Source organism: Rehaibacterium terrae (genome assembly GCF_014202935.1).
Classification (GTDB): Bacteria; Pseudomonadota; Gammaproteobacteria; order Xanthomonadales; family Xanthomonadaceae; genus Rehaibacterium; species Rehaibacterium terrae.
In genome coordinates, this window is the sequence record NZ_JACHHX010000008.1 from 1 (window position 1) to 55,261 (window position 55,261).

The 55,261-nt window shown below is 72.3% G+C and carries 52 protein-coding genes (1 of these 52 cut by a window edge); 12 read left to right on the plus strand and 40 right to left on the minus strand.

What is annotated here, in order from left to right; genetic code table 11:
- Positions 1-302: 302 nt before the first annotated feature.
- Positions 303-1,586 (minus strand): acetyl-CoA C-acetyltransferase, encoded by a 1,284-nt coding sequence (locus tag HNQ58_RS06820; RefSeq protein WP_183948162.1) that lies wholly within the window; start codon positions 1,584-1,586, stop codon positions 303-305.
- Positions 1,583-2,503 carry a lysophospholipid acyltransferase family protein gene (locus HNQ58_RS06825; RefSeq protein ID WP_183948163.1) on the minus strand — a complete coding sequence of 307 codons (921 nt, stop codon included), beginning with the start codon at positions 2,501-2,503 and terminating at the stop codon, positions 1,583-1,585. Before HNQ58_RS06825 ends, HNQ58_RS06820 begins: the two co-directional genes overlap by 4 nt.
- A gap of 74 nt (positions 2,504-2,577) precedes the next feature.
- Here HNQ58_RS06825 and HNQ58_RS06830 point away from each other — a divergent pair, with 74 nt between their 5' ends.
- A complete protein-coding gene (locus HNQ58_RS06830) occupies positions 2,578-3,456 on the plus strand; it encodes a hypothetical protein (RefSeq protein ID WP_183948164.1) in 879 nt (292 codons plus the stop codon).
- Between the two features lie 63 nt (positions 3,457-3,519).
- Here HNQ58_RS06830 and HNQ58_RS06835 read toward each other — a convergent pair whose 3' ends face one another.
- The 4 genes from HNQ58_RS06835 to glnA all read right to left on the minus strand — a co-directional run bounded on the left by HNQ58_RS06835 (position 3,520) and on the right by glnA (position 8,175).
- Positions 3,520-4,032: a GNAT family N-acetyltransferase gene (locus HNQ58_RS06835; RefSeq protein ID WP_183948165.1), complete on the minus strand. Its 513-nt coding sequence runs from the start codon at positions 4,030-4,032 to the stop codon at positions 3,520-3,522.
- 101 nt (positions 4,033-4,133) lie between these two features.
- Positions 4,134-5,543, minus strand: a complete 1,410-nt coding sequence (gene ntrC, locus HNQ58_RS06840) for a nitrogen regulation protein NR(I) (RefSeq protein WP_183948166.1) — start codon at positions 5,541-5,543, stop codon at positions 4,134-4,136.
- A gap of 7 nt (positions 5,544-5,550) precedes the next feature.
- On the minus strand, positions 5,551-6,627 hold the full coding sequence (locus tag HNQ58_RS06845) for a two-component system sensor histidine kinase NtrB (RefSeq protein ID WP_183948167.1): 1,077 nt from the start codon (positions 6,625-6,627) through the stop codon (positions 5,551-5,553).
- 138 nt (positions 6,628-6,765) lie between these two features.
- Positions 6,766-8,175, minus strand: a complete 1,410-nt coding sequence (gene glnA, locus HNQ58_RS06850) for a type I glutamate--ammonia ligase (protein ID WP_183948168.1) — start codon at positions 8,173-8,175, stop codon at positions 6,766-6,768.
- A gap of 229 nt (positions 8,176-8,404) precedes the next feature.
- Between glnA and HNQ58_RS06855 the strand changes: the two genes are divergently transcribed.
- Positions 8,405-9,193, plus strand: coding sequence for an undecaprenyl-diphosphate phosphatase (locus HNQ58_RS06855; RefSeq protein WP_183948169.1), 789 nt, complete (start codon positions 8,405-8,407; stop codon positions 9,191-9,193).
- Positions 9,194-9,220: 27 nt separating this feature from the next.
- Here HNQ58_RS06855 and HNQ58_RS06860 read toward each other — a convergent pair whose 3' ends face one another.
- The 10 genes from HNQ58_RS06860 to HNQ58_RS06905 form a co-directional block, all read right to left on the minus strand.
- Entirely contained in the window at positions 9,221-9,850 is a 630-nt protein-coding gene (locus HNQ58_RS06860) for a YbhB/YbcL family Raf kinase inhibitor-like protein (RefSeq protein WP_183948170.1), read from the minus strand.
- Positions 9,851-9,892: 42 nt separating this feature from the next.
- Positions 9,893-11,941 carry a tetratricopeptide repeat protein gene (locus HNQ58_RS06865; RefSeq protein ID WP_183948171.1) on the minus strand — a complete coding sequence of 683 codons (2,049 nt, stop codon included), beginning with the start codon at positions 11,939-11,941 and terminating at the stop codon, positions 9,893-9,895.
- A gap of 11 nt (positions 11,942-11,952) precedes the next feature.
- Entirely contained in the window at positions 11,953-13,002 is a 1,050-nt protein-coding gene (locus HNQ58_RS06870; RefSeq protein WP_183948172.1) for a YheT family hydrolase, read from the minus strand.
- Positions 13,003-13,136: 134 nt separating this feature from the next.
- Positions 13,137-13,925, minus strand: coding sequence for a lysophospholipid acyltransferase family protein (locus tag HNQ58_RS06875; protein WP_183948173.1), 789 nt, complete (start codon positions 13,923-13,925; stop codon positions 13,137-13,139).
- Positions 13,926-13,986: 61 nt separating this feature from the next.
- On the minus strand, positions 13,987-14,367 hold the full coding sequence (locus tag HNQ58_RS06880) for a hotdog fold thioesterase (protein WP_183948264.1): 381 nt from the start codon (positions 14,365-14,367) through the stop codon (positions 13,987-13,989).
- 53 nt (positions 14,368-14,420) lie between these two features.
- The gene (locus HNQ58_RS06885) at positions 14,421-15,062 is read right to left on the minus strand and encodes a YkvA family protein (protein ID WP_183948174.1); all 642 of its coding nucleotides are present in this window, start codon (positions 15,060-15,062) and stop codon (positions 14,421-14,423) included.
- Positions 15,063-15,242: 180 nt separating this feature from the next.
- Positions 15,243-17,114, minus strand: coding sequence for a phospholipase D family protein (locus HNQ58_RS06890; RefSeq protein ID WP_343057224.1), 1,872 nt, complete (start codon positions 17,112-17,114; stop codon positions 15,243-15,245).
- A gap of 14 nt (positions 17,115-17,128) precedes the next feature.
- Complete coding sequence (locus HNQ58_RS06895; RefSeq protein ID WP_183948176.1) at positions 17,129-17,713, minus strand: YceI family protein; 585 nt, start codon at positions 17,711-17,713, stop codon at positions 17,129-17,131.
- 4 nt (positions 17,714-17,717) lie between these two features.
- A complete protein-coding gene (locus tag HNQ58_RS06900) occupies positions 17,718-18,194 on the minus strand; it encodes a SixA phosphatase family protein (RefSeq protein WP_183948177.1) in 477 nt (158 codons plus the stop codon).
- Between the two features lie 60 nt (positions 18,195-18,254).
- Entirely contained in the window at positions 18,255-18,887 is a 633-nt protein-coding gene (locus tag HNQ58_RS06905; protein ID WP_183948178.1) for a ParA family protein, read from the minus strand.
- A 106-nt stretch (positions 18,888-18,993) separates the two neighbouring features.
- Between HNQ58_RS06905 and HNQ58_RS06910 the strand changes: the two genes are divergently transcribed.
- Positions 18,994-20,475: an AAA family ATPase gene (locus tag HNQ58_RS06910; protein ID WP_183948179.1), complete on the plus strand. Its 1,482-nt coding sequence runs from the start codon at positions 18,994-18,996 to the stop codon at positions 20,473-20,475.
- Between the two features lie 9 nt (positions 20,476-20,484).
- Here HNQ58_RS06910 and HNQ58_RS06915 read toward each other — a convergent pair whose 3' ends face one another.
- From HNQ58_RS06915 to HNQ58_RS06950, 8 genes are all read right to left on the minus strand, one after another.
- Positions 20,485-21,618, minus strand: a complete 1,134-nt coding sequence (locus HNQ58_RS06915; RefSeq protein ID WP_183948180.1) for a hypothetical protein — start codon at positions 21,616-21,618, stop codon at positions 20,485-20,487.
- A gap of 112 nt (positions 21,619-21,730) precedes the next feature.
- Positions 21,731-22,726 carry a CPBP family glutamic-type intramembrane protease gene (locus tag HNQ58_RS06920; protein WP_183948181.1) on the minus strand — a complete coding sequence of 332 codons (996 nt, stop codon included), beginning with the start codon at positions 22,724-22,726 and terminating at the stop codon, positions 21,731-21,733.
- A gap of 234 nt (positions 22,727-22,960) precedes the next feature.
- A complete protein-coding gene (locus tag HNQ58_RS06925; protein ID WP_183948182.1) occupies positions 22,961-24,007 on the minus strand; it encodes a CPBP family intramembrane glutamic endopeptidase in 1,047 nt (348 codons plus the stop codon).
- On the minus strand, positions 23,983-24,612 hold the full coding sequence (locus tag HNQ58_RS06930; RefSeq protein WP_183948183.1) for a hypothetical protein: 630 nt from the start codon (positions 24,610-24,612) through the stop codon (positions 23,983-23,985). The genes HNQ58_RS06925 and HNQ58_RS06930 overlap by 25 nt, the downstream gene beginning before the upstream one ends.
- Positions 24,613-24,733: 121 nt before the next feature.
- On the minus strand, positions 24,734-25,228 hold the full coding sequence (locus HNQ58_RS06935; protein ID WP_183948184.1) for a methyltransferase family protein: 495 nt from the start codon (positions 25,226-25,228) through the stop codon (positions 24,734-24,736).
- A complete protein-coding gene (locus HNQ58_RS06940) occupies positions 25,225-26,142 on the minus strand; it encodes an AEC family transporter (protein ID WP_183948185.1) in 918 nt (305 codons plus the stop codon). The genes HNQ58_RS06935 and HNQ58_RS06940 overlap by 4 nt, the downstream gene beginning before the upstream one ends.
- Positions 26,143-26,180: 38 nt before the next feature.
- The gene (gene ggt, locus HNQ58_RS06945) at positions 26,181-27,887 is read right to left on the minus strand and encodes a gamma-glutamyltransferase (protein ID WP_183948186.1); all 1,707 of its coding nucleotides are present in this window, start codon (positions 27,885-27,887) and stop codon (positions 26,181-26,183) included.
- Positions 27,888-27,980: 93 nt separating this feature from the next.
- Positions 27,981-28,610: a tetratricopeptide repeat protein gene (locus tag HNQ58_RS06950; protein WP_183948187.1), complete on the minus strand. Its 630-nt coding sequence runs from the start codon at positions 28,608-28,610 to the stop codon at positions 27,981-27,983.
- A 284-nt stretch (positions 28,611-28,894) separates the two neighbouring features.
- On the opposite strand from HNQ58_RS06950, the gene HNQ58_RS06955 reads away from it, so the two are divergent.
- The gene (locus HNQ58_RS06955; RefSeq protein WP_183948188.1) at positions 28,895-32,416 is read left to right on the plus strand and encodes an indolepyruvate ferredoxin oxidoreductase family protein; all 3,522 of its coding nucleotides are present in this window, start codon (positions 28,895-28,897) and stop codon (positions 32,414-32,416) included.
- Positions 32,417-32,659: 243 nt separating this feature from the next.
- Positions 32,660-33,664 (plus strand): LysR substrate-binding domain-containing protein, encoded by a 1,005-nt coding sequence (locus HNQ58_RS06960; protein WP_183948189.1) that lies wholly within the window; start codon positions 32,660-32,662, stop codon positions 33,662-33,664.
- A 13-nt stretch (positions 33,665-33,677) separates the two neighbouring features.
- Here HNQ58_RS06960 and HNQ58_RS06965 read toward each other — a convergent pair whose 3' ends face one another.
- Positions 33,678-34,274, minus strand: coding sequence for a DUF938 domain-containing protein (locus tag HNQ58_RS06965; RefSeq protein WP_183948190.1), 597 nt, complete (start codon positions 34,272-34,274; stop codon positions 33,678-33,680).
- 106 nt (positions 34,275-34,380) lie between these two features.
- Here HNQ58_RS06965 and HNQ58_RS06970 point away from each other — a divergent pair, with 106 nt between their 5' ends.
- Positions 34,381-36,009, plus strand: coding sequence for a Na/Pi cotransporter family protein (locus HNQ58_RS06970; protein WP_183948191.1), 1,629 nt, complete (start codon positions 34,381-34,383; stop codon positions 36,007-36,009).
- A gap of 24 nt (positions 36,010-36,033) precedes the next feature.
- On the opposite strand, the gene HNQ58_RS06975 is transcribed toward HNQ58_RS06970, so the two are convergent.
- Complete coding sequence (locus HNQ58_RS06975) at positions 36,034-37,125, minus strand: PQQ-dependent sugar dehydrogenase (protein ID WP_183948192.1); 1,092 nt, start codon at positions 37,123-37,125, stop codon at positions 36,034-36,036.
- 100 nt (positions 37,126-37,225) lie between these two features.
- On the opposite strand from HNQ58_RS06975, the gene HNQ58_RS06980 reads away from it, so the two are divergent.
- Both HNQ58_RS06980 and HNQ58_RS06985 read left to right on the plus strand, forming a co-directional pair.
- Positions 37,226-37,684 (plus strand): hypothetical protein, encoded by a 459-nt coding sequence (locus HNQ58_RS06980; protein ID WP_183948193.1) that lies wholly within the window; start codon positions 37,226-37,228, stop codon positions 37,682-37,684.
- 1 nt (position 37,685) lies between these two features.
- Positions 37,686-38,414, plus strand: coding sequence for a UPF0149 family protein (locus HNQ58_RS06985; protein WP_246417136.1), 729 nt, complete (start codon positions 37,686-37,688; stop codon positions 38,412-38,414).
- 24 nt (positions 38,415-38,438) lie between these two features.
- Here HNQ58_RS06985 and HNQ58_RS06990 read toward each other — a convergent pair whose 3' ends face one another.
- From HNQ58_RS06990 to HNQ58_RS07000, 3 genes are read right to left on the minus strand one after another with little or no spacing between them, the layout of a single operon-like run.
- Positions 38,439-39,326 (minus strand): PDZ domain-containing protein, encoded by an 888-nt coding sequence (locus tag HNQ58_RS06990; protein WP_183948194.1) that lies wholly within the window; start codon positions 39,324-39,326, stop codon positions 38,439-38,441.
- A gap of 10 nt (positions 39,327-39,336) precedes the next feature.
- Complete coding sequence (locus tag HNQ58_RS06995; protein ID WP_183948195.1) at positions 39,337-39,801, minus strand: hypothetical protein; 465 nt, start codon at positions 39,799-39,801, stop codon at positions 39,337-39,339.
- Entirely contained in the window at positions 39,798-40,328 is a 531-nt protein-coding gene (locus HNQ58_RS07000; protein ID WP_183948196.1) for a sigma-70 family RNA polymerase sigma factor, read from the minus strand. The genes HNQ58_RS06995 and HNQ58_RS07000 overlap by 4 nt, the downstream gene beginning before the upstream one ends.
- A 131-nt stretch (positions 40,329-40,459) precedes the next feature.
- On the opposite strand from HNQ58_RS07000, the gene HNQ58_RS07005 reads away from it, so the two are divergent.
- Positions 40,460-43,321: a diguanylate cyclase gene (locus HNQ58_RS07005; protein ID WP_183948197.1), complete on the plus strand. Its 2,862-nt coding sequence runs from the start codon at positions 40,460-40,462 to the stop codon at positions 43,319-43,321.
- Positions 43,322-43,536: 215 nt separating this feature from the next.
- Here HNQ58_RS07005 and HNQ58_RS07010 read toward each other — a convergent pair whose 3' ends face one another.
- The 5 genes from HNQ58_RS07010 to cls all read right to left on the minus strand — a co-directional run bounded on the left by HNQ58_RS07010 (position 43,537) and on the right by cls (position 46,601).
- Positions 43,537-44,202, minus strand: coding sequence for a 4'-phosphopantetheinyl transferase family protein (locus HNQ58_RS07010; RefSeq protein ID WP_183948198.1), 666 nt, complete (start codon positions 44,200-44,202; stop codon positions 43,537-43,539).
- A 61-nt stretch (positions 44,203-44,263) separates the two neighbouring features.
- Entirely contained in the window at positions 44,264-44,449 is a 186-nt protein-coding gene (locus HNQ58_RS07015; RefSeq protein ID WP_183948199.1) for a GlsB/YeaQ/YmgE family stress response membrane protein, read from the minus strand.
- Positions 44,450-44,616: 167 nt separating this feature from the next.
- The gene (locus HNQ58_RS07020; RefSeq protein WP_183948200.1) at positions 44,617-44,781 is read right to left on the minus strand and encodes a hypothetical protein; all 165 of its coding nucleotides are present in this window, start codon (positions 44,779-44,781) and stop codon (positions 44,617-44,619) included.
- A gap of 63 nt (positions 44,782-44,844) precedes the next feature.
- Complete coding sequence (locus tag HNQ58_RS07025) at positions 44,845-45,090, minus strand: hypothetical protein (protein ID WP_183948201.1); 246 nt, start codon at positions 45,088-45,090, stop codon at positions 44,845-44,847.
- An 86-nt stretch (positions 45,091-45,176) separates the two neighbouring features.
- Positions 45,177-46,601, minus strand: a complete 1,425-nt coding sequence (gene cls, locus HNQ58_RS07030) for a cardiolipin synthase (RefSeq protein ID WP_183948202.1) — start codon at positions 46,599-46,601, stop codon at positions 45,177-45,179.
- Positions 46,602-46,660: 59 nt separating this feature from the next.
- On the opposite strand from cls, the gene HNQ58_RS07035 reads away from it, so the two are divergent.
- Complete coding sequence (locus tag HNQ58_RS07035; protein WP_183948203.1) at positions 46,661-47,752, plus strand: PA0069 family radical SAM protein; 1,092 nt, start codon at positions 46,661-46,663, stop codon at positions 47,750-47,752.
- 57 nt (positions 47,753-47,809) lie between these two features.
- On the opposite strand, the gene HNQ58_RS07040 is transcribed toward HNQ58_RS07035, so the two are convergent.
- Both HNQ58_RS07040 and HNQ58_RS07045 read right to left on the minus strand, forming a co-directional pair.
- Positions 47,810-48,514 (minus strand): 2OG-Fe(II) oxygenase, encoded by a 705-nt coding sequence (locus tag HNQ58_RS07040; protein WP_183948204.1) that lies wholly within the window; start codon positions 48,512-48,514, stop codon positions 47,810-47,812.
- A 2-nt stretch (positions 48,515-48,516) separates the two neighbouring features.
- Positions 48,517-49,533: a class 1 fructose-bisphosphatase gene (locus HNQ58_RS07045; protein WP_183948205.1), complete on the minus strand. Its 1,017-nt coding sequence runs from the start codon at positions 49,531-49,533 to the stop codon at positions 48,517-48,519.
- Between the two features lie 111 nt (positions 49,534-49,644).
- Here HNQ58_RS07045 and HNQ58_RS07050 point away from each other — a divergent pair, with 111 nt between their 5' ends.
- Positions 49,645-50,871, plus strand: coding sequence for an MgtC/SapB family protein (locus HNQ58_RS07050; RefSeq protein WP_183948206.1), 1,227 nt, complete (start codon positions 49,645-49,647; stop codon positions 50,869-50,871).
- A 76-nt stretch (positions 50,872-50,947) separates the two neighbouring features.
- Here the strand turns inward: HNQ58_RS07050 and phhA are convergent, their stop codons facing one another.
- Positions 50,948-51,835, minus strand: coding sequence for a phenylalanine 4-monooxygenase (phhA, locus tag HNQ58_RS07055; protein ID WP_183948207.1), 888 nt, complete (start codon positions 51,833-51,835; stop codon positions 50,948-50,950).
- A gap of 128 nt (positions 51,836-51,963) precedes the next feature.
- Here phhA and HNQ58_RS07060 point away from each other — a divergent pair, with 128 nt between their 5' ends.
- The gene (locus HNQ58_RS07060) at positions 51,964-52,443 is read left to right on the plus strand and encodes an Lrp/AsnC family transcriptional regulator (protein WP_183948208.1); all 480 of its coding nucleotides are present in this window, start codon (positions 51,964-51,966) and stop codon (positions 52,441-52,443) included.
- A gap of 42 nt (positions 52,444-52,485) precedes the next feature.
- Here HNQ58_RS07060 and HNQ58_RS07065 read toward each other — a convergent pair whose 3' ends face one another.
- From HNQ58_RS07065 to HNQ58_RS07075, 3 genes are all read right to left on the minus strand, one after another.
- Positions 52,486-54,117: a M20/M25/M40 family metallo-hydrolase gene (locus HNQ58_RS07065; RefSeq protein WP_183948209.1), complete on the minus strand. Its 1,632-nt coding sequence runs from the start codon at positions 54,115-54,117 to the stop codon at positions 52,486-52,488.
- A 64-nt stretch (positions 54,118-54,181) separates the two neighbouring features.
- On the minus strand, positions 54,182-54,811 hold the full coding sequence (locus tag HNQ58_RS07070; protein ID WP_183948210.1) for a response regulator transcription factor: 630 nt from the start codon (positions 54,809-54,811) through the stop codon (positions 54,182-54,184).
- Positions 54,808-55,261, minus strand: the 3' end of a protein-coding gene (locus HNQ58_RS07075; RefSeq protein ID WP_183948211.1) for a sensor histidine kinase. It continues 599 nt past the right edge of the window; the window shows 454 of its 1,053 coding nt (coding positions 600-1,053); its start codon lies off the right edge, out of view; its stop codon occupies positions 54,808-54,810. Before HNQ58_RS07075 ends, HNQ58_RS07070 begins: the two co-directional genes overlap by 4 nt.

Consider the following 55,261-nt stretch of genomic DNA (forward strand, 5'->3'; position numbering starts at 1 on the left):
CCGCGTACCCGGAGGACAGGATGTCCGAAAGGCGCCGCTCCGGGGGCGAGCCGGATAAGGCGAAGCACGGCTTCGCCCCGGCGAGCGCCAGCACACGGATGTGCTGGCCGGCGGGCGCCACAGGGATGTGTGCTCGCGGGGCACCGTCCGAAGCCGCGTTGGGCAAGCAAAGAAAAGTAACCCGGCCGCCGGCAGGCGGACGGAACCCCCGGCGCAACGCGCCGGCCAGATCGCGAGAAGCCGCAAGCGCACGAAACCCCCGGCGCGTAGCGCCGGCTCGATCACGACGAACGCGCCGCCGCTCAGCGCTCCAGAATCGCCGCCACGCCCATGCCGCCGGCGGTGCAGATCGAGATCAGCGCACGGCCCGAGCCCTTCTCCTTGAGCAGCTTGGCGGCGGTGGCGACGATGCGCGCACCGGTGGCGGCGAAGGGGTGGCCCAGCGCCAGCGAGGAGCCGGCCACGTTGAGCCTGTCGCGGTCGATCGCGCCCAGCGGCTTGTCCAGGCCGAGCCTGTCCTTGCAGAACGACTCGCTCTCCCACGCCCGCAGCGTGCACAGCACCTGCGCGGCGAAGGCCTCGTGAATCTCGTAGAAGTCGAAGTCCTGCAGCGTCAGGCCGTTGCGCTGCAGCAACTGCGCCACCGCCCAGGCCGGCGCCATCAGCAGGCCTTCGCCATGGACGAAATCGACCGCCGCCACCTGGGCGTCACGGAACCACGCCAGCGGCTCGTGGCCATGCGCGTTGGCCCAGTCCTCGCTGGCCAGCAGCGCGGCCGCGGCGCCGTCGGTGAGCGGAGTGGAATTGCCGGCGGTGAGCGTGCCCTGACCCGAGGTCCGGTCGAAGGCCGGCTTGAGCGCAGCGAGCTTTTCCAGCGTAGTGTCGGGGCGCAGGATGTTGTCGCGCTCGACGCCACGGAAGCTCACCACCAGATCCTTGTAGAAGCCGCGCTCGTAGGCCGCGGCGGCCTTCTTGTGCGAGGCCAGCGCCAGCTCGTCCTGCGACTCGCGGGCAATGCTCCATTCCTTCGCCATCAGCTCGCAATGCTCGCCCATCGACTTGCCGGTGCGTGGTTCGGCCACGCCAGGGAACTCCGGCATCAGCTCGCGCGGACGGAAGCCCCTGAAGGCACGCAGCTTCTCGCCGAAGGTCCGGCCCATGTTGGCGTCGAGCAGGCGCCGGCGCAGCGACTTGCTGACCACGATCGGCACGTCGGAGGTGGTGTCCGAGCCGCCGCCGATACCGGCCTCGATCTGGCCGAGCGCGATCTTGTTGGCGACGTGGATGACGGTATCGAGCGAGGTGCCGCAGGCGCGTTGCAGGGTGATGCCCGGGGTCAGCGGCGACAGGCCCGAGGACAGTGCCGCCTCGCGACCGAGGTTCCAGTCCGAGGAGTGCTTGAGCACCGCGCCCATCGCCACTTCGCCCAGCACCTGGCCGTGCAGCCCGAAGCGCTCGACCAGCGCGCCGAGCGTGCGGATCGACATGCCCAGGTTGCCGACGTCGGCGTAGGCGGTGTTGTTGCGGCAGAAGGGGATGCGGACGCCGCCGAGGACGGCGACGCGGCGGACAGGACGGCTGCTCATGGGTCGGAGAACTTCGCTGGCGGCACTGCCGGGGAGGATAGCGCGTCCGGCCCGAGCGCGTGCTCCAGTGCGTGCAGTTCGTGCCAGAAGTACCAGCAGGCCGGCGCCTCGCGCAGGCGCGCATCGAGGTGGCGCGCGGCGAGCGCGACGACGGCGGCCGCGTCGTCAGCCGGCAGCGCCGGCTCGATGCGCAGCCGGCGGCGGCCGCTGTCGAGATCGGGCGTGACCGAGAACACCACCACCGGCACGCCGGCCTCGCGCGCCAGGCGGATCAGGCCGCCCGGCAGGCCGACGCGACGGCCGTGAAGCTCCGCCGCGAGCGCGCCGCGGCCTGGCGGCAGCGGCGTGTCGATAAGCCCGCACACCGCCGTCCCCGCGGCGAGCCGCTCGCGCAGTACCGCGTAGCTGCCGCCGGTGAACACCACCGGCGCGCCGCAGGCGGCGGCGATGCCGGCCAGCCGCGCCCGCGCGCCCCACCAGCGCAGCGGATGCGCGCCGTAGTCGGCGCGCCGGTGCGGCCGCGACACGAAGGCCACCGGCGTGCCGTGCCGGCGCAGGTGCGCCAGTCCCACCAGCCCAGTGCCGAAGTGGAACGACAGCGCGACGAACGGCGTGCCCGGTGCCGGCCAGTCGCCCTCGACATCCAGCGGCGGCCGCGCAAAGCGGGCGCGGCCGAGCGCGTCGCCCATGTCGAGCAGGCGCGCGGTCCGCTGCCGCCACTCGAAGTCCGCCTGCCCGGCGGCCACGCCAGCGGCCAGCGCGGCAGCAGTCACCGCCTCCACGCCCTCGGCGAACAAGGGCCCGCGCGCGCACCGGCGCAACAGGCGCTGGCTCGCCACATGCGGCAACAGCAGCGGCAGACCGGGCGCGAGGAACTGTTCGACGAAGTCGCGCCAATGGCGTCGCAAGGCGTTCACGGCGGGCGGCGCGGGCCGAGTGGAAAGAGGGCCAATGCTACACTCGCCGCCCTTCATCGCCGCCTCGCACGTGCATGTCCGACACCCGCCTGAGCTGCTTCGGCGCCCTCGCCCTCGAACTCACGCCCGGCGCCCTGGCCGGCCGACTCGCGCTGCCGCAGGACCAGGCGCGCGAACTCGGCGCGCTGGTGGCGAGTGACCTGCTCAAGCTCGTGCCCGAAGTCGCCGCGCTCGACCTGGCTTTCGTCGCCGCGCACTTCGACCCGGCCGAACTGCTGCGGCCGGGCTGGCCGCGTCACGCCGGGCTGGTGGAACTGGCGCAGGGCGCCCCAGGCCGTCGCGACGAGGCGCGGGTGATCGCATTCGGCAGCCACGACGGCCGGTTGCCCGAGGTGCTCGCGCCGGACGAGAACCTCGTCGGCGGGCCGCTGCGCCTGCTGCCCTTCGTCGCCGTCGGCGACGAGGCCATCGCCACGACCGTCGGCCATGCCTTCGAGGAACGCCTGCTCGACACCGGCATGGCCGGCGCCGACACCGCGCTGTACGCGCAGACCGCGTTCGGCGCGCAGGTCGAGCATGCCCGCTACCTCACCGTGCACGACCTGTGCGCGCTCACCGCCGTGCAGTACGAGCACGCCGGCCTGAAGCCGCTGTGGCCGCTGATCGAGGCCGCCCTGCTCGCGCCCGAGGGCGAGGAATGGCTCGACGCGCCGCCCGAGCCGCTGGCGCGCTACGCGGCGCAACAGGTGCGCTTCGCCATGCTCGACATCGACGCCTGGGCCGAGGGCGGCTTCGCGCCGGCCGGCATCGACGCCGAGCGGATGCCGCATGCCTTCGACCAGTTCACCATGCGCCAGCGCCAGTTCGCCGCGGTGCTGGCCGCACACGGCATCGCGGTGGTGTTCGACCACGCCCCCGCCGGCCACGACCCGCGCGCGCTGCTGCGCGGTTGATTCTCGCGTTCTGCTGCAGGAACGACGCGGTCGTCTGCCGAAGGCTGATGGCGCAAGCCGCGGCTACTTCACCACCTTCGCCAGCCAGGGCATCCCGGCCTCGTACATGAGATAGCCGGCGTCGCCCATGCCGAGCGATGCGTAGGTGCGCTGCGCGGCGAGGTTCTGCTTCTCCACGTACAGGCGCAGGCCGCACACCGCCTCGCCGGCGGCCTCGGCCAGCCCGTGCACGTGCCGGTACAGCGCGGCGAACACGCCGTGACGGCGGTGCTCGGGGGTGACGTACACGCTCTGGATCCACCACCAGTCGCCGCAGCGCCAGTCGCTCCACTCGTAGGTGAGCATGAGCGTGCCGGCCGGCACCCGTGCGAGTTCGCGCCCGGCGAATGCCACTTCGCGCTCGGCGACGAAATAGCGGCCGCGCGCCGGCTGTTCGATCACGCTGCGGATGCCGCGCCGCACGGTGTCCGGGTCGAGCCGCTTGTGTTCGGTCTCCAGCGCCATCGCGCAGGCCCAGTCGGCGAGCAGCGCGATGTCGTCGGCGGTGGCGGGGCGGATGTGGATGTCGGTGGTCATGGTGTCGCGTGAGGGGGTCGTTGGCTGTCGTCGATACTGCCTGCTGCCGTCGCTTCACCGAACTCCCGTCCGTTCCCGCGCGAAGACGCGGCACCCTCGATTCAGCGTTTGCGCGTGCGGCTGGCGCCGAGTTTGCGGGTGAGGGTGTTGCGGCCGAGGCCGAGCCGCTCGGCGGCCCGCTGGCGGTGGCCGCCGGTGTGTTCCAGCGCGGTTTCGAGCAGGGTGCGGTCGAGCAGTTCGCGCGCCTGCGCGTGCAGGCCGGTGCGGCCTTCGGCGAGGCCGGCGCGCGCCCAGTCGGCGAGCGCGGCGGTCCAGTCGTGGGCCCGCGCCGTGGCGGCCTCGCGGAGCGCGCCGGCCAGATCGGCGGCGCCGATGGTGTCGCCCGGCGCCAGCGCGGCCAACCGCCAGCACAAGTTCTCCAGCTCGCGCACGTTGCCGGGCCAGTCGTGGGCGTCGAGCCGGCGCAACGCCTCCTTGTCGAAACGCTTGGCCGGCGCGCCGAGTTTCGCGCTGGCCTGGGCGAGGAAGCGCGCCGCCAGCGCCGGGATGTCGGCGCGGCGCTCGCGCAGCGGCGGCAACCGAAGCCGCACCACGTCGAGCCGGTGCAGCAGGTCGGCGCGGAAGCGGCCCTCGGCGACGGCCCGGTCCAGGTCCTGGTGGGTGGCGGCGATGACGCGCACGTCCACCGAGATCAGCTCGCGCCCGCCGACGCGGAAGAACTCGCCCTCGGCCAGCACGCGCAGCAGCCGCGTCTGCAGCGGCGCCGGCATGTCGCCGATCTCGTCGAGGAACAGGGTGCCGCCGTCGGCCTGCTCGAAGCGGCCGATGTGGCGCTTGGTGGCGCCGGTGAAGGCTCCGGCCTCGTGACCGAACAGCTCGCTCTCCAGCAGCTCGGCCGGAATCGCGGCGGTGTTGAGCGCGACGAAGGGCCGCTGCGCGCGCGGCGACTCGCGGTGCAGCGCGCGCGCCACCAGCTCCTTGCCGGTGCCGGTTTCGCCGGTGATCAGCACCGACAGCGGCGCCTGCGCGAGGCGGCCGATGGCGCGGAACAGTTCGCGCATCGCCGGGGTGTCGCCGATCAATGGATCGTCGTCGGCGCGCGCACGCTCGGCCTGCGCGTCGTCGTCCGCCGCCTCACCGGGCGGCAACGCGCGCGCCGCCAAGGCCACCGCCGCGTCGAGATCGAACGGCTTGGACAGGAATTCGTGTGCGCCGCCGCGGAACGCGCCGGCGGTCGAGGCGATGTCGGTCCAGGCCGACATCACGATCACCGGCAGCCCGGGGCGCTTGGCCTTGAGCGCGTCGAGGAAGCGCAGGCCGTCGAGGCCGGGCATGCGCACGTCGGTATAGACCAGGGCGGGCGTCGCGCCGGCCGCCAGCGCGTCGAGCGCGGCCTGCGCGCTGTCGAAACCCTGCACGCGCCAGCCGGCGTCGCGCAGCGCCTCGCTGAGCACGAAGCGCACGCTGCGGTCGTCGTCGACGACCCAGATCATGCCGGCCGAGCGGGACATCACGGAATCATCCTTCCCCGGCCTGTGCCGACGCATCGGCTGTCGCGGCCTCGCTGGCCTCATGCTCGGGCGGCAAACACGGCAACAGCAGCGTGAACACGGTATGCCCCGGCCGCGAGCGGTAGCCGAGCGAGCCGCCGTGCTCGCGCGCCACCTGCTGCGCCAGCGGCAGCCCCAGGCCCGTGCCCTCGGCGCGGCCGCTGACCAGCGGCAGGAAGATGCGCTCGGCGAGTTCTTCCGGCACGCCACGGCCGTCGTCGGCGATCTCGACGCGGATCGCCAGCCGGTGCGCCACGTCGCCGATCAGCACGTGATGCTCGGCGCGGCTGCGCAGCGTGACGCTGCCGGCGCCGGATTCGAGCGCGTTGCGCACCAGGTTCCACAAGGCCTGGGTGAGCCGGTCGGCATCGCCCCGCAGCTCGGGCAGGCTGGGGTCGTAGTCGCGCTCGATCTTCACCGCCCAGCCGGCCTCGGCATCGGCGAGCAGGCGCACGCGCTCGAGCACGGCGTGGATGTTGAGCGGCGCCAGCGCGCGCGGCGGCGCCGGGTTGAGCAGGCGTTCGACCAGCGCTTCGAGCCGCTCGACCTCGGCCCGCAACAGGTCGATCAGCTCGCGCGAATTCGCGTCCTCGCTGCGCCGCGCCAGCAGCTGCGCGGCGCCCTTGAGGCCGGCCAGCGGGTTGCGGATCTCGTGCGCCAGCCCTTTCAGCGCCGCCGACAGCGCGGCCGGCAGCAGCGTGGCCGGATCCTCGCCGGGGAATTCCTCGGTGGCATGCGCCTCCAGCCGCAGGCCGCCGTCGGCCTCGCGGCTCAGCCACAGGTCGGCGAAATGCTCGCTGCCGGCCGGCGAGCGCATCCGGGTCCGTCGCACCAGCACGGCGGCATCCCCCTCATCCAGCCGGGCCGCCAGATCGGCCAGCCGGCCGTCCTCGGCATCGAGCTCGTCCAGGGTTTGCCCGACCAGTCGCCGCGCACTCACCCCCAACCAGCGGGCGAAGGCCGGATTGCAGCCGGTCAGCCGCCCGTCGCCATCGGTCCAGGCGACCGGCGTGGCCAGCGCTTCCAGGGCGGGGCTATCGGGCATTGCACCATTGTAGTGCGGAACTGGGCGCAACCGATGCTGACGAAGCCGCTGCCACGACGCCCGTGTTCCGCAGGCGGCCGGGATGCGAAAACGGCCCGGTCGCCCGGGCCGTTTCGTCGTCATCGTGGCACGCGCAGATCAGAGCGCGTAGTACAGCTGGTACTCGAGCGGGTGGGTCGCGGCGCGGAACCTGGTGACCTCCTGCATCTTCAGCGCGATGTAGCCGTCGATGAAGTCGTCGCTGAAGACGCCGCCGGCGGTGAGGAACTCGCGGTCCTTGTCGAGCGCTTCCAGCGCCTGGTCGAGCGAATGGCAGACGGTCGGAATGCCCTTCTCCTCTTCCGGCGGCAGGTCGTACAGGTCCTTGTCCATCGGCGCGCCGGGGTCGATCTTGTTCCTGATGCCGTCCAGGCCCGCCATCATCAGCGCGGCGAAGGTGAGGTAGCCGGACTGCATCGGGTCGGGGAAGCGGATCTCGATGCGGCGCGCCTTGGGGTTGGTGACGAACGGGATGCGGCAGCTCGCCGAGCGGTTGCGCGCCGAGTAGGCCAGCATCACCGGCGCCTCGAAACCCGGCACCAGGCGCTTGTAGCTGTTGGTGGTGGAATTGGTGAAGGCATTGATGGCGCGGGCGTGCTTGAAGATGCCGCCGATGTACCACAGCGCCAGCTGGCTCAGGCCGCCGTAGCCCTCGCCCATGAACAGGTTCTGGCCGCCCTTGGCGAGCGACTGGTGCACGTGCATGCCGCTGCCGTTGTCGCCGACGATCGGCTTGGGCATGAAGGTGACGGTGCGGCCGTTGCGGTGGGCGACGTTCCTGATGACGTACTTCATCGTCAGCAGCTCGTCGGCCTTCTTCACCAGCGAGTTGAAGCGGGTGCCGATCTCGCACTGGCCGGCGTTGGCGACCTCGTGGTGGTGCACCTCGACCTCGATGCCGAGGCTGGTGAGCACTTTACACATCTCGGCGCGCAGGTCGTGCAGCGAATCGGTCGGCGCGACCGGGAAGTAGCCGCCCTTCACGCCAGGCCGGTAGCCGCTGTTGCCGCCCTCGTACTTCTTCTTCGAGTTCCATGCCGCCTCTTCGGAGTCGATCTCGAAGAAGGTGTGGCCCATGTCGTTGGCCCAGCGCACCGAATCGAAGATGAAGAACTCCGGCTCCGGGCCGAAGAAGGCCTGGTCGGCGATGCCGCTGGCCTTGAGGTAGGCCTCGGCGCGCTTGGCGACGCCGCGCGGGTCGCGCGAGTAGGCCTGCATGGTGGCCGGGTCGAGGATGTCGCAGACCATGACCAGGGTCGGGTCGGCCATGAACGGGTCGACGAAGGCGGTCGACGCATCCGGCAGCAGCACCATGTCGGACTCGTTGATGCCCTTCCAGCCGGCGATCGAGGAGCCGTCGAACATCTTGCCCTCCTCGAACAGGCCGGGCTCGACGATGCTGGCCGGGAAGGTGACGTGGTGCTGCACGCCGCGCATGTCGACGAACCGCAGGTCGACGAATTCGATGGCGTGATCCTTGATGAGTTTTTCGACGTGTTCGAGGGACATGGCGATTCCGGGTGCGGGTGATGGACCGCCCTGTCCGGAGCAAACGGCGTGCCAGTGCCGAGATCATCGCAAGCGTCTGATTTCATTGCCTGCGCGCGGCGCCCGCAGCGGCGGCGCGTCCATCAAGGTGCATTTCTCCACGAGAATTGCACCGATCAGGTGCACAACGCCCGCAGGCGCCGTTCCGCCGATCCCGTATCCTTGCCCGCTCACCCACAAGACGCCGCCCGTGAACGACCTGCTCACCGCCCTGCTGCTGGGCCTCATCGAAGGCATCACCGAGTTCCTGCCGATCTCCAGCACCGGCCACCTGCTGATCGCCCAGCACTGGCTGGGCGCGCGCTCGGACCTGTTCAACATCGTCATCCAGGCCGGCGCCATCCTCGCCATCTGCCTGGTCTACCGGCAGCGGCTGCTGGCGCTGGCGTTCGGACTGGGCGAGCGGGAAAACCGCGAGTTCGTGCTCAAGGTCGCGGCCGCGTTCGCGGTGACCGCGGCGGTCGGCATCCCGGTGCGGCTGCTGGGCTGGAAGCTGCCCGAGACGGTGACGCCGGTGGCCTGGGCGCTGATCCTCGGCGGGGTCTGGATGCTGCTGGCCGAGCGCCTGGCCGAGCGCCGGCCGGAGCGCGGGCTGACCTGGACGGTGGTGGTGCTGGTCGGTCTGGCGCAGGTGGTGGCGGGCGTGTTCCCGGGCACCTCGCGTTCGGCCGCCACCATCTTCGTGGCCATGCTGGCCGGGCTGACCCGGCGCCCGGCGGCGACCGAGTTCTGCTTCCTGGTCGGCATCCCGACCATGTTCGCGGCCAGCGGCTTCGCCTTCGTCGAGTACCTGGCCGAGGGCGGCGAGGGCGAGGACTGGGCGGCGCTGGCGATCGCTTTCGCGGCGGCCACCCTCACCGGCTTCCTCGCCGTGCGCTGGCTGCTCGGCTACATCAAGACGCACCGCTTCACCGGCTTTGCGGTGTACCGCATCGCGCTGGGCGCGGCCCTGCTGCTCGGGTTGCCGGCGGGCGCCTGAGGCGCCCGCGGGGACACGGCGCCGGCTTCAGCCGGCCAGGCGCGCGTTGGTGGTGTAGGTGCCGTGGATGGCCGCCTCGGCCAGCACGTGGCCCTGCATCGCCCGCTCGACCTCGGCACGGCCGAAGCGGCCGGACAGGCCGAGGCTGGGCACGTCCAGCGCGTACAGGCGGAAGAAGTAGCGGTGCACCCGCTGGTCGTTGAACGGCGGGCAGGGGCCGTCATAGCCGAAGTAGTCGCCGCCCATGTCGGCGTCGCCGGCGAACCAGCCGGTGTAGTCGTTCAGGCCCTGGCGACTGCCCACCGGCCCTTCCGGCTGCCGCTTGCCGCGCGGGGTGACGCCGTCCGAACAGGCGCCGGCGGCCAGTTCACGGCAGTCGGCCGGGATGTCGGCCATCACCCAGTGGACGAACTCGCCGCGCGGCTGCTCGGCCGGGATCACCACGTCGTCGCGGTTGACGGTCTCCGGCACGGTCGGCACGTCCGGGTCGATGCACAACAGGACGAAACTGCGCGTGCCGGCCGGCACCTCGTCCCAGGCCAGGTGCGGGCTGCGGTTGGCGGACAGCGCGATGCGGCCGGCGCCGTCGGGCTTGCCGAAGGCGAACTCGGCCGGGATCGGCTGGCCATCGTGGAAGCTGTCGCTGCGGATCTTCATGGCGTTCCTCCTGCGGGGCTTCGGGTCGGTCCGGGAGTGCGCTCAGTAGCCCAGGCGCGCGGCGATCGCCTCCAGGCGCGCGAACGGCTCGGCCAGGGCCTGCGCGTAATGGCGCCAGTGGCCGGCCGGGAAGGCCGTGGCATGACCACCCAGTCCGGTGACGACCGCCGTCATCGCCTGCGGGTCCGGCCGCGCGGCCAAGCCGAGGGCCTCGGCCAGCTCGGCGGCGACCGCCTCCGGCGCGGCATCCAGGCGCTCGCCGCGGACCACCTGCACCTGCGCCGGCGCGCGCTCGATCCACTGCGCCAGCGGCGCCAGGGCATGCGCCAGCCAGTCGGCGGCATGCAGGGCGGTCGGGAAGGCGAAGCGGTGCACGCAGCCGTACACGCACCAGTTGAGCAGCATGTCGCGCGGATCGCGGATGCAGGCGATCAGGCGCGCCTCGGGCATCGCCGCGACGGTGCGCGCGTCCCAGTGCGGCAGCCAGTCGATGGCGCGGTCGGGGTCGACGCCGCCGGTCTCCAGCAGCCGGCGCCAGCCGGCGGCGGTGACCATGGTGTTGTCCTGGCGGAACGGCCACAGCCCGTCCGGACGCTGCGGCGGCCCGAAGCGGTCGCCGAGCAGACGGCAGTCGGGCGAGGAGCCGAGCAGCGCGGCGACCCGTTCCGGCGCGCTGCCGGGCGCGCCCCAGAGCAGACGCGGCGGCGGCAGCGCCGCCTCCGCCGGGGCGGGCGGGTTCTCGATCGTGTCGGCCACGCCGGGCGGTGGCTGCACGCCCTGCTGCGGCAGCGGATCCATGCCGGCCCAGCAGGCGGCGGCTTCGTCGTAGCGGCCGAGCCGGTCCAGGGCCAGGCCGCGCCAGCCCATCAGCATGCGCCGCAGCAGCGGGTCGGCGGCGCGCCCGAGCAGGGTATCGGCACGCGCCAGTGCTGCCGCGGGAGCCTCGTGCAGCTCGGCGCGCAGCTTGATCTGCTGCGCCACATCGCGCTCCGGTGCCTGGGCCAGAAGCGCGTCGGCCAGCTCGACCGCACGGCTCAGCTCGCCGATGGCTTCGTGGAAAAGCGCCTGGTGCTCGCGCGCGGACAGACTGTCCGGGCACGCCTGCAGCCAGCGCTCCAGCTGCGCCTGGTAGGCTTCGCGGCTGCCGCCGGCGAGCTGCAGCCGCGCGGCCCAGACGGCATCCCGGCCCGGGTCGCGGGCGAGCAGTTCCTCGACCGCATCGACCGCCTGCTCCGGCAAGCCGATATCGACCAGCCCGCGCAGGACGGGCTCCAGCAGCCCGGCCGGATCCGGCGCCCGGCGCAGCAGCTCGCGCCAGACCGCGACCGCCTCGTCACGCTGACCCAAGGCCAAGGCGAGGTCGGCGCGGAACATCGCCGCGGCCGGATCGGCCGGATCGGCCTCGTTGAGCACGCGCAGCTCGGCCAGCGCATCCTGCGGGCGACGCTGGCGGCGCAGGCATTCGATCAGCGCCCAGCGCAGCCGCCGCGCCCCGGGCTGCTTCTCCAGCCCCCTGCGCAGGGCCTGCTCGGCGAAGGCGAAGTGGCCCTTGGCGAGATAGGCCAGACCGAGCGCCGACAGCACCATCGGGTCGTCCGGCGCGAACTGGGCGGCGCGCGAGATGCAGCGCAGGGCGTCGTCCTGATTGCCGCGCGCCAGCGCCAGGTTGCCCTGCACCACCAGGGCGTGGGGATGGTCCGGATTCACCCTCAGGGCCAGGCCGAGCTGACGCTCGGCCTCGTCGAGATCGTGCCGGGCCAGTGCCAGATGGGCCAGCGTCACGTAGGCGGCCAGCTGGTTCGGGTCGAGCCTGATCGCCTCGCCCAGGGCGGCCTGGGCCGCGTCGAGGCGGGCCTCGCGCAGCGCCCCCAGGGCGCGGCTGACATGAAAGACGGCATTGTCCGGTGCCAGTGCGACGGCGCGGTCCAGGCAGGCCTGGGCGGCCTCGAGCTCGCCCAGCCCGCGCAGGGCCAGGCCCAGCAGGTGATGCGCCTCGGCGTTGTCGGGCTCGGCCTCGGCCAGACGGCGGGCGGCGTCCGCGGCAGCGGCGTGGTCGCCGCGCCGGAGCGCCTCGATGACGGTGTCCTGCATGGGCTCGCGACTCAGGAAGCTGTGAATGAGCCGTCGATTGTAGCCCGCCCGCCGTGCTCGGACGCCGCCGCCAGCGCGGCGGACAGCCGCGCGACCACCCAGCGCTCGCCGAAACCGCGCAGGTGCAGACCCTCGATGAAACCGCAGTGCCCGCCCCACGGGCTGATCTCCAGCCGCGAATGCGCCGGCAGGCGCAGGCCGTGGAAGCTGTGTACCGGTATCACCGGGTCGTCGGCGGCGGTCAGGATGCTCACCGGCACCTGCAGCTCGGCCAGCCGGTCGCCGGCCACCGAGTAGCCGTCGAAATAGGCCTCCAGGCTGGGAAACTCGCCGCCGCGCCGGACCAGGTGCGCGGTCAGCTCGCGGATGCCGAGCGACAGGATGCGGTCGTCGAGGTCGCGGTGGGCGGCGAACAGCCGCCGCTTCTTTTCCAGCGAACGCCGCCACTTGCGGGCGAAGTACCAGTGGTACAGCGGCAGACCGCGTTCGAGCGCGTCCATGCCCGCCGCCGGGTCGATCACCGGGCACACCGCCGCCGCGTGACGCAGCCGGATGCCGGCCGCCGGCGCGGCGCGCGCCACCCGCAAGGCGAAGTTGCCGCCCAGCGAATAGCCGGCCACCACCAGCGGCAGCGGCGTGAACCGCTCGCCGAGCGCCTTCACGGCATGGACCACTTCCGCCAGCCGGCAGGAGTGGAAGATGTCCTGGTTCAGGTGGTGGGTGTCGCCGTGGTCGCGGAAGTTGAGCCGGAACACGTCGAAGCCGTCGGCCAGCAGGCGCGCCGCGGTGTGCAGCAGGTAGCCGGACTCGACGCTGCCCTCCCAGCCGTGGAACAGCACCGCCAGCGCGCGCGGCGCGCGGCCGGGAACGGTGCTGTGGAAGCCCTGCAGGCGCACGTCGGCGCCGCCGGGCAGGATCAGCTCGCGCGTCACCGCGCCGGTGGCGGCGAACAGCGCCCGCCCGCGGCGGCGGCGCCATGGGCTGGAACTGAGGACGGACTGCACGTGCGCGTCGCGCAGCCAGCGTGGCGGGCGATAGTCTTCGGCGTGCAGGTCGCTCATGCGGCGGGAATCGGGAAGGGAATCGGGAAGAGCATCGAAGCATCATCCTCCCGGCGCAACCCGGGCACGCGACGCTCCACGCCCCGGGATTCCGGCAGGGACGCGACGGCCCCGTCCGGCCGCGGCCCGGCCGCCTATCGCGCCATCGCCGCGACGATGCGTTCGCGGCAGGCCTCGGCCATGCGCCGGCGACCGTCCTCGGACGCCGCCACCGGCGGCAGGAAATGCACCTCGGCCACCCGTCCCGGCTCGCCGAGCAGGCGCAGGAAGTTGCCCAGGAAACTCTCGCCGGCGGCGAAGGCGACCCGCGTCTGCGCCTCGCCGCCCTCGCCGTAGCGCAACGCCACCGGCTGCGCAGGCACGCCGGCCACCACCGCCGGCTGGAAGATGCGGGCGTGGAAGGTGCCGACCGCATCGCCGCGGGTGGTGCGTCCCTCCGGGAACACCCCCACCGCCTCGCCCGCCTGCAGCCGCGCCACCATCTGGTGCATCACGCCATGCAGCGACGCGTTGTCGCCACGGTGGTGATAGATGGTGCCGGCGCGGCCGGCCAGCCAGCCGACCAGCGGCCAGCGGCTGATCTCGGCCTTGGCGACGAAGCCCATCATGCGCTGGCTGTGCATCAGGGTGATGTCGAGCCAGCTGACATGGTTGGCGACGAACATCACCGCCCCCGGCAGCGGCTCGCCGAAGCGGCGCACGCGGAGGCCGAACACCCGCAGCAGCATCCGGCTCCACCAACGGATCGCGCGATGGTCCAGCCGCTCGCCGCGCAGGCGGATGCGCGCGGTGAGCGGGTTGATCATCAGCAGCGTCAGCGGCAGCGACACCAGCAGGTGCAGCAGCAGCAGCGGCACGCGGACCAGGTAGCGCAACGGCCGCAGCCAGTCGCTGCGGCGGGCGGGATCGGAGGGCTTGGACATCATCGGCATTGTCGCCCAAGCATCACGGCGCGGTGAATCCCGACGCCGGCGCATGTCGCGGTCAGCGCCTGGGCACCACGGCGATGGTCAGGCGCGAGACGCAGACCAGCCGGCCGGCCGCGTCCTCGATGCGGATGTCCCAGACCTGGGTGCTGCGGCCCAGGTGCAGCGGCCGCGCGGTGCCGGTCACCGTGCCGTCGGTGACGGCGCGCACGTGGTTGGCGTTGATCTCCAACCCGACCGCCATCTCCCGCGCGGGGTCGATGCACAGGCCGGCGGCGATGCTGCCGAGCGTCTCGGCCAACGCCACCGAGGCGCCGCCGTGCAGCAGGCCGAATGGCTGCCGGGTGCGCTGGTCGACCGGCAGGGTGCCGCGGATGAAGTCGCGGCCGAGCTCGACGATCTCGATGCCGAGCGCTTCGAGCAGGGTGCCGTGCGCCATCGCGCGCACGGCATCGAGGCTCGCGTCCGGCCGGAACGGCCCGGCGGCCCGGGTCACTTGGTGAACAGCGGCGGGAAGTTGCGCGGGCGCCAGCTCGAACCGATGTACGGCCGGCGCGAGCCGTAGCCGCCGCTCGGGCCGTAGCCGCTGCTGCGGCCGTAACCGGTACCGAAGTCGCGCTCGCGACGGCTGTGCATGCGGTCGATCAGCTCCTCGCGGCGATCGGCCAGCCACTCGGCGCGGCCCACGCTCGCCGGGTCCTGGCCGCGGCGCCTGGCCTCGCGCTCGCGGTAGTCGCAGAAGTCCTCGTAGGCGTCGATCTCGTGCTGCAGTTCGCGCACGCACAGCTCGATCATGATCGCGTCGTCGAGGTAGCCCAGCACCGGCACCGAGTCGGGGATGATGTCCTTGGGGTCGGCGAAGTAGACCAGCGCCGACAGCACCCGCTGACGGTCCTCCTCGGGCAGGGCCCAGGCTTCGTCGCTGACCATGGCGATCAGGTTGTCGAGCTGCGCCAGCCGCTCGGCGATGAAATCCGGCACCTGGACCTTGCCGGCCCCGCTCAGCAGCGCCTTGGCCGCGGCGATGATCTCGTCCGCGCCCTTGCTGCCGGCCGCCTGCCGCGCCGCCTGCTGCGCCGCGTGGAAATGTTCGAGGTCGCGCTCGGAGAGCTCGATGGAGAGGGAGAGGGTCATGGGGGGCGTTCCGCGGAGCCGGTGGAAAGACCGCCAGCCTAGGCCGGGCGGGGCGGCATCGTCAATCTCGATGCCGGAATCGGGAGTGGGGAACCGGAAATCGAGAGAGCCATGCCGCTCGGCCGCTCACCGGCCTTTCGCTTTTGACGGCTCCCGATACCCCATTCCCGATGCCCGGCCTCACAGGATCGGCGCCAAGCCGGCCCCGAAGGCGGTCACCAGGCGGGTGTAGAAACCCTTCAGACGCAGGTCGACCTCGGGGAAGTCGCCGGCCGGGGTCCAGCATTCGGCGAAACGCGGGTGCTCCGGGCGTACCGGCGGGCAGCCCTCGACCAGCTCGTAGCTGGTGGCATACCGCAGCGGCCACAGATCGAACAGCGGCAGCTTCTCGAACGCCTTGCCGATGGAGTAGTCCAGCCCGGACAGCACCGGCGGCTTGGGCCGGCGGGCGATCAGCCAGGCATTCTCCGGGCGGGCGTCGTGGCGGATGACCCGCTCCAGCGCGGCGGCAAAGGCGGCGTCGTGGACGATCACCGCATTCTCGGTGTTGTAGTGATCCGAGCGCGGGTCGAAGTTGTGGGTGCCGACGATGCCGACCCGGCCGTCGATCACGATCGACTTGGCGTGCAGGCCCACCCGCACCCCGGCGCGGCGCAGCGGCAACGGCCCGTCGCGCATCGAGCCCGAACCGGAGCCGGTCGCGCCCGAACCGCCACGCGCGCCGGAACCGAAGGCGGTCGGCGCATCGGTCAGCGGCACGCCGGACGGGGCGACCTCGGCATCGAGCGCGCCGGTGGCGGCCAGATCGATCGGCGCGTCGGCGGGAAACGGCTTGTACTCGCGGATGTCGAATCCCAGGTCGCGCAGGTAGCTGCGCTTGTACTTGTGCGAGAGCGCGTACACCGGCCAGGCATCGGTCGCGGCCAGGCTGTTGGTGGACACCAGCACCTCCGGCGCATTCTCGCGCCGGCGCAGCGCACGGAAGGTCTGCCGCGCCTCGCGCGAGAGCACCAGATAGGGCGTCTGCAGCACCACCGAATGCTCGGCGCCGGCCACCAGCGACTGCAGCCGGTGCGAGATCTCCTCGTACAGCGGATCGCGGCCGCGCTCGTGCTTCTGCGGCGGGTCCACGTAGTAATCGACCCGACCGACCGCCAGCGACGGCGCGATCAGACGCGCCTGCACGACCTCCGGATCCGACGCCGCCTGCGAGATCCGCAGGATGCGCCCGGCGCGGGTGAGCCGCGGCGCCGGCAGCAGCGGCGGCGGGCCGCCGTGGGCAAGCAGGTGCGCGGCGACGTCGTTGAGCCGGGCGACCGGCACGCTGCGCTCGTGCGTCCAGAACAGCTCGAAGCCGGCGCGCATCTTCGCGCCCACCGGCCCGGCCACCAGGATGTCGCGGTCGCGGTAGTTGTAGCCGCTGTCCCAGTCGAAGTAGCGGTTTTGGTAGTTGCGCCCGCCGGTGATGCCGATCAGCCCGTCGACCAGCAGCAGCTTGGTGTGCATGCGCTGGTTGAAGCGGCGAAAACAGCACAGGATGCCGGCGCCGAACTCCAGCGGGCCGGTGCTGGCCTTGCCGAAGGTGGGGTTGTACATGCGCAGCTCGAAGTTGGCGTGTGCGGTCGCCAGTGCGGCCAGCAGCCGGGTGTCGTCGACGCTGAAAAGCTGGTCCAGCAGCACCCGCACCCGCACCCCGCGCCGGGCGGCGTCGAGCAGCTCGCCGAGCACGAAGAAGCCGGCGTCGTCCTCGGCGAAGATGAAGCTCTGCAGCTCGATGCTGCGCCGGGCGCTGCGGATCAGGTGGATGCGCGCCAGCAGCGCGTCCTCGCCGCCCTCCAGCAGCAGTACCCGGTGCACCGGCGCTTCCGCGGTCGCCTCGGCCAGCGCCTGCTCGCCGAGCGCGTACAGTGCGGAATCGATCGCGCAGGCATCGTCGCGTGCGCATTCCACCATCTCCGGGCGCGCCTGTCCGGCCAGACGCTCGGCCTCGTCGAGCTGCTTGACCGGCAGCCGACCGCAGCCGACCAGCGCCAGCAGCATCAGGGCCAGCACCGTGCACCGCGGACTCACTGCACCGCCCCGGCCAGCCGCACCTGCAATTCCAGCTTGACCCGGTCCTGCACCGCGAAGCGGTTGGCGTCCATGCCGAAGTCGCTGCGCCTGACCACGCCGCGCACGTGCACGGCGCAGGCATGGCCGGGCGACGCGCAGGCCGCGGGCAGCAGCTCGAAGCCGACCCGGCGGGTCACGCCGCGCAGGCTCAGCTCGCCGCGCAGCGCGCCGCCGTCGCGTGCCAGCGCGGCGTCGAAAGGCTCGGAGACGAAGACGATCACCGGGTAATTGGCGACATCGAAGAAGTCCTCGGACAGCGCCCACGCGGTCAGATTGGCGCGCCCCTCCACGTCGAGGCTGGCCACGTCCACCTCCACCTCGACCCGGCGCCGGTCGCCGGGCAGCCGCGAAATGCGGCCGACGAACCGGGCGAAGCGGCCGTCGATCTTCTGCAGCCAGCGCAGCCGCACACTGAAGCCGACCTCCGAGCGCGCCGCGTCGATCCGCCCGTAGGTCTGTCCGCCATCGGCTTCCGGGTCCGCCGCCGCCGCGGGCAGCGCCGCGAGCGCGAGCAGCAGGGCGGTCAGTCCCGCGGACATGGCCTCACGGCGACCAGTAGGCGGCCAGTTGCGCGATGCCCGGCTCCAGCGGCGCCCCGGCCGGCAGCCGCAGCACGGCGATGGCGGCGGTCGGCATGCCGCGACAGTCGCCGGACTGGCCGGTGCTCAGCAGCGCGCACAGTTGCTCGAAGCCGGGATTGTGGCCGACCAGCAGCACCCGCGCGATGTCGCGATGGGCCTCGGCCACCGCCATCAGGGTGCCGGGCGTGGCCTCGTAGATGCGCTCGTCCAGCCGCGTATCGACGAAGCCCAGCGTTTGCAGCACGCGTTCGACCGTCTCGCGGGTGCGTCGCGCCGGCGAGCACACCACCTGGTCGGGCAGGAAGCCGTGTGCCTGCAGCCAGCGGCCGGCAGCCTCCGCTTCGGCGTGCCCGCGCAATGACAGCGGACGGTCGATGTCGGCCTGTCCCGGCGCGGCCGGCTCGGCATGGGCGTGACGCAACAGGATCAATTCGCGCATGGGGTGTCCGGCGTGGCGGGGTCGGCCGGATTATGGCGCAGGACCCGGGAGCCCGGCGCTTCAGCCGTGCCGCTTGAGCCAGCGGAACAACGGTGCCCAATCCGCCTGATGGTTGCGCACCTGTTCGGAGTGATAGTCGAACAGGCTCTTGCCCAGGCCGACCAGCAGCACATAGGCCTGGCTGTCGCGCAGCTCGGCCGCCAGCGGATACGGCCAGGTCCTGAGTTGCGCCAGCGCCTGCTGCGAGGCATGGGTCCAGGGCTTGAGCCGGTTGCCGACCAGCGCGACCGGCAGCCTGCCCTTGCGCACCCGCGGGTGTTCGGCGAGCGAATCGAGAAAAGGCACCGTGGCCTCGATGTCCAGCGCCGAGGGCAATACCGGCACCAGCACCGCGTCGGCAACGTCGAGGAAGTGCTCCAGGTCCTTCGCCATGGCCCCGGCCGGGCCATCGATCACCGCCACCTCGGCATCGCCGGGCAGCGCACGGTCCCAGTGCCGGCGCGTGCCGTCCACCGGCAGCACGGCGCTGTCCAGGCCGGCACGCCGCTCGCACCAGTGCATCGCCGAGCCCTGACGGTCGGCATCGACCAGCACGGTGCGTTTTCCCTCCACCGCGAAATGCGCGGCGAGATGCGTGGCGATCGTGGTCTTGCCGCAACCGCCCTTGGAACTGGCAACGAGGATCCTGCGCATGGCATGCCTTGTCGTTCCGGAACCTGCGCGGACTCTACACCGGCTGCCCATGACCGGCCAGCGCGCCGCCTCTGCTATCGTTGCGCGGCCTTCGGACGGAGCCGCCATGAGCGAACTGCAGGACCTCGCCTCCCTCGTACGCGCCAACACCCCGCTGATCGTCATCGAGACGCCCGACGAAGCGCGCGTGGTCGATCTGTTCCGGCACGTGCTGATGCATGTGTGGCGGGCCTTGTACCGCTGGTCGATCACCGAAGGCATGCGCCGGGTCGACCTCGACCGCGAGGAGGCCGAGCCGGTGCCGCCGGACGCCTCGACCACGCTGCGCGCGATCAAGTCCGCCGAGCAGCGCGGCATCTACCTGCTGTTCGACTTCCACCCCTACCTCGGCTACGCCACCACCCAGCGGATGCTGCGCGAGATCGTGCAGCGGCGCGAGTGCGGCGAGCACGTGCTGGTGCTGGTCGGCGCCCGGGTCGAGCTGCCGCCCGAACTCGAAACGCTGGCGGTGCGCTTCTCGCCGCGCCTGCCGGACGAGAACGCGCTGCTGAAGATGGTGCGCGACGAGGCCATGGTCTACGCCCGCGAGCACGGCGGGCGGCGGGTGGAGATGGACGGCGAGGCGGTCAAGGCGATGGTGCGCAACCTGCGCGGCCTGAACCTCACCGACGCCCGCCGCATCGCCCGCCACCTGATCTACGACGACGGCGCGATCGGCGCCGCCGACCTGCCCAAGCTGGCCAGGCTCAAGTTCGAGCTGCTCAACCGCAGCGGCCACCTGCATTTCGAATACGACACCGCGCGCTTCGCCGATGTCGCCGGCCTGACGCGGCTCAAGCGCTGGGTCGAACAGCGCCGGGTGGTGTTCGCCGGCGACGCGCCGCCGGGGCTGGATCCGCCGCGCGGCATCCTGCTGCTCGGCGTGCAGGGCTGCGGCAAGTCGCTGGCGGCCAAGGCGGTGGCCGGCGGCCTCAAGGTGCCGCTGCTGCGGCTCGACTTCGGCACGCTCTACAACAAGTACCACGGCGAAACCGAAAAGAACCTGCGCGAGGCGCTGGCCTCCGCCGAACAGCTCGCCCCCTGCGTGCTGTGGATGGACGAGATCGAGAAGGGCCTGGCCAGCAGCGGCGACAGCGACGGCGGCGTGTCGCGGCGCGTGCTCGGCTACCTGCTGACCTGGATGGCGGAGAGAAAGTCGAAAGTCTTCCTCGTCGCCACCGCCAACCAGGTCCACGAGCTGCCGCCCGAGCTGCTGCGCAAGGGCCGCTTCGACGAGATCTTCTTCGTCGACCTGCCCGACGCCGCCACCCGCGCCGAGATCTTCCGCATCCATCTGGAGAAACGGCAGGTGGACTGGGGCGCGTTCTCGCTGATCAGCCTGGCCGATGCCTCGGCGGGCTTTTCCGGCGCCGAGATCGAGCAGTGCGTGGTCGGCGCGCTGTATGCCGCCCACGCCGCCGCCTCGCCGGTCAGCGAGGCGCTGCTGCTCGAGGAGATCGGCGGCACCCGCCCGCTGTCGGTGCTGATGGCGGAGAAGGTGGAGGCACTGCGCGCCTGGGCGCGCGAGCGCACCGTGCCGGCGGACTGAGCGCCGCCTTCAGTCGGGCAGGCGGCCGTCCGCGAGCAGGGCCCGCATCTGCGGATGGACCGGCAGCCAGTCCGGCGGCGGCGTGGCCGGGACGCCGGCACGCCGCATCAGCTCGCGGGCCGCGGCCAGCTCGCCACGGCTCGCGAAGGTGGCGAGATAGGCGCGCAGCGCATCCGCCGACCCGAGCAGCGCCGAGTGCTGGGTCGCCCCCTGCTCGTAGACCCAGGCATGCGCGCGCAGCCGCTCGCGCCAGTGCGCCTGCGCGACCGGATCCCCGGCGCTGAGCCGGACCAGCAGCGGCAATGCCAGATGTGGTCCGATCACGCTGCTTTCGTCGGCGGCGATCGTCTCGAGCAGGCCGAGACAGGCCTGGCGCAGGCCGTCCTCCCGGTCCGCGACCGCCTCGGGCGCGCAGTGCCGCATCGCCGGCTGCAGCGCGAGGAAGGCATGGGAGGTGATCTGGATCAGTGCCAGCGTGCCGCGAACGACCTCGTCGTCGGCCGGCAGCCCGTTCGCCAGCGCCCGGTCCAGCGCCCGCTGCGTCGCCGCATCCCGAGGCGGCAGCGGCAGCTGGCGCCAGGCCTCGTACTGCAGCCGCACCAGCGCCTGGAAGCCGGTCGCATAGTGCGTCGCCTCCAGCATCCGCGCCAGGTGCTGCTGGCGCTCGCCGTCCTCGCGGCTGCGGCTGGCCGCCAGCAGCCAGACCGCGGCATTGTCGGCCTCCAGCCGCTGCAACTGCGCCAGCGCCTGCGCGCGGCCGCAGACTGCCTCCTCCCCGTGACAGGCCAGCAGCCGCGCCCAGGCCGGGCGCGGGTCCTCGGGCGCCAGCGCCTCGGCGGCATCGAGCCAGGCCAGCGCCTGCGGGGCCGACACCAGCCGCGGCGCCGCGTCCGTGCCTTCGCGCTCGGGCGGATACAGCAGGAAGGCGGCGAGCCGCGCCTGCGGCTGCGGCCGCGCGGCGAGCTGGCGGGCGTGCTCGCGCTGGGCCCGGTCCAGGGCCTCGCTCCAGAGCATGAACCGGGGATCCGGGTCCGGTGCCGCGTCCTGCGCCGATACTCGCGTGGCCGCAGCCACGGCGAGCAGGGGCAACAGCAGCCAGCCGTGGCGGCGACCTGCGTGGCGACGACCTGAATGCATCGGCATGGCGACTTTCTCCCTGTCCAGACGAGCCGGCCACAGGATAGCAGCCGGTCGAGACCCGCCCGCCGGCGCGTTCCCCCGCCTTGCGCCCGGCACCGGCCGCGGCACGCCGTGCCTAGGCGGGAAAAAAGTGCCGCAGCGACGTGGCGGACAGATTGTGGAGCGCATGCCCGGCGACGCAGAGCGTGAGGCTGCGCGTGTAATGCCAGAGGTAGCCGTACGTCACGCCGAAGATCCAGTGCGACAGGTAGTGGTTCCCGTGCGCGTAGGAGAACAGCGCGGCGGACAGCACGATCGCCAGATGCGGAGACATGCCTCGCGCGAGGAACGGAATCATCCAGGCCCGATAGACCAGCTCCTCGACGACCGGTGCGGCCACGACAGCGCTGAGCAACTCCATTCCAAACGAAAAATCGGGCGGCAACCACCTGTCCGGCGACGGCGGCATACCGCCCTGCCGCAACAGGATGTTCGCGAGGAAGGCGGCGAACACGACGCCCAGCGACACGCTCAGCACCAGCCGCGGCCGACACCAGGCCGGACAGTCGGGATCGTGGCGGATGAGCAGATCCCGCGTCCGCTGCCAGTCGGCGCGGACGCGGAAGCCGGTGGCACGGGCGCAGAGCGGGGGGACCAGCAGCAAGGTGATGATCCAGGGCAAGTGCCGCCACAGCGATCGCTGGCCGAACACCACCTCCTCGGTGCGCCAGGCCGCCAGGCCCACCGGCCGGTCGGGCAAGGGCACAGGGGCGGCCGCGCCCAGCGCGGCCGGCAGCAGCGTGAACAGGTCCAACCCGGTGGCGAACAGCTGCGCCTGGGACAGCGCGAAACCGAAGCGGCAGGTGTGGATACCGGCCTGCGGCGCGCGCTGCGCCCAGCCCTGATAGACCTCCGGCGGCATCTGGCGGCGGAGGCTGACCTGGCAATCGACCGTGCGCAGCCCGGGAACGTCGGCGGGCAGACGCGGCTGCGGCGTCGCCTCGGTCGCGAGCTCGAAGACGACATCCACCGTGGCCAGCCGATCGGTCAGCCAATACCCGGGCCACTGGTAGTACCTGGACACCAGCGCGGCGACCAGGAGCAGGAGCAGCCGTGGCCCCAGCGGCGCCACGGGCTGCATTCACTCCCCGGGCAGCCGGCCCTCAGGGGCATACGTGCCCCATGCACGGCCCCTGCGGCCTGGCGGGCGCATGAATCCGGCGGCGGGCCGAGCGCGCCGCACGCGTGATCGACAGGGCGGCACAGGGCGGGTCGGCCGCTGCAGTGCTTCCGTACAGACCGGCTGCGGGTCCGTCTCGCCAACCGCACCGCCGTCCGGCGGGCATGGGCTGCCAGACTCGATCCGTCATGGCGAAAAGACCTCGTGGACACCAGGCAGCCAGGTGAAGCGGTCGCGCATGAAAAGCACCGGCCCCAGGTTGCCTGCCGCATGGATCGCCATGCAGAGCAGTCCGTTGCGGAATACCAGCCACAGATAGCCGAACGCGATGCCGCCTGCGAAGTACGCCAGGTATGCCTGCCCGTGCGGCCAGGAAAAGGCCGCCGCTGAAAGGATCACCGCCGCGTGCGGATTCATGATCCGCGCAAGCAGGGGGATCAGCCAGACCCGATACACCAGCTCCTCGACCACGGGCGCCGCCACGCAGCCACGAAACAGGTCCGACGCCAGCCAGCCCGCCTTCTGCGTGATCGCCGAGGTACTCCAGAGCAGCGGGGTCAACGACTCGGGCCCCCATCGTCGCAATGACGAGAAGAGCCACTGGACCATCAGGGGCGAACACCACAGTGCGGCGGTCGGCCAATGCCGTCTGGTTCCCAGCACGCGCAGCTGCGCGAGGTCGGCTGCCGGTCGCCAGCCCAGCAGCAGTGCCAGACCAACCCACACGAGCAGGTTCACCGCATCAGGCAGGATTTCCGCCGCCTGCTCGCTGCCCAGAAACACTTCCCGCGTCGTCCACGTGGCCCGTGACGCCGCCGCCGCTCCGAGCGTCCGCTCGATCAGCTCCAGCAGTGAAACGTCCCGCCGCTGCAGGAGCGTCGACGCATCCATTCCAAAGCGGTAGTGGCAGGTATGCGTGGATTCATCGCCTGGCATCGCCAGTCGCCCCCGCCCCCCGGGCACGACGGGAGGGCCGGGGCGGCAGTCGATGGCGCGCAGGCCAGGCACATCGGCGGGCAGGGCGGGCGCGGGGACGGCCTCAGCCACCACCCCGACGACGAACTCCGATTGCACCAGCCACCCACGCACGATCCAGCCGGGCATCTGGTAGCACGCAAGCACCAGTACCGCGAGCGCGAGCAATGACAACCGGACAAGGGCGCGCTGTGGCAGCGCGCCCTTGTCGTTCCTTCGGCCCAAGGCCCCGATCAGTCGCTGCAGTGGACGCTGCATGCGACATGACCGCCGAAGCAATCGTCGGGATTCGCCTCCTGCCGGCTATAGGCCAACGAGCATGTCTGACCGCGCGCCATTCCGTTGACGAGTTGAATCTGACAATGCTCCCACTCGTTGGCTGCGATTCTGGCCTGATGCGCCATTGTCATTCGACAGGAAGTCCAGAATGAGAGCACGGTCAGGCCGATCGCGATGACCGTGCCCACGATGCCCGCGCATACAGGGTGTGCCAGGCACTGGATCCGCTGGTCGGGCGACGAGGCCAGGCCTGCCGCCGCACGGAATGCCTCCACCTGTTCCACGGGCAGTTCGCCGGAGCGCACGGTGCCGTCGTCCGCGACATAGGTGGCCCTCGCTCGCGTGAGGTTGACGTCGATGTTCCACAACCGACCGGCGAGATCGGTCGCCGTGAAATAGGCCATCTCCTCCTGACCGGAGGAAGGAGGGATGTATCCGGTCGATCGGATGATGGGCCGAAAATCCCCGGGATCCGTCTCGAGCTCGGCCACATCGCCGCCCGGGCCATACGCCCGGACCGGAGCCGGCATGGTCGTCAGGAATACGCAGAGAGACAGTGCGAGGCACAGACTCTTCCTGAGCATGGAATCCTCCCTGGACGTGTCGTCTCGCCTGGGCTCGGCCGGGCCGGGTGAGTTTACTTGCCCCGTTTTGCCGGCTGTCAAGCCGGCGCCACGCCCAGCGCGCGGCCGCCGACCCGCGCGGCTACATCCAGCGTCGCACCCGGCGGCAGTAGTCGCGGTAGGCTTCGCCGAAACGCCGTTCCAGATACGCCTCCTCGCGGGCGATCACGTAGTGGCGGATCGCGAACAGCACCGGCCCGAGAGTGAGCAGCGGCCACAGCGTGTTGAGCCAGGTCGCGATGGCGACGTAGGCCAGCGCCATGCCGACATACATCGGATTGCGGGTATGGCGGTAGATGCCCTCGACCACCAGCGCGCTGTCCTCGCGCCACGGACGCGGGTCGTTGCCCTGGCGGCGGAAGCCGCCGAGTGCGGCGACCAGCAGCCAGGCCGCCGCCGCGGCGAAGCCGAGCGCCAGCAGGCGCAGCCAGAACAGCCGTTCGGGCCGCACCAGCGTCCAGTCGAAAAGCATGTATTCCAGCCCGATGCCGGCCAGCAGGCCGAGCAGGAAGATCAGCGGCGGCGGGAAGCGCACGCCGGGGGTGGCATCGTCGCTGTCGTTGTCGTGCTCGCTCATGCGAATGTCCGGGTGAGAAGCCAGGTCCACGCCGGCAGCGTGAACAGCGAAAGCAGGATGCCGTAGCCGACCAGCGCCGCGGCCAGCCCCGGCGCGAGGCGGTGCGAGATCGCCAAGGCGGCGGCGGTGATCATCGGCGGCATCGCCGCCTCCAGCACGGCCGCCTGCGCCAGCGTGCCGCGCAGGCCGAGCGGCAGGGCCAGCGCGAGGGCGAGCAGCGGCATCAGCACGAGCTTGCCGGCGAGGCCGGCGATGAGCGGCTTGAGTTCGTCGCGCGGCAGCTTGAGGCGGATGCTGATGCCGATCGCCAGCACCACCAGCGGCAGCAGCGCGTCGGCCAGACGCTGCAGGCCGCCGGCAATCCAGGCCGGCGGCTCGGCCGGCATCAGCGTGAGCCCGAACACCAGGGCGAGAAACGGCGGGAAGCGGACGATGCGCCGGCCGATGTCGGCCACGCCCGGTTCGCGGTCACCGCCGTAGCGGGCCAGCACGTACAGGCCGAAGCTGGACAGGATCAGGAAGCTGCCGAACTGGTCGTAGGCCACCGCATACGGCAGGGCCGCCTCGCCGAGCAGCGCGTGGACCAGCGGAAAGCCGAGGAAGCTGGTGTTGCCGAGCGCGGTGGTGAGCAGCAGCACGGCGCGCTCGTCGCGGCGCAGGCCGAGCCTGCGCGTGAGCCACGCCACCCACGGCACGGTCAGCGCCAGCAGCAGCCACGGCACCGCGACCAGGCCGAGCAGCGACAGGTCGAAGCCGAGCTGCGGCGCGTAGCGCAGCACCGCGGCCGGCAGGCAGACGTAGAGCACGACCTGGTTGAGCGTCTCGGCGGCGGCATCGCCGAACACGCCGAGACGGCGCAAGGCCATGCCGAGCAGCAGCATGGCGAGGATCAGGGCGAAGGCGTCGAAGGCCATGCGGAAAGCCCGGCTCCTGCGTCACCGCATGGCCGCAGTCAGTAACCCGCCGCCTGGCCGTCCTTGCGGCTCTCGCTGGCGCCGACGTACACGCCGTTGGCGTGGTCGCGCATGATCGCCTGGTAGCCGCCGAAGGGACCGTCGGCGAACTGGATGCGGTGGCCCTTGCGCATCAGTGCACGGATCGTCTCCCAGCCGAAGCCGGTTTCCAGGTTGAGGATGCCGCCGTCGGCCATCTCCGTGACCTGCCCGGCCGGCTCGGTGGAGCCGTCGTGGTGGATGCGCGGGGCGTCGCCGGCTTCCTGCAGGTTCATGCCGAAGTCGATCAGGTTCATCACGATCTGCACGTGGCCCTGCGGCTGCATGGCGCCGCCCATCACGCCGAAGCTGACCCAGGGCTGGCCGTCCTTGGTGATGAAGGCCGGGATGATGGTGTGGAACGGGCGCTTGCCGGGTTCGAAACTGTTCGGGTGGCCGTTCTTGAGCACGAATTGCTCGCCGCGGTTCTGCAGGATGAAGCCCAGCCCCGGCGGGGTCATGCCGCTGCCCATGCCGCGGTAGTTGGACTGGATCAGCGACACCATCATCCCGTCCTTGTCGGCGACGGTGAGGTAGATGGTGTCGCCCTGGTTGAGGTTGCGGCCGGCATCGACGGCGCGCGCGGCGCGCTCGGGGTCGATCAGGGCGCGGCGCTGGGCGGCGTACTCCTTGGAAATCAGCTTCGCCACCGGGGCCGGGTGGAAGGCCGGGTCGGCATACCAGCGCGCGCGGTCGGCAAAGGCCAGCTTCTTGGCCTCGACGAACAGGTGGATGTGCTCGGCGCTGCCGAAGGGGATCTGCGAGAAGTCGTAGCCTTCCAGGATGTTCAGCATCTGCAAGGCGGCGATGCCCTGGCCGTTCGGCGGCAGTTCCCACACGTCGTAACCGCGGTAGTCCACGCTGACCGGCTCGACCCACTCGCCGGCATGCGCGGCCATGTCCTCGTAGCCGAGGAAGCCGCCGTTGGCCCGCATGTACGCGTCGATGACGCGGGCGATGTCGCCCTTGTAGAAGGCGTCGCGGCCGCCGCGGGCGATCTTCTCCAGGGTGTCGGCGAGGTACGGGTTCTTCCACATTTCGCCCTTGCGCGGGGCGCGGCCGTCGATGGTGAACTGCTCGCGGAAGCCGGGCCACTTGGCGAGCAGCGGCACGCTGCGGTTCCAGTAGTACGCGATCGTCTCGTGCACCGGGTGGCCATCGCGGGCGTAGCGGATGGTCGGCGCCAGGATCTGCCGCATCGGCAGCTTGCCGAAGCGGCCGTGCAGGGCGAACCAGCCGTCCACCGTGCCCGGCACGGTGACCGGCAGCGGGCCGTGCGAGGGCACTTCGGTATGGCCGTTCTCGCGGAACCAGTCGAGCGTGAGCGACTTCGGCGAACGGCCGGAGCCGTTGTAGCCGTGCAGCTTTTTCGTCTTCGGATCCCAGACGATGGCGAACAGGTCGCCGCCGATGCCGTTGCCGGTCGGCTCCATCAGGCCGAGCGCGGCGTTGGCGGCGATGGCGGCGTCGACCGCGGTGCCGCCCTGCTTCATCACGTCGAGCGCGATCTGGGTGGCGAGCGGGTGCGAGGTGGCGGCCATCGCCTGCGGCGCGATTACTTCCGAGCGGGTGGCGAATTCGCGCCCGGTGATGCGGTCGGCGGACATGGCGTGGCCTCCGGGGACGAGCAGCGACAGGGCGAGCGGGGCGAGGCGCAGGTAGCGCATGGGCGATCGGTCCGGTGACGTCGAACGCCTGAAGATAGCGCAGTCGCCCGCCTCGCGCCGGTGGCGGCGGTCACGCGCCGATCGCGCAACGGCTCAGGGGGCGTGGCCGTCGTGGCGGGCCGCCAGCGACTCGGCGGCGAAGCGCTCGTTCGGACGCCAGCGCGCGACGGTGGCGGCGGTCGCCTCGGCGCTGCCCCAGCGCTGCGGCTGCTCGCGCGCCGCGACGGCGAAGAACTGCAGCGCCAGATCACGCTCGCCCATCGCCCACAGGGCGATGGCGTAGGTCGCCGGCACCCAGTACGGGCGGCCGCCGTGCGCCTGCTCGGCGGCCTGCCACTGGGTCAGCGCACCGCGGAAATCGCCGCCGGCGAACAGTGCCCAGCCCCAGGACCAGCGCACGTAGCGCGCCTCCGGACTGCCCGCCGGCGCCAGCGCCGCGGCACGCTCGTAATCGCGCTCCCAGCGTCCGCGCGGGCCGCGCCAGGCCTGCAGCAGCGCGAGCTGGGCCATGGCGGTGACATTGCGGCGGTCGCGGCGCAGGGCATCCTGCAGGGCGCGCTCGACCGCCGGATCGGCAGGGTCGAGACCGGGATAGACCGCCGCGGCCGGATCCTCGTCGGGATAGCTCGTGGCCGGCACCGGCAGTTCGAAGGCCTGGCCCGGGACGGAAGGCGGCCAGGCCAGGGCCAGACAGAGCAGGCCGAGCGGAATCAGGGCACGCACGTACGACATCTTCTGCTTGCTGGTTGGACGGTGAGCGTCGGTACGCCCGCCGGATCGCCCCCCGAACCGGGGCCGGCGGGCGGAACTGCTACAATTTCGAGCCTTTGCTCCAGCGGGCGGCGTGTCGCCCCGCCACCCCGGAGTTAAAAACATGACGGCCGCGAAAAGTTGTGGCGCCGATCACACTTTCGCGGCCGACCGCCGCGCCGCATGGACGCGCCTGCGCCCTGTGCGGCGCGCTCCCGCGTCCAGCCCAACCCTCCGCCCAGCCGCCAGGTCGCCCGATGTCCGCCACCGCCCCCTGCCTCGACGCCCCGTCGATCGACACCCGCTACACGCTCGAAGACAAGTACACGCGCACCGAGGGACGCATCTACCTGTCCGGCGTGCAGGCGCTGGTGCGGCTGCCGCTGATGCAGCGGATGCGCGACCGCGCGGCCGGGCTCAACACCGCCGGCTTCATTTCCGGCTACCGCGGCAGCCCGCTGGGCGGCTTCGACCTGGAGCTGTGGAAGGCCAAGAAGCACCTCAAGGCGGCCGGCATCGAGTTCACCCCGGGCCTGAACGAGGACCTGGGCGCGACCATGGTCTGGGGCAGCCAGCAGACCAACCTGTTCCCGGGCGCCAAGGTCGATGGCGTGTTCGCCATGTGGTACGGCAAGGGCCCGGGCGTGGACCGCTGCGGCGACGTGTTCAAGCATGGCAACGCCGCCGGCACCTCGCCCCACGGTGGCGTGCTGGCGCTGGCCGCCGACGACCACGCCTGCCGCAGCTCGACCCTGCCGCACGGCTCCGAGCACGAGTTCGTCTCGGCGCTGATGCCGGTGCTCAACCCGGCCGGGGTGCAGGACATCCTCGACATGGGCCTGCTCGGCTGGGCGATGAGCCGTTACACCGGCCGCTGGGTCGGCTTCAAGACCATCGCCGAGACGGTGGAGTCCTCGGCCTCGGTCAACGTCAACCCGCACCAGCTCGACATCGTCCTGCCCACCGACTTCGAACTGCCGCCGGGCGGCCTCAACATCCGCTGGCCGGACCCGCCGCTCGACCAGGAGCTGCGCCTGCACCAGTACGCGATGCAGGCGGCGCAGGCCTTCGCCCGCGCCAACCATATCGACAAGGTCGTGATCGACTCGCCGAAGGCGCGGCTGGGCATCGTCACCACCGGCAAGAGCTACCTCGACGTGCTGCAGGCGCTGGAATACCTCGGCCTCGACCGCCGCGCCTGCGAGGACATCGGCATCCGCGTCTACAAGGTCGGCATGACCTGGCCGCTGGAGCCGGTCGGCATCCGCGCGTTCGCGCGCGGGCTGGAGGACATCCTGGTGGTGGAGGAAAAGCGCGCCTTCATCGAGAGCCAGATCAAGGAGTACATGTTCAACTGGGAGCACCGCCCCAGCGTGGTCGGCAAGTACGACGAGGCCGGCGAGTGGATCCTGCCGAGCACCTCCGAGCTGACCCCGGCGCGCATCGCCCGCGTGATCGCCAAGCGGCTGGCGCGCTTCCACACCTCCGAACGGATCACCTCCCAGCTCGACTTCCTGCGCGCCAAGGAGCAGGAGCTGGCGCTGCCGCGCGCCAACTTCCCGCGCGTGCCGCACTACTGCTCGGGCTGCCCGCACAACACCTCGACCAAGGTGCCCGAGGGCAGCCGCGCACTCGGCGGCATCGGCTGCCACTACATGGTCACCTGGATGGACCGTCGCACCGACACCTTCACCCAGATGGGCGGCGAAGGCGTGACCTGGTGCGGGCAGGCGCCGTTCACCGAGGAAAAGCACGTCTTCCAGAACCTCGGCGACGGCACCTATTTCCACTCCGGCTCGCTGGCGATCCGCCAGGCGATCGCCGCCGGCGTCAACATCACCTACAAGATCCTCTACAACGACGCGGTGGCGATGACCGGCGGCCAGCCGGTGGACGGCACGCTCGGCGTGCCCGACATCGCCCACCAGGTGCGCAGCGAGGGCGTGCGCACCATCGTGGTGATGTCCGATGACATCGCCAAGTGGTCGCGGCCGGAGATCTTTCCCGAGGGCGTGGAGTTCGTGCACCGCGACGAGCTCGACGCCGTGCAGAAGCGCCTGCGCGAGGTGCCGGGCGTGAGCGTGCTGATCTACGACCAGACCTGCGCCACCGAAAAGCGCCGCCGCCGCAAGCGCGGCAAGATGGAAGATCCCGATAAGCGCGTGGTCATCAACTCGCTGGTCTGCGAGGGATGCGGCGACTGCGGCGTGCAGAGCTTCTGCGTGTCGGTGCTGCCCAAGGAGACCGAGTACGGGCGCAAGCGCGAGATCGACCAGTCCAACTGCAACAAGGACTTCTCCTGCGTGAAGGGCTTCTGCCCGAGCTTCGTCACCGTCAAGGGCGGGCAGCTGCGCAAGAAGAAGGGTGTCGCCGCCGAGGACCGGCTCAAGGACCTGCCGATGCCGACCTTCCGCAGCGACCTGTCGCAACCCTGGAACATCCTGATCACCGGCGTCGGCGGCACCGGCGTGGTCACCATCGGCGCCCTGCTCGGCATGGCCGGCCACCTGGAGGGCAAGGGCGCCACCGTGCTCGACCAGACCGGCCTGGCGCAAAAGGGCGGCGCGGTCACCACCCACGTGCGCATCGCCCGGCACCCCGCCGACATCCACGCCGTGCGCATCGCCGCCGGTGAAGCCGACCTCGTGCTCGGCTGCGACATGGTCGTGGTCAACGACTACTGGGCGCTGTCGAAGATCCGCGCCGAGCGCAGCCAGGTCGTCCTCAACACCTACCAGGCCATGCCCGGCAGCTTCACCATGAAGCCGGACCTGCAGTTCCCGAAGGATGAGATCATCAACGCGGTCAAGCTCGCGCTGGCCGGCAGGGACCCGCTGCTGGTCGACGCCACCACGCTCGCCACCGCGCTGCTGGGCGATGCCATCGCCACCAACCTGTTCATGCTCGGCTACGCCTGGCAGCAGGGGCTGGTGCCGCTGAGCCTGGAGGCGATCCTGCGCGCGATCGAGCTCAACGGCGCCGCGGTGGAGATGAACCGGCAGGCCTTCGCCTGGGGCCGCCTCGCGGCGGTCGACATCGACGCCGTGCGCGCAGCCGCCGGCCTCAAGCCCGCCGCAGCGGCCGAGCGGTTCGCCGCGCCGCTGGACGACGAGGCACTGTCGAAGCACCTCGACGAGGCCATCGCCCGCCGCGTCGCCTTCCTCACCGACTACCAGAACGCCGCCTACGCCGAGCGCTACCGCGCGCTGGTCGAGAAGACGCGCGCGGCCGAGAACGCCAAGGCGCCGGGTTCGACCAAACTCACCGAGGCGGTTGCCCGCTACGCCTTCAAGCTGATGGCCTACAAGGACGAGTACGAAGTCGCCCGCCTGCACGCCTCGGACGAGTTCCGCCGTCGCATCGCGGCCCAGTTCGAGGGCGACTACACGCTGCACTTCAACCTCGCCCCGCCGCTGTTCAGCAAGCGCGACGCCGACGGCCACCTGATCAAGCGCGAGTACGGCCCGTGGGTGCAGACCGCCTTCGGCCTGCTGGCCAAGCTGCGCTTCCTGCGCGGCACCGCGCTGGACGTGTTCGGCTACACCGCCGAGCGCCGCATGGAGCGCCGGCTGATCGCCGACTATGCCCGCACCCTCGACGAGCTGCTCGCCGGGCTCGACGCCGGCAACCTCGCCCTGGCCGTCGAGATCGCCTCGATCCCCGAGCAGATCCGCGGCTACGGCCACGTCAAGGAAGCGCATTTGAAGAAAGCGCTGGCGCGGCAGGACGAACTGCTGGCGAAGTGGCGCCATCCGGCCGCCGAACGGGCGGCGGCCTGAGCCTGCCCGCCCGCCGTGTCGCGGGCGGGCATCGGACGGCTTGACTTCCCGGATCCGAGGGTCAAGGAACCTCTGCACAAGTCCAGAGGTTCCGCGCACCCAGGCCATGGCCGGCCGACAGTGCTGATCAGCCGGCTGCGCCCGGATGCAATGTCCCGGGCATTGGACAATAGAGGGCGCAAACTGCACTTTGTTGCGATTCCGCCACGATCCGTCCCGGGCACGGGACAATGGGAGCGGTCCATGACCCGCGATCTGAATACCAGCCTGATCTTCGTGAAAGTGGTCGAGCACGGCAGCTTCACCCATGCCGCGCGCCAGCTCGGCCTGCCCAAGACCACCGTCAGCCGCAAGGTGCAGGAACTGGAGGAACGCCTGGGCGCGCGCCTGCTCCACCGCACCACCCGCAAGCTCGGCCTGACCGAGGCCGGGACGGTGTATTTCGAGCACTGCCAGCGCATCGCCCGCGAACTGGAGAACGCTGAGAACGCGGTCAACCAGCTGCAGGGCGGTCCGCGCGGCTGGTTGCGGGTCACCGCCCCGTATTCGCTCGGCCTGATGGCGATCACGCCGCTGCTGACCGAGTTCCGCGCCCAGCATCCGGAAGTGCGGGTGGAGATGGTGCTCAGCAACGAGCGCCTGGACCTGATTTCCGGCGAGATCGACATCGCGCTGCGGATCGGTGCACTGCCCGACTCCAGCCTGGTCGCGCGCCGGCTGGCGACCTTCCGCACCCTGGTCTGCGCCACGCCCGACTATCTCGCCCGCCATGGCGAACCGCTCACGCCCGAGGACCTGCAGCATCACCGTGCGCTGGCGCTGCCGGCTTACCGCCGCGGCGGCCGCTACGTGTGGCCGTTGAGCGACGGCGCGCGCAAGGACGAGTTCGCGATCAGCCCGGTGCTGGTCGCCAACGACCCGTACGCGCTCAAGGCGCCGCTGTTCGCCGGCGAGGGCCTGATGCTGGCCAGCCACGTGATGGTGCAGCAGGCGATCGAGGACGGCTGCCTGCGCCGCGTGCTGCCCGGCTGGTCGGGACCGGAGTACGACCTCAATGCGGTGTTCCCGCATGGCCGCGTGCTGTCGCCGAAGGTGCGCGCCTTCATCGACTTCCTGATCGCGCGGCTGCGGCTGGAGGAGATCGACCGCGGCGGCTGCGCCCGCCAGCTGCCCGCCGCCACGCCGGCGGTGGCGGTGCGGGTGCGCAACGCGCGCGCACCGGCGACGGCCGTGGACGCGGTCGGCTGAATCGCGGCGCGCTTCAGCCGCGCCGCCAGACCAGGCACAGGTTGTTGGCCGGCATCGCCACCTCGGCCACGCGGCGCAGGCCGATGCCGGCGGCGAGCGCGTCGACCGCTTCGAGGTCGCGGACGCCCATGTGCGCCGCCTGCGCCCTGAGCGCGGCGTCGAAGGCGGCGTTGCTGTCGCTGGTGTGCAGGCCGCCACGCTTGAACGGCCCGTAGATCGCCAGCACCGCGTCCGCGTCGAGCGCCGCATCGAGACCGCGGAACATCGCCTCGACCTCGGCCCAGCCCAGGATGTGCAGCGTGTTGGCGCTGAACGCGGCATCGAAGCCGCGCGCCGGCCACGGCGCCATCCTCACGTCCAGCGCCAGCGGCGGCAAGGCGTTCGGCAACGCCGCCGCTTCCAGCCAGGCGCGGATGCCGGCGTGGTTCGCCGGCAGGTCCGAGGTCTGCCATTGCAGGTGCGGCAAGGCCGCGGCGAAGTGCACCGCATGCTGGCCGGTGCCGCTGCCGATCTCCAGCACCCGCCGGCGGGCGGCGAAATGCTCGCGCAGCACCGCGAGGATCGGTTCGCGGTTGCGCTCGGCGGCGGGCGAAAAGGGTTTGTCGGTCATGCCTGCGTCACGGGCTTGGAATCGATTGTAGGCGGGCATCGCACGGCTTGCCGTCGCGACCGTCCTCGTCGACCATCTCCGCGATGTCACCCACCGCGTCCCGCGCATGTCCTGGTCCGGCCTGATCGTCTTCGCCGGCGGCATCGGCCTGTTCCTGCTCGGGATGCGGCTGATGAGCGACGGGCTGAAGATCGCCGCCGGCCCGGCATTGCGCAGCCTGCTGGCCTCGGCCACGCGCAGCCCGGTGCGTGGCGTCGCCTCCGGGGTGCTGATCACCGCGCTGGTGCAGTCCTCCAGCGCGGTGATCTTCGCCACCATCGGCTTCGTCAACGCCGGCCTGCTCAACCTCGGCCAGGCCATCGGCGTGATCTTCGGCGCCAACGTCGGCACCACCCTGACCTCGTGGATCGTCGCCCTGGTCGGCTTCAACCTCGACCTGCAGCGGCTGGCGATGCCGGCAGTCGCGCTCGGCATGGGGCTGTGGATCAGCGGTGGCGGCCGCCGCGCCGCGCTCGGCCAGGCGCTGACCGGCTTCGGCATCTTCTTTCTCGGCCTGGATGTGCTCAAGGACAGCTTCGCCGGCGTCGGCGACGCGCTCGACCTGCACGCGCTCGGCGCGCGCGACGGGGTCGGCCTGCTGCTGCTCTACACCGCGCTCGGCATCGTGCTGACCGTGCTGATGCAGTCCTCGAGCGCGGCGCTGGCGGTCACGCTCACCGCCGCCGCCGGCGGACTGATTCCGCTCGCCGCGGCGGCGGCGATGGTGATCGGTGCCAAGGTCGGCACCACCTCGACGGCAGCGTTCGCGGTGTTCGGCGCCACCCCGGCGGCCAAGCGCAGCGCGGCGGCGCACGTGATCTTCAGCCTGGTCACGGCGGCGATCTCGCTGCCCTTGCTGCCCTGGCTGCTGGCGCTGTCGCGGCTGGCCGCCGAGGCCTTCGGCCTGGCCGCGCACCCGGCCACGCTGCTGGCGATCTTCCACACCCTGACCGCCCTGCTCGGCCTGCTGGCGATCTGGCCGTTCACCGCGGCGCTGGTGCGCTGGCTCGGCCGGCGTTTCGGTGCGCAGGACGCCGACGAGGGCCTGCCGCACCATCTCGACCGCCACATCGTCGCCACGCCGCGGCTGGCGATCGACGCGCTGGCGATGGAGCTGCGCCGGATGGGCGCGATCGCGCACCGGATGGCACGAGCCGCGCTCAGCAGCGAAAGCGGACAGGACGCCCGGCTGCTCGCCGAACAGGCCACCCTGGAGCGCCTCGGCGAGGCGGTGATCGACTATGCCGGCAGCGTGCACGGCGGCGGCGACGCGGTGGTGGACGGCGCCCTGCCGCAGGCGGTGCGGGTGGCGCAGTACTTCCGCGGCATGGCCGAGCGCGCGCTGGAACTGGCGCGCACGCCGAGCCCGGGCGAGCTGCCGGCGGCGCAGGCCGCGGCCATCGCCGAGCTGCGCGCCGCCGCCGACCAGGTCCTCGCCGCCGCCGACCCGCAGGACAGACCGGACCTGGCTGCACTCGACGCTGCCCAGGCACGCTTCGAGGCGCTCTATCGACAGGTCAAAGGCGAACTGCTGCGCGCCGGCAGCCGCGGCGAGATCGGCGCTGCCGCGCTGGTGCGCACGCTGGACCGCGCCAGCGCGCTGCGCCGGCTGCTCGACCAGGCCGGCAAGGCGGCGCGCTATCTGGCGCGGCTGGGCGTGGGCACCGACGCGACGGACACGGCGCGCGCCACGTAGCCAAACCGCAAGCGCGCGCGCCAGTCAGTCCGCCGGCCGCACCCGCAGCAGACGCCCGCGCGGGCTGTCGGTGAGCAGGTAGAGCGCGCCGTCCGGCCCGGCGCGGACATCGCGCAAGCGTTCGCCGAGTTCGGCGAACAGCGTCTCCTCCTCGATCACCGCATCGCCGTGCAGGCGCAGCCGGCGCACCTGCCGGGCCGCCAGCGCCGCCACGAACAGGTCGCCGCGCCAGTGCGGGAACAGGTCGCCGTCGTAACGCGCCAGCCCGGCCGGCGCGATCGACGGCGTCCACTGCCACAGCGGCGCCTGCGTGCCCGGGTACTCGGTGAACGGCGTGATGCGCGCGCCGGTGTAGTCGACGCCATGGGTCGCCAGCGGCCAGCCGTAGTTGCCGCCGGGCACGATGCGGTTGAGCTCGTCGCCGCCGCGCGGGCCGTGCTCGTGCGAGAACAGCGCGCCGCGCTCGGCGTCGTAGACCAGCCCCTGCACGTTGCGGTGGCCGAGGCTCCAGATCTCCGGCAGGGCGTCGGCGCGACCGACGAAGGGATTGTCGTCGGGCACGCTGCCGTCGGGGCGGATGCGCACGATCTTGCCCAGGTGGCTGTCCAGCCGCTGCGCCTGCTCGCGGTAGTCGAAGCCGTCCCCCAGCCCGATGACCAGCGTGCCGTCGGGCAGGAAGGCCATGCGGCCGCCGTAGTGCACCGGCGTGCGCTTGCCCGGCCGGGCGGTGAAGATCGGTTCGACCGCATGCAGGGTCATGCCGTCGAGCCGCGCGCGCACCACGCGGGTGGCATTGGCGCGCGGCGTGCCGTGGGCGAAGGACAGGTAGAGCAGGCCGTTGTCGGCGAAGCCGGGATCGGGCAGCACCTCCAGCAGGCCGCCCTGGCTGGCGGCGTAGACCGCCGGAACGCCGGCCACCGGCGCCGGCAGCAGCTCACCGTCCATGATCACGCGCAGGCGGCCGGGGCGCTCGCTCACCAGCATCCGCCCGTCCGGCAGGAAGGCCAGCGACCACGGGTGCTCCAGGCCCTCGGCCAGCGTCTGAATGCGATACCCGGCGGCCTGGGCTGCCAGCGTGCCGCACAGCAATACCGCGCAAGCGATGGTCCGCAACACCCCGCGTCTCCCGATCCTGACCGGACCCACACGATAGCAGGCGGACGACGCACGACTTGCGGCATAGTCGGAGGCGATGCCGTTTCTCCGGGAGATGTCGATGCGCCTGCATCCCGTATTGCGCCTGTGCGCCGCCTGGCTGGCCGCGGTGCTGCTCGCCGCCACGCTCGGCACGCTGGTGCAGACCCAGGTGAACCTCGCCGCGCTGCAGGCGCTGGGGGCGGAGATCCCGTTGGCGCTGCGGCTGCGCACCAGTGCGCAGGACCTGCTCGGCTTCGGGCCGGGCTGGGCGGGGGTGATCGCCGCCGGCTTCCTGGTCGCGCTGCCGACCGCCGCCTGGCTGGCGCGCCGGCGGCCGGCCTGGCGCGGCGCGCTGTGCGCGCTGGCCGGCGGCGTCGCCGTGCTGGTGGCGCTGCTGGTCATGCGCCAGGTCTTTGCGCTGATGCCGCTGTCGGCGGCGCGTGGTGTCGGCGGGATGCTGGCGCTGGCGCTGACCGGCGCGCTCGGCGGCGCGCTGTTCGCGGCGCTCACCGCGCCCGGCCGGCGTCGCGGCGGGTAACATGCGCGCGATGCGAACCTCCCCTGCCCCCGCGACGCTCGACGATGCCGAGGTCGCCCGTCTCGACGACCTGCTCGAACGGCGCGCCGTGCCCTTCAGGGGCTTCAGCCTGGAAGCGCTCGACGGCTTCCTGTCCGCGCTGGCGGTCGGCCCCGAGCCGGTGCCGGCCGAGGAATGGCAGCCGCTGGTCTGGGGCCCGAAGCCGCCGCGCTGGGACAGCGCCGAGCTGGCGGCGGAGGTCGAGCGCCTGCTCGGCGGCCTGTGGAACACCGTGCTGCGCCGCGTCCGCCACGACGGCGACGACCTGCCCGAGGCGCTGGCGCCGCTGGTGGCGCTGCCGGACGACCCGCTCGCCGATCACCCCGATGACCTGGACATCGGCCACGACTGGGCGCTGGGCTTCTTCGCCGGCATCGAGCTGCGCGGCGAGGCCTGGGACCGCTGGCTCGACGCCGAGCCGTGGATCGACGAGGCCGTCGAACTGCTCGAGCGCCTCGCCACCGGCGAGGTGCTGGCCGCCGACCCGCAGGACCCGCCGACGCCGCTGAGCTATCGCGAGCGGCTGGAGATCGTCTTCGCGATTCCCGACCTGCTCGCCGACCTGCACCAGCACCGGATCGACCAGGCCACCCCGCGCGCACCGGTGCGGCGCGCGCCGCAGCCCGGCCGCAACGACCCCTGCCCCTGCGGCAGCGGGCGCAAGTTCAAGGTCTGTTGCGCCGCGGCCTGAGCGCCCGCGCATTTTTCAAGGCGCTCAGCGGCAGCTTTCGGCGACCTCCGCCCAGATCACCGGCTCCCAGTAGGCGTTGTCGCGGATCTCGGCGCGGCGCTCGCTGATCAGGCGCGCGCCCAGTCGATAGGTGGTGTCTGGCCGCACTTCGATCTCCAGCGTCTTGTAGCGCTCGCGCCGGGCGCGGTCGCGCTGGTACTGCTGCACCGCGGTGAACTGGCGGGCGTCGATCGCCTCGGCCACGGTCAGCACGTGGCGGCCGGCGTCGAGGCGGAAGCTGTCGGCGCCGCTCGGACCGGGCTGGCGGCCGTCGATGGCGATCAGCACCGCCGGGTGGATGTGCTGCGCGCGCGGGGCGGCGTCGAAGGTGCTGATCCGCCCGCAGCCGGCGGCGGGCGGGGCGGCCGGGGCGGCGCTCGCGCCGATGGTGAGCGTGTAGGCGGGCACGACCGCCCGGTCGGCCTGGCCGGTCAGGTGCAATTCGCGCTCGCCGCGCCGGACACGCAGCGCCAGCGCGCCATCGCGGGCGGCCAGGGCGGCACGGAAGGTCTCGGCGGCCGGCGCCTCGCCGCTGAACGTGTGGTCGTTGATCGCCAGCAGGCGGTCGCCGACGCGCAGGCCGAGCCGTTCGGCGGCGCTGCCCGGTGTCACCGCCAGCACCGCCAGGCCCGGCCCCTGGCCGCCGCGCACGTCGACCACCGCGCCCAGCTCGTGGCGCACCCGCTCGGGCCGTTCGATCCGCAGCGGCGCGCCGCCCGGCGCCGGCAGCCGGCCGGCCTCGCCCAGCCGCAGCAGCAGGGCCTGCATCTCGGCGTCGATCTGGGCCTCACTGGCGTCGGCCGGCCGCGGCAGGGCCAGCAGCAGCGCCAATGCGATCCGGGTCGCGCATCTGGTGGCGGGGCGGAAGTCCATGGCGGAAACCTCAGATGCGCAGGGGCTGGGGAAGTGGTGGGGTGGCCGGCTGCAGGCGGGCGGCGGCGCGTTCGCGCGCCCGCCACAGCGCCGCCACCTCCTGCTCGCTGGCGCCCTGCTCGTAGGCCGACTGCAGGGCGCGGTCGAGCGCACGCAGCTCGGCGATCGCGTCGGCATCGTCCAGCGAGGGCATGGCGAAGGTGGCGACGGCCTCCGGCGGCAGGGCCGACGGCGCCAGCGGCGGGGGCGCGACACGCCATGGCGCCAGCACGGCCAGCGCCAGCGCGGCGACGGCGGCCAGGCCGAAGCGGGCGGCGCGCCGGCGCGTGTGGCGGCGCTGGCGGGCGGCGGCCAGCCGCAGCCACAGCGTGGCCGGCGGCTCGGGCTCGGGCAGGCCGGCGAGGTAGGCGAGAACGCGCGCGTCGTCGCCGGTCTCGGACGGACGCGGGGTGTCGGTTCCGGGCATCGGGTTCATGGCGACTCCTCCAGCCAGCCGCGCAACCGGGCGAGCGCGCGCGACAGGATCGATTTCGACCAGCTCTCGGTGTGTCCGAACAGGGCGGCGATCTCCGGGTGCGAATAGCCTTCCATCTGGTGCAGCCAGACCACCGTGCGCGCCTGCGGGCTCAGGCGCGCCAGCAGGCCGAGCGCGTCCAGGCGCCGCTCGGTGGAGGGCTCGGCGGCGTCGATCTGCACGTCGTCGAGGTTCAGCGTCGGACGCGCGGCGCGCAGCCGGTCGATGGCGAGGTTGCTGGCCATCCGCTTGAGCCAGGCGCGCAACGGTGCGTCGCCGCGGAAGCCGCCCAGGCTCTGCAGGGCCTTGAGGAAGGTGTCCTGCACGATGTCCTCCGCCGTCGCCGGATCGCCGCTGATGCGCAGGGCCAGCGCGTAGATCGCCCGGCCATGCAGACGGTACAGCGCGGCGAAGGCGTCGCCATCCCCCTGGCGTGCCCGCGCCACCAGCGCGGCCTCCTCGATCGCGCTGGCCGGTTCCGCATTCACTCGCGCAAGGAGACGGGGCAGCAGGACGGACCGTCGCGACCGGCGGCTCGGGCGAGACTGGGAGCGGGTCGGCAAACACTGGACGGCATCGCCGCTATGATGCCCGCTTCCTGCGGCTTCCTCGCCCCCGCATGCGGATCATCGTCCTGCTCGTCGCCGTCGTCCTCGGCATGGCCCCCCCGGCCGCGCCCGCGGCGGAGCCGTCGCTGCGCGGCGTGCCGCTGGCGCAGCGCCACGCGCCGGAGAACTACGGCGCCAAGCCGCGCAGTTTCGGCGTCGACACCGATGCGGCAGGGCGGCTCTACGTCGCCAACATCGACGGCGTGCTGCGCTTCGACGGCCACGAGTGGCGGCTGCTGACCCTGCCCGGCGGCATGCCGGCGCGCGGCGTGGCGCGCGGCCCGGACGGGCGGATGTACGTGGCCAGCTTCGACCACTTCGGTGTGTTGCCGGCGACCGAGGACGACAGCCTGGCCTACGAGGACCTGCGCCCGGCCTTCGGGCTGGAAGGCGATGCCGCCCGCGTCGGCCTGGTCTGGCAGGTGCGGGCGGCCTCGGACGGGGTGTGGTTCCGTGCCGATCGCGAGCTGTTCTTCTACGCCATGGATCCGGCCCGGCACCGGCGCATTCCGCTGCCGCCGGAGGCCCGTTCGATCTACCTGGCCGAGGACGTGCTCTACCTGCGGGTGGAGGGCATCGGCGTGATGCGGGTGCGCGACGGCGCGCTCGAGCCGCTGCCGGGCGCGGCGGCGTTCAGCCGGCAGCCGCTGTCGGCGGTGATCGCCCGGCCGCAGGGCCTACTGCTGGTCGGCTACGAGGGTTTCTTCCAGGCCGGGGCCGACGGCATCCGCCACCTGCCCGGCGAGGCCGACCGGCTGTTCGCCGAGTCGCCGCCGTTCTCGGCGCAGCTGCTGACCGACGGCAGCCTGGCGGTGGGCACCCTCCGCGGCGAGATCCAGCGCTACGACGCCGCACTGCGGCTGATCAAGCGCTTTCCCACCGGCAGCTTCGCCATCGAGGCGATGACGCTGGACCGCGAGGGCGGCCTGTGGGCCGCCACCGAGGGCGACCTGCTGCGGCTGCGACTGCCGGCGCCGTGGTCGCAGTTCGGCGCCCAGCACGGCCTGCGCGGCGTGATCAACGACAGCGAGTGGCACGAGGGCGCGCTGTGGCTGGCCAGCACCCGCGGCATCGGCCGGCTGCGGCCGGTGCCGGACGGCCAGCCGCTGGCCGAGTGGTTCGACTGGACCGACTTCGAGGGCTACGCGCTGCAATCGACCCCCGCCGGGCTGCTCATCGCGCACCGCTCCGGCATCTACGCGCTCGAGGGCGCGGACCGTCCGCGCGAGCTGCTGGACGGGCAGGAGGATGCCGTCTTCCGGCTTGTGCCGTCGCGTCATGATCCGGGTCTGGTGTACGCGGTGGGCAGCGAACGGATCTGGCTGCTGCGCCTGGCCGGCGGGCGCTGGTCCCTCGCCGCGCAATGGGACAACCCCGGCGCCAACGCCTCGCGGCTGATCGAGACCGCACCCGGCGAATTCTGGACCGACAATGCCCGCGGCGGTCCGCACCGCTTCCGCGTCGATCCCGCCAGCGGCGAGTTGCGCGAACGGCGCGAGTTCGGCGCGGCCGACGGGCTGGTGCCGGATCCGGATGCCGGCGTGCAGCTGTACGTCCTGGACGAACGGCTGCACGCGGTGAGCGGTGAGCGCGGGCATGTGCTGGCGGGCGAGCGCTTCGTCCCCGACGGGGGCGACCTGCTGTCGCGGGTGGAGCGGCCCGGCGAGCTGGAAGTGGTGCCGACGCCGCACGGTGATTTCGCCTGGACCTCGCGCAAGCTGCTGCTGCGCCCGCCGGGCCGCAGCGACTGGGAAAGCGTGCGCTTCGACGACGGTGCACGGCGCGGCTTCGTCGGCGTCCGTCTCGGCAGCGACGGCGTGCTGCGCGTTTCGACCTGGACCGCGCTGCTGCAGTACCAGCCCGGCGAGCCGGTCCTGCCGGCCGCGCCGCTGCAGGTGAGTTTCGCCGCGGTCGAACTGCACACCGACGACGGTGCGGTCCGGCCGCTGCCGGTGCGCACCGCATCGCCGGTGACCGTGCCCGCCGGCGCGCTCCTGCACCTGCGTTTCGCGGTGGTGACGATGGCGCCGGACATCGAGTTCCGTTACCGCGTCCCGGGCATGACCCGCGACTGGTCACCGTGGTCCGGCGAACGCCAGCTCGGCATCCGCGTGCGTCCTGGCGACTGGCGGCTGGAGGTGGAGGCGCGCGCCCGCGACGGCCGTCCGATCGCCGCGGCGCAGTACGCCTTCCACGGCGAGCCACGCTGGCACGAAACCCTGTGGGTCCGCGGCTTCGGGGCGCTGGCGACGCTGGGCCTGCTGCTGCTGCTCACCCAAGGGCTGGCCTTCCTGCGCACGCGCCGCTTCCGCAGGGCCAACCTGCGGCTCGAGCAGCGCATCGCCGAGCGCACCCGCGAGCTGGAGGAGGCCAACCGCAAGCTGGCCGAGCTAGCGGTCGAGGACCCGCTCACCGGCGTCGCCAACCGGCGCGCGCTGGAGCAGGGCCTGCTGCGCGAGTGGCACCGCTGCCTCAGCCTGCAGCGGCCGCTGGCAGTGCTGATGATCGATGTCGACCATTTCAAGCGCTACAACGACGAGCACGGCCATCTCGAGGGCGATGCCATGCTGCGCCGCGTCGCCGAGCGCCTGCGGGCCGCGCACGACCCGGTCGGCGAGCTGCTGGCGCGCTACGGCGGCGAGGAGTTCGCGCTGCTGTTGCCCGGCGTCCACCTGGCCGACGCCCAGCACCGCGCCGAGGCGCTGCGCCGGCGCTTCGACCAACCCGACTGTCCGGTCACCGTGAGCATCGGCGTCGCCGCCCAGGTGCCGGGGCCGCAGGACGAGCCGCACGCCCTGCTGCGCCGCGCCGATGCCGCCTTGTACCGGGCCAAGCGCAACGGCCGCAACCGGGTCGAGGTGGCGAACGACTGACCAGAACGGGGACGGGGACCGGGAAGCGCACCGCAGCATCGTCATCCGGCCCTTCGACGGGCTCAGGACGGGCCGGGCTTCGCCCGAGCCGGGACACAGGGCGCTGATGTCCATCGGAGGCGACGGAAGGATTGCCGCGGCTCGCCGACGAGGCGCTGTACCGCGCCAAGCACGGCGGCCGCAATCGGGTCGCGCTGGCCGACGCCTGACCCGTCTCACTCCGGCGTCGCGACGAAGCCGGTCGCCACCGGCAGCGTCCCGCGCGCTGCCAGCGCCACCGTGTGCGCGCCGCCCGGCGGACTCAGCCGCAGATACGACCACTCGTCAGCCACGCCGGCGTCCGTCGGCGCGCTCAGCAGCCGCGGCGCATGACTGTCCGGATCGAAGCGCCAGTGCGCCAGCCAGCCGTAGATGCCGGTGCCGGTGGCCTTGCAGGACGCCTCCTTGGCGGTCCACAGGCGCAGGAAGGCCGCGCGCGCGGCCGCGTCGTCGAGCGCATCGAGCGCCGCCGCCTCCTCGGGCGCGAACCAGCGCCGGGCCAGTGGTCGTGCCGACACCGCGCGCCGGGTGCGCTCGATGTCCACGCCGACCCGCGCGCCGCGGCACACCGCCACCAGCGTGCCGCCGTCGGTGTCGGTCAGGTTGAAGTCGGGCGCCCCGTCATGGAGCAGATACGGCCGCCCCTTGGCCTCGCGCCCGAAGCGCAGCGCCTCGGGCGGCAGCCCCACGTAGGCGGCCAGCGTGCGGCGCAACAGCGCATCGATGCGCGCGCGCCGGCTGGACAGCGCGGGCTGCCGCTCGGGCGCCCACCACCACAGGTGCAGCAGCGGGCCATGCAGCGACACGGGCGGGCGGTGGGGATCGGCGGCTTGCCAGTGCATGCGATCGAGGGCGGTGGTGACGAAGACGGCGGCCGTGCGGCCGCCGTCGTGGAGCGCAGGATCAAGCGCGTTTGATCAGGCCGATCAGGAACAGCAGGATTACCGCGCCGATGAAGGCATTGGCCACCGCGGCGATGAAACCGCCGCCGATGCTGATGCCGACCAGGCCGAGCGTGAAACTGCCGACGAATGCGCCGATGACGCCGACCACGATGTTGCCGAGGATGCCGAAGCCGCGGCCCTTCATGGTAGGGCGTGCTGGCCTGTCTCCGATAGGCCGCGTTGTGCCTGTGCGGTCGCCAGACAAGGCGCGCGCCGCTGGCCGTAGCGATCTACGGCCAAGGCGCGCAACGCTGGATGGTGGCCGCACAGGCGCAACCCGAAGGGCCGTGGTTGTCGGCCTGCATCGCCGCGTCATCGCTCGGTTGCGTATCGACATACGCGCCCTCGCTCTTCCTTGCGCTGCAAGCCGACAACCGCGGCGCGGCCTATCGGAGACAGGCCAGCACGCCCTGGTCCGGCGAGCCAGCCGGCGATGCCGCCGACCAGCAGGACGACGAGCAGGGATTGCAGTGTCATGTGCGAGTCTCCTCTCGGGACGGGTGTGGGTCCCGCGGCGAGGCTAGCACGAGATCCCGGTGCTCACGGCGCGGACGGCGGTGGCTTGCGCGCCTGCGCCTGCTCGCGCAGGCGGCGCAGCTCGGCCGGATCGACCATCTGCACCTCGTCGCGCGTCCGGCTGGCGACGCGCGCGTTCACCAGCCCCATCACCCAGGCCAGCGCGAACACCAGCGCCAGCAGCAGGCACAGCGCGGCCACGCCCAGCGAGGTGGTCTTGAACACCACCGCGAAGCAGGCCAGGGCGAAGAACAGGAAGAGCCAATGCATGGGCGCGGACCCCCGGTGAACGACCGCGCCAGTCTAGCCGGGATCGCGCGCGGCGGCAGTGCCGCCGGTCCGCTCCAAGGCGCCGGTCACAACAGCGGCGAGAGCAGGCGCGCCGTGGCCTCGAACAGTCGCTGCGGGAAACGCGGCGGGCGCGGCCGGCGACGGACATGGCGGGTCTGGGCGAAGATCGCCTCGCAGGCGGCGGCCAGTCGCCCGGCGAAATCGCGGTCGCGCAGCAGCATGCACAGCTCGAAGTTGAGCCGGAAGCTGCGATGGTCGAAGTTGGCGCTGCCGAGCAGGGCGATGTCCTCGTCCACCAGCAGCGCCTTGGCGTGCATCAGCCGCGGCCGGTATTCGTAGATCCGCACGCCGGCCGCCAGCAGTTCGTCGAAGTAGGAGCGCGCCGCCGCCGTGACCACCCGCGAGTCGCTGCGCTCGGGCACCAGCAGGCGCACGTCCAGCCCGCGCATCGCAGCGGAGGTCAGGGCGAACAGCGCCGCCTCGCCGGGGACGAAATACGGCGTGACCAGCCAGACCCGCGCGTTGGCTTGGTGGATCGCCTCCACGTGCAGCCGGTGCACCGGCTCCCAGCGGTTGTGTGGGCCGGACGGCAGCACCTGCGCGGCGATGTCCCCGCGCGGCAGCGTCGGCCACAGCCGCTCGTCGCTGAGCGCGATGCCGGTGGCGTAATGCCAGTCCTCCAGAAAGGCGAGCTGCAGCCAGGCCACCACCTCGCCCGCCAGCTTCAGGTGCAGGTCGAAGTGGGCGCGCGTGCTCAGCCGCTCGTCCTGCTCGTCGGTGATGTTGATGCCGCCGGTGAAGGCGAGCCGGCCGTCGATCACCACCAGCTTGCGGTGCGTGCGCAGGTTCAGCGTCGGCCGGCGGACGCGGCGCAGCCGCAGCGGATGGAACCACACCACCTCGGCACCGGCCTCCCGCAGTGGCGCCAGGAAGCGGCGCGACAGCCGGGCCGCGCCGAGCGCGTCGAGCAGCAGCCGCACCCGCACCCCGGCACGCGCGCGCGCGACCAGCGCGTCGCGCAGCGCGGTGCCGGTGCGGTCCGGCTCGAAGATGTAGTACTCCAGATGGATGTGATGCTCGGCCGTCGCCACCGCCGCCAGCAGCGCGTCGAAGGTGGCCGCGCCGCCCACCAGCAGATCGGCGCTGGTGCAGGTGCTGGGCGGGAAGCCGGTGGCGGCTTCCGCCAGCCGGCTCAGATGCTCGGCCGGTGTGGCCGGCACGGCGCCGGCGATGCGCGCGCGCTGGCTGCGCAGCGCCGCGCGCGAGCGCAGGCGCTTGAGCCGCTGGCGGCGGATGCGCTGCGGGCCGAACACGTAATAGACGACGAAGCCGAGCACCGGCAGCAGCGCCAGCCCGAGGATCCAGCTCAGCGTCGCCACCGGCTCGCGCTTCTGCAGCACGATCCAGCCGGCCATCGCCAGCAGGTAGACGACGTAGCCCGCCGTGAGCAGCCAGTTCAGGTGCGGAATCTGTTCGGCCAGCGCGCCCATGCGTCCCCCCGGTCGGGATTGTCGCAGACGGCGAGACGGCCCGGGCGTAGGCTGAAACCATGCGCGACGACCCCACCCGCCCGCCGCCGGTCCGCATCAAGGGCCGCGGCGCCACCGGCAACCCCGACGGCCGCTTCGCCCGGCGCACGGCGACCGCCGAGGACGACGGCTGGTTCACCGACGGCGAACCGCCGCCGCACCCGGACACCACCGTCAGCGAGGAGCGCGCGCGCAGCATCCTCAGCCGCAACGACTCGCCGGACATCCCCTTCGCGCAGTCGCTCAACCCCTACCGCGGCTGCGAGCACGGTTGCATCTACTGCTACGCGCGGCCCTCGCACAGCTACCTCGATCTCTCGCCCGGGCTCGACTTCGAGACCAAGCTGTACGCCAAGACCAACGCCGCCGAACGCCTGTGCGCCGAACTCGCCAAGCCCGGCTACCGCTGCTCGCCGATCAACCTCGGCGCCAACACCGACCCCTACCAGCCGGTCGAGAAGCGCTGGCGCATCACCCGCCAGGTGCTGGAAGTGCTGGCCGACTGCCGTCACCCGTGCACCCTCGTCACCAAGAACGCGCTCATCGAGCGCGACCTCGACCTGCTCGCGCCGATGGCGGCGCAGCGGCTGGTCGCCGTGTTCGTCTCGGTGACCACGCTCGACAACCGCCTGGCCGCGCGCATGGAACCGCGCGCCAGCGCGCCGCACCGGCGGCTGGCGGCGATCCGCACGCTCGCCGAAGCCGGCATCCCGGTCGGCGTGTTCGTCGCGCCGGTCATACCGATGATCAACGACCGCGACATGGAAGCCATCCTCGACGCCGCCCGCGACGCCGGCGCCACCCGCGCCAGCTACACCGTGCTGCGCCTGCCGCACGAGCTGAAGGCGCTGTTCCGCGACTGGCTGCAGGCGCACTTCCCCGAACGCGCTGGACACGTGATGAGCCTGATCCGGCAGATGCGCGGCGGTCGCGACAACGATCCGCGCTTCGGCCACCGCATGCGCGGCGGCGGACCGTTCGCCGACCTGCTGCGCCAGCGCTTCGCCGTCGCCGCGCGCCGGCTCGGCTTCGACCGCGCCCGCGGCCCGGCGCTGGACACCTCGCTGTTCACGCCGCCGCGCCCGCACTCGCCGCAGGGCGAGCTGTTCTGATCGTCCGCGCCATCGGCGACCGTCGCGCCTCACGCGCCGGTCGGCGCCTGATGCCTCTCAGCCGCGGCCGAACAGCGTCTCGGCGCGCTGGAACAGGACCCAGCTGGTGGCGATGTACTTGTCGCCGCCCACCGGCATGTTGCCGCGGTGGGTATGGGTGAAGGCGGTCGGCGCGATCAGCAGGCTGCCGGTCTTGGGGGCGATCTTCCGCCGCTGGTAGAGGAATTCGGTCTCGCCGGCCTCAAAGCCGTCGTTGAGGTAGATCGTCCACAGCAGATGCCGGTGCAGCGGCTCGGCGCTGGCGTCCTTGGGGTACAGCTCGCAGTGCCAGTACGGGTAGCCGCCGCGGCCGGCGGTGTAGCGCTGCAGGTTGATGCCGCCGGGGCGGAACACATGGCTGACGATCGGCCCCAGGCGGGCATCGTCGAGGCGGTCGAACAGCTCGGCATCGAGCCGCACCGGCTCGCCGCTGGCCGGATCGGGCACCTGCAGCATCAGCGGCGCGATCAGCGCGTAGCGGTACTTGCGCAGGTAGGCGAGCAGGCCGCGGAAGACGGCGGTGTTGAGCTGCTGCTCGGCGTCGGCCCATTCGCGCCGGCCGCTGATGTGGATGTCGCGGCTGTCCTTGAGCTCGGGCAGCACGCCCGAGCCGACCCGCCCGGGCTCGTGCTGGCCGCTGGCCTCGAAGCGCGCGACCAGGCGTGCGCAGTCCTCGCGCGAGAGCGCCCCGTCGTAGACCTCGATGAAGTCCGGGGCGCTCATGGTCAGCCCTGCGCGGCGTCGTGATCGCGGTGGTAGCGGGAGGCGGTCTCGACTTCCCGCTTCGAGCCGAGGAACACCGGCACCCGCTGGTGCAGGCCGGTGGGCTGCACGTCCAGGATGCGCTGGCGCCCGGTGGTCGCCGCGCCGCCGGCCTGCTCGACGATGAAGGCCATCGGGTTGGCCTCGTACATCAGCCGCAGGCGGCCCGGCTTGGACGGGTCCTTGCGGTCCCAGGGGTAGATGAAGATGCCGCCGCGGGTCAGGATGCGGTGCACGTCGGCCACCATGCTGGCCACCCAGCGCATGTTGAAGTCCTTGCCGCGCGGCCCTTCCTTCCCGGCCAGCAGGTCGGCGACGTAGGCCTGCATCGGCGGCTCCCAGTGGCGTTGGTTGGACATGTTGATCGCGAACTCCTTCGTCTCCTCGGGAATCGCGATGTCGCGCCGGGTCAGCATGAAGCTGCCGACCTCGCGGTCGAGGGTGAAGGCGTGGGTGCCGTGGCCGAGGGTGAGCACCAGCACGGTGCTCGGGCCATACACGGTGTAGCCGGCGGCGACCTGCGCGCTGCCCGGCTGCAGGAAGTGCTCGTCGCCCGGGGCGGTCACGCCCTCGGGGCAGCGCAGCACCGAGAAGATGGTGCCGACCGAGACGTTGACGTCGATGTTGGAGCTGCCGTCGAGCGGGTCGAACAGCAGCAGGTAGTTGCCGCGCGGGTAGACGTCCGGAATCGGCTGCGCGTGCTCCATCTCCTCCGAGGCCAGGCCGGCGAGGTGCCCGCCCCAGGCGTTGGCCTCCATCAGGATCTCGTTGCTGAGCACGTCGAGCTTCTTCTGCGCCTCGCCCTGCACGTTGCCGGTGCCGGCGTCGCCAAGCACGCCACCTAGCGCGCCTTTGCCGACCGCGATCGAGATCGACTTGCAGGCGCGGGCGACGACTTCGATCAACAGGCGCAGGTCGGCGTTGATCCGGCCGGCGCGCTGTTCTTCGAGGAGGAAGCGGGTCAGCGAAACGTGTTTCATGGCGGGACGGAACGGCGGCGGACGCGGGCATTGTCCGGGCCGGGGCCGGCATTGCAAGCGTGGCGGCGGGCGGCGCATCCTGCCGGCATCTTCCGCGGCACGGGACGCTCCATGGCGGTATCCGTCGATGCCTTCACCGGGCTGGCCACCGCGCTCGGCCTGGGTCTGCTGATCGGCGCGGTGCGCGAGCGCGCCGGCGCCGCCACCGCCGGCCTGCGCACCCACGCCATCGCCGCCCTGGCCGGGGCGGTGGCGCTGTGGCTCAGTCCGTGGGTGCTGCTGGTGACCCTGCTGGCGGTGGCGGCGTTCGCTGCGCTCGGCTACCGCCGCTCGGCCGGCGCGGATCCCGGCCTGACCGGCGAGGTCGCCCTGCTGCTGACCCCGCTGCTCGGCGCGCTGGCCATGCGCGAACCCGCCTGGGCGGCCGGCCTGGGCGTGGTCGCGGCCGTCCTGCTGAAGGCCAAGTCGGCGCTGCACCGCTTCACCCGCGAACTGCTCAGCGAGCGCGAGCTGCACGACGCGCTGGTGCTGCTGGCTTCGGCGCTGGTGGTGCTGCCGCTGCTGCCGTCCGAGGCGATCGACCCGTGGGGCGTGCTGCGGCCCTCGGCATTGTGGCGGCTGGTGGTGCTGGTGATGGCGGTGGGCCTGCTCGGCCATGTCGCGCTGCGCCTGGTCGGCGCGCGCTGGGGCCTGCCGGTCGCCGGCTTCTTCGCCGGCTTCGTCTCCTCGACCGCCGCCGTGGCCGGCTTCGGCCAGCGCGTGCGCGCGACGCCGTCGCTGCGCACCTACGCCGTCGCCGCGGCAATGTTCGCCAACCTCGCCTCACTGCTGCTGTTCGCCGCCATCGTCGCGACACTGGCGCCGTCGCTGCTGCGCGCGGCCCTGCCGCCGCTGGCGGCGGCAGGGTTGGTGCTGCTGTCGGGCGGCCTGTTCGGCCTGTCACGCGCACCGGCGCTGGCCGCCGACCTGCCGCCGGAGCCCGACGCGCGCAGCTTCCGCCTGCGCCACGCGCTGCTGTTCGCGCTGGCGATCGCGCTGGTGCTGCTGCTGTCGGCATGGTTGCGCGATTGGGTCGGCGCCCACGGCGCCCTGGCGGCAGCCACGCTGGCGGCGCTGGCCGAGTGGCATGCGGCGGCGGCGACGGTGGCGCAACTGGCCGCCGCCGGCGCCATCCAGATCGACCAGGGCCGACTCGGTCTGGTCCTGCTGCTGGCCGCCAGCACGCTGGCCAAGTCGGCCCTGGCCTTCGTCAGCGGCGGCCGCGGCTACGGACTGCGGGTGACGGTAGGCCTGTCGGCGATGACCGCTGCCGCGGCGGCGGCGCTGGTGCTGCCGTAGGCGTGCGCCACGACCGGACGCCGCCGGCGTGATCGCAAGCCGGGGTCGCGGATTGCGCCGCGCCTGCGAGTGCGCTTCAGACGTCGCCGTCGGCGAGCCAGCCTGCGCCGCTGCCGCGATGGTAGATGCGGTCGCCGTCGAGCACGTCGCCGGCCGGGATCGAGGGCAGGGCCGCCAGGCGCTGGTAGATCGGCGTGAAGTCCGGCCGGGTCGCCTCGAACAGCTGCTCGAAGCTGTCGATGACGAAGTAGGTCTTCTGGTAGGTGTCGATGCGGTAACGGGTGCGCATCACCCGCTCCAGATCGAAGCCGATCCGGTTGGGCGCGTCCGATTCCAGGCAGTGCACCGACTCGCCGCTGGAACTGACGATGCCGCTGCCGTAGATGCGCAGCCCCTCGTCGGTCCGGATCAGGCCGAACTCGACCGTGTACCAGTACAGCCGGGTCAGGTTGGTGAGCGCGTCCTGGCCGATCGCGTGCGCCTTCACGCCGCCGCGGCCGTAGGCGGCCATGTAGTCGGCGAACACCGGGTTCATCAGCAGCGGCACATGGCCGAACAGGTCGTGGAACAGGTCCGGCTCGGCGATGTAATCGAGCTGCTCCGGTTTGCGGATCCACCAGGTCACCGGGAAGCGGCGGTTGGCCAGGTGCTCGAAGAAGGTCAGCTCGGGCAGCAGGCCCTCGACCCCGATCAGCTCCCAGCCGGTGGCGGCGCGCAGGATGGGGTTGAGCTCGGAAAACTTCGGGATCGCATCCGCCGACATCCCCATCGCATCCTGCGCCTGCAGGAATTCGCGGCAGGCGCGGCCGGGCAGGATCTCGCGCTGGCGGCGGTACAGCCTCGCCCAGACCGCGTGGTCGGTGGCGGTGTAGCTGTCCCAGGGCTGCTCCACCACGGCGGTGGTGTAGACCGGGACATAGCCCTTGTCGGTGAGCTGGTGTTCGACACGCCTGGGCTCGCCCATGACGGCGCCCTCCTGCCGGGATCGCTGCAGACGATTGTACCGTCCTTGCCGCGCAAGAGGCTTGCATTCTTGCTGAACAGAACGATCCCCACGCAATATCATTGCGCCAAATCCCGGATGAGGCTGAGATGAGCGTCGCCGATCTCGACCGGATCGATCTGTCGATCCTCACCGCGCTGCAGCACGAGGGGCGGATCAGCAATGCCGAGCTGGCCGAGCGGGTCGGCCTGTCGCCCTCGGCCTGCCTGCGCCGGGTGCAGCGGCTGGAAGCGGACGGCGTGATCGCCGGCTACGGCGCGCGGGTGGAGCCCAAGCGCGTCGGCCTGGGGCTGGAGGCCTTCGTGCGCGTGCAGCTGCGCAGCCACGAGGCCGACAGCGTGCAGGCCTTCGTCGCCCGCGTGCAGGACTGGGACGAGGTGGTGGCCTGCCACGCCCTCACCGGCGACATGGATTACCTGCTGCACGTGGCGGTGCAGGACCTCGACCACTTCTCGCGCTTCCTGCTCGACCGCCTGCTCGGCGCCGGCGTGGCCGACGTCAACACCAGCTTCGTGCTGCGCACGGTCAAGCCCCGGCGCGGCCTGCCGCTGGCGCATCTGGCCGACTGACGGCGGCATGCCCCGGCCGGAGAGGCGTCGGCTAGCCGTCGCTCAGCGCGCGAAGCGCTCGCCGAAGAAGTCCCCTTCGTTCCAGCGCGGCCGCTGCGGGTCGTCGGCGATGCGCCAGCCGGTCGATGCGGCCAGCCGCGCCAGCCGTGCCGCGCTCGGCCAGTGGATCGGCAGCGACAGGTCGTCGCCGGGCTGGTGGTAGTGCCGGCGCAGGAACTCCGCCACCACCGCCGCACCGTCGATGGCCGGGTCGGTCGAACGGATGCCGCCATCGAGGTACAGCGCCGGAATGCCCTGGCGCACGAAGGCGTACTGGTCGCTGCGGATGAACACCACCTCTTCCGGCATCGGGTCGGCCGAGAGCGTCATGCCCAGTTCGGCCGCGGCGGCCTCGACGTGCGCGCGCAGGCTGCTGTGCTCGATGCCGATGGGAATCGCGTCGTCCTGCGGGAACAGGATCACCGGCATGTCGATGTTGAGGTTGGCGACCAGCGGGCCGGCCACGGTCGGATACCGGGCGAAGTGCTCGGCGCCGAGCAGCCCCTTCTCCTCGGCGGTGACGGCGACGAACAGCAGCGAGCGCTTCGGCCGCGCGCGCTCGCGCGCCAGCAGCTCGGCGGCCTCCAGCAGGATCGCCGTGCCCAGGGCGTTGTCGAGCGCGCCGTTGTAGATGCGGTCGCCGTCGACCGGCGCGCCGAGGCCGACGTGATCCAGATGCGCGCTGAACACGACGTGCTCGTCGGCCAGCGCCGGGTCGGCGCCGGGCAGGCGCGCGACCACATTGCGGCTCTCGACCGGCTGCACATGGCTGCGGCTGGCCAGCGTGGCGGTGCCGGGCAGGTCGAAGGCGCTCAGCTCGCCGGCCTGCAGACGACCGAACACCTCCTCGGCCGACTGCGGCGCGCCGGCGAACAGCGTCTCGGCCGCCGCCGCGGCGAGCGCCGCGGTGACCTGCAACTGCGGGAAGGTGTCCACCGCGCGCCCGTCGGCATCGCGCAGGCGCATCGCCGGCAGGACCCAGTTGCGCGCGTTGCGCGCCCACGGCGACCTGGCCTCGCGCTCGGGATCACCGAGCAGGATCGCGCCCACCGCGCCGCGCTCGGCGACCGCGCGGGCCTTCTCGCGCGCCGAGGAATGGAAGGCCCGCGCCGTATCCGGAAACCGCGCCGGCGCGCCGTGCAGGTAGACCGCGATCTTGCCGGCGAGCTCGACGCCGGCGAAATCGTCGTGCTCGAACTCCGGCGCGTGCACCGCCTGGCCGACGAACACCAGCGGCGCGGTCACGCCGGCCTCGGCGCGATCGAAGTCGACGCCGGGCAGGAAGTCCTGCTGGAAGGCGAACTCGTGGCGGCGGCCGTCGCGCTCGATCGCCAGCCGCGCGCCATCGGGCAGGCGGTTGCCGATCAACATCGGCACGGTCTGGTACCAGCCGCCGTCCTCGCCGGCCGGCTCCAGCCCGAGCGCGCGGAAACGACTGGCGACGTACAGGGCCGCCAGGTCGAAGCCGCGGCTGCCGGCGGCGCGACCCTCCAGCAGATCGTCGGCTAGGAACTGCACGTGCGCGGCGATGCGGTCGGCGCTGTCCGGCGCCACCGGCGCCAGCCCGCGCGGGGCGTCGCCGCCGCAGGCGGCCAGCAGGCAGGCCAGGAACAGGGCGGGGACGGTGCGGCGCATGCGGGACTCTCCGGCGGGCAAAGTCCGCACGCTAGCCGTTCGCGGCCGCCGGCCGCAACGGCCGTCAGATGATCCGCAGGGTGATCGCCTTGAGCACCGCGCGGGTGCGGTCGCGGGTGTCGAGCTTGGCGAGGATCTCGCTGACGTAGTTCTTGACCGTGCCTTCGGCGAGGAACAGCGTGCGCGCGATCTCCTTGTTCGAATAGCCGCCGGCGAGCAGGCGCAGGATCGCGACCTCGCGCTCGGAGAAGGTCTCCTGCGGCGGCGTGGTGTCGTGGTAGGCGTAGCGCGCGCGCACCGGGTCGGTGCTGACCGGGGCCAGCCAGCCCTCGCCGCGCGCGGCGCGCACGATCGCGTCGCGCAGGTCCTCGGGTGCGGCGTCCTTGAGCAGGAAACCCTGCGCGCCGGCCTCGACCGCGGCCAGCAGCAGCGCGCTGTCGTCGAAGGTGGTCAGCAGCACCACCGGCAGCGGCGAGCCGGCCGCGCGTAGCCGCCGCACCAGCGCGATGCCGTCGATACCGGGCATGCGCACGTCGGAGACGACGACGTCGACCGGCGTGTCGGCCAGGGCGGCGAGCAGCGCCTCGCCATCACCGGCCTCGACCGCGACCTCGATCGCCAGCTCGCGCAGCACCGCCTTGAGTCCCTCGCGCACCAGCACCTGGTCGTCGGCGAGCGCGACGCGCAGGCTCATGCGCCGGCTCCGGCCGGCAGCCGCGCCGCCAGTCGCAGGCCGCCGTGCCGCGAGGGCGTGAGCTCGAGCGTGCCGCCGAGCCGCTCGACCCGTTCGCGCATGCCGGTCAGGCCGTGGCCGGGGACGAGCGGCCAGCGCACCCGACCGTCGTCATCGAGATGCAGCGTGAGCGCGTCGCCCTCGCGCGCCAGCCGCAGCCAGGCCCGGCGCGCGCCACCGTGGCGGGCGGCATTGGTGAGTCCCTCCTGGGCGATCCGCAGCAGCGTCTCGGCCTGTTCGGCGTCGGCCGCGCGCGCGTCGGCGGCGACCTCGATCGCGACCTGCGGCCGCGGCAGCGGCGCCGCCAGCCGGCGCAGCGCCTCGCCGAGTTCGAGGCCGTCGTGCTGGCGCAGCTGCCGCACCACACCGCGCAGATCCGCGAGCAGTTCATCGGCGAGCCCGGCGGCGACC

What these genes read in the sequence shown, in the direction of transcription:
- HNQ58_RS06820 (WP_183948162.1), bottom strand. Translation starts at nt 1,586, where the DNA reads ATGAGCAGCCGTCCTGTCCGCCGCGTCGCCGTCCTCGGCGGCGTCCGC.
- HNQ58_RS06830 (WP_183948164.1), top strand. Translation starts at nt 2,578, where the DNA reads ATGTCCGACACCCGCCTGAGCTGCTTCGGCGCCCTCGCCCTCGAACTC.
- HNQ58_RS06835 (WP_183948165.1), bottom strand. Translation starts at nt 4,032, where the DNA reads ATGACCACCGACATCCACATCCGCCCCGCCACCGCCGACGACATCGCG.
- ntrC (WP_183948166.1), bottom strand. Translation starts at nt 5,543, where the DNA reads ATGTCCCGCTCGGCCGGCATGATCTGGGTCGTCGACGACGACCGCAGC.
- HNQ58_RS06845 (WP_183948167.1), bottom strand. Translation starts at nt 6,627, where the DNA reads ATGCCCGATAGCCCCGCCCTGGAAGCGCTGGCCACGCCGGTCGCCTGG.
- glnA (WP_183948168.1), bottom strand. Translation starts at nt 8,175, where the DNA reads ATGTCCCTCGAACACGTCGAAAAACTCATCAAGGATCACGCCATCGAA.
- HNQ58_RS06860 (WP_183948170.1), bottom strand. Translation starts at nt 9,850, where the DNA reads ATGAAGATCCGCAGCGACAGCTTCCACGATGGCCAGCCGATCCCGGCC.
- HNQ58_RS06865 (WP_183948171.1), bottom strand. Translation starts at nt 11,941, where the DNA reads ATGCAGGACACCGTCATCGAGGCGCTCCGGCGCGGCGACCACGCCGCT.
- HNQ58_RS06870 (WP_183948172.1), bottom strand. Translation starts at nt 13,002, where the DNA reads ATGAGCGACCTGCACGCCGAAGACTATCGCCCGCCACGCTGGCTGCGC.
- HNQ58_RS06875 (WP_183948173.1), bottom strand. Translation starts at nt 13,925, where the DNA reads ATGTCCAAGCCCTCCGATCCCGCCCGCCGCAGCGACTGGCTGCGGCCG.
- HNQ58_RS06880 (WP_183948264.1), bottom strand. Translation starts at nt 14,367, where the DNA reads ATGGCGCACGGCACCCTGCTCGAAGCGCTCGGCATCGAGATCGTCGAG.
- HNQ58_RS06885 (WP_183948174.1), bottom strand. Translation starts at nt 15,062, where the DNA reads ATGACCCTCTCCCTCTCCATCGAGCTCTCCGAGCGCGACCTCGAACAT.
- HNQ58_RS06895 (WP_183948176.1), bottom strand. Translation starts at nt 17,713, where the DNA reads ATGTCCGCGGGACTGACCGCCCTGCTGCTCGCGCTCGCGGCGCTGCCC.
- HNQ58_RS06900 (WP_183948177.1), bottom strand. Translation starts at nt 18,194, where the DNA reads ATGCGCGAATTGATCCTGTTGCGTCACGCCCATGCCGAGCCGGCCGCG.
- HNQ58_RS06905 (WP_183948178.1), bottom strand. Translation starts at nt 18,887, where the DNA reads ATGCGCAGGATCCTCGTTGCCAGTTCCAAGGGCGGTTGCGGCAAGACC.
- HNQ58_RS06910 (WP_183948179.1), top strand. Translation starts at nt 18,994, where the DNA reads ATGAGCGAACTGCAGGACCTCGCCTCCCTCGTACGCGCCAACACCCCG.
- HNQ58_RS06915 (WP_183948180.1), bottom strand. Translation starts at nt 21,618, where the DNA reads ATGCCGATGCATTCAGGTCGTCGCCACGCAGGTCGCCGCCACGGCTGG.
- HNQ58_RS06925 (WP_183948182.1), bottom strand. Translation starts at nt 24,007, where the DNA reads ATGCAGCGTCCACTGCAGCGACTGATCGGGGCCTTGGGCCGAAGGAAC.
- HNQ58_RS06930 (WP_183948183.1), bottom strand. Translation starts at nt 24,612, where the DNA reads ATGCTCAGGAAGAGTCTGTGCCTCGCACTGTCTCTCTGCGTATTCCTG.
- HNQ58_RS06935 (WP_183948184.1), bottom strand. Translation starts at nt 25,228, where the DNA reads ATGAGCGAGCACGACAACGACAGCGACGATGCCACCCCCGGCGTGCGC.
- HNQ58_RS06940 (WP_183948185.1), bottom strand. Translation starts at nt 26,142, where the DNA reads ATGGCCTTCGACGCCTTCGCCCTGATCCTCGCCATGCTGCTGCTCGGC.
- ggt (WP_183948186.1), bottom strand. Translation starts at nt 27,887, where the DNA reads ATGCGCTACCTGCGCCTCGCCCCGCTCGCCCTGTCGCTGCTCGTCCCC.
- HNQ58_RS06955 (WP_183948188.1), top strand. Translation starts at nt 28,895, where the DNA reads ATGTCCGCCACCGCCCCCTGCCTCGACGCCCCGTCGATCGACACCCGC.
- HNQ58_RS06960 (WP_183948189.1), top strand. Translation starts at nt 32,660, where the DNA reads ATGACCCGCGATCTGAATACCAGCCTGATCTTCGTGAAAGTGGTCGAG.
- HNQ58_RS06965 (WP_183948190.1), bottom strand. Translation starts at nt 34,274, where the DNA reads ATGACCGACAAACCCTTTTCGCCCGCCGCCGAGCGCAACCGCGAACCG.
- HNQ58_RS06970 (WP_183948191.1), top strand. Translation starts at nt 34,381, where the DNA reads ATGTCCTGGTCCGGCCTGATCGTCTTCGCCGGCGGCATCGGCCTGTTC.
- HNQ58_RS06980 (WP_183948193.1), top strand. Translation starts at nt 37,226, where the DNA reads ATGCGCCTGCATCCCGTATTGCGCCTGTGCGCCGCCTGGCTGGCCGCG.
- HNQ58_RS06985 (WP_246417136.1), top strand. Translation starts at nt 37,686, where the DNA reads ATGCGCGCGATGCGAACCTCCCCTGCCCCCGCGACGCTCGACGATGCC.
- HNQ58_RS06990 (WP_183948194.1), bottom strand. Translation starts at nt 39,326, where the DNA reads ATGGACTTCCGCCCCGCCACCAGATGCGCGACCCGGATCGCATTGGCG.
- HNQ58_RS06995 (WP_183948195.1), bottom strand. Translation starts at nt 39,801, where the DNA reads ATGAACCCGATGCCCGGAACCGACACCCCGCGTCCGTCCGAGACCGGC.
- HNQ58_RS07005 (WP_183948197.1), top strand. Translation starts at nt 40,460, where the DNA reads ATGCGGATCATCGTCCTGCTCGTCGCCGTCGTCCTCGGCATGGCCCCC.
- HNQ58_RS07010 (WP_183948198.1), bottom strand. Translation starts at nt 44,202, where the DNA reads ATGCACTGGCAAGCCGCCGATCCCCACCGCCCGCCCGTGTCGCTGCAT.
- HNQ58_RS07015 (WP_183948199.1), bottom strand. Translation starts at nt 44,449, where the DNA reads ATGAAGGGCCGCGGCTTCGGCATCCTCGGCAACATCGTGGTCGGCGTC.
- HNQ58_RS07020 (WP_183948200.1), bottom strand. Translation starts at nt 44,781, where the DNA reads ATGACACTGCAATCCCTGCTCGTCGTCCTGCTGGTCGGCGGCATCGCC.
- HNQ58_RS07025 (WP_183948201.1), bottom strand. Translation starts at nt 45,090, where the DNA reads ATGCATTGGCTCTTCCTGTTCTTCGCCCTGGCCTGCTTCGCGGTGGTG.
- cls (WP_183948202.1), bottom strand. Translation starts at nt 46,601, where the DNA reads ATGGGCGCGCTGGCCGAACAGATTCCGCACCTGAACTGGCTGCTCACG.
- HNQ58_RS07035 (WP_183948203.1), top strand. Translation starts at nt 46,661, where the DNA reads ATGCGCGACGACCCCACCCGCCCGCCGCCGGTCCGCATCAAGGGCCGC.
- HNQ58_RS07040 (WP_183948204.1), bottom strand. Translation starts at nt 48,514, where the DNA reads ATGAGCGCCCCGGACTTCATCGAGGTCTACGACGGGGCGCTCTCGCGC.
- HNQ58_RS07045 (WP_183948205.1), bottom strand. Translation starts at nt 49,533, where the DNA reads ATGAAACACGTTTCGCTGACCCGCTTCCTCCTCGAAGAACAGCGCGCC.
- HNQ58_RS07050 (WP_183948206.1), top strand. Translation starts at nt 49,645, where the DNA reads ATGGCGGTATCCGTCGATGCCTTCACCGGGCTGGCCACCGCGCTCGGC.
- phhA (WP_183948207.1), bottom strand. Translation starts at nt 51,835, where the DNA reads ATGGGCGAGCCCAGGCGTGTCGAACACCAGCTCACCGACAAGGGCTAT.
- HNQ58_RS07060 (WP_183948208.1), top strand. Translation starts at nt 51,964, where the DNA reads ATGAGCGTCGCCGATCTCGACCGGATCGATCTGTCGATCCTCACCGCG.
- HNQ58_RS07065 (WP_183948209.1), bottom strand. Translation starts at nt 54,117, where the DNA reads ATGCGCCGCACCGTCCCCGCCCTGTTCCTGGCCTGCCTGCTGGCCGCC.
- HNQ58_RS07070 (WP_183948210.1), bottom strand. Translation starts at nt 54,811, where the DNA reads ATGAGCCTGCGCGTCGCGCTCGCCGACGACCAGGTGCTGGTGCGCGAG.